At 45.4% G+C, this 56,246-nt stretch carries 58 protein-coding genes, 1 tRNA gene, 1 rRNA gene, 2 pseudogenes and 1 riboswitch (1 of these 63 running past the window's edge); of the genes and pseudogenes, 22 read left to right on the forward strand and 40 right to left on the reverse strand.

All coding sequences use genetic code 11. From position 1 onward, the window contains the following. A 16S ribosomal RNA gene (locus OTK50_RS10015) occupies positions 1-387 on the reverse strand; the annotation flags it as partial. A 364-nt stretch (positions 388-751) separates the two neighbouring features. Then, positions 752-852, forward strand: a riboswitch (TPP riboswitch). 100 nt (positions 853-952) lie between these two features. On the opposite strand from OTK50_RS10015, the gene thiT reads away from it, so the two are divergent. Then, positions 953-1,534, forward strand: coding sequence for an energy-coupled thiamine transporter ThiT (gene thiT, locus OTK50_RS10020; RefSeq protein ID WP_224223759.1), 582 nt, complete (start codon positions 953-955; stop codon positions 1,532-1,534). Positions 1,535-1,564: 30 nt separating this feature from the next. Here the strand turns inward: thiT and OTK50_RS10025 are convergent, their stop codons facing one another. Together OTK50_RS10025 and OTK50_RS10030 are read right to left on the reverse strand one after the other, a co-directional pair. Continuing rightward, positions 1,565-3,094, reverse strand: a complete 1,530-nt coding sequence (locus OTK50_RS10025; protein WP_224223760.1) for a flotillin family protein — start codon at positions 3,092-3,094, stop codon at positions 1,565-1,567. A gap of 19 nt (positions 3,095-3,113) precedes the next feature. Further along, a complete protein-coding gene (locus OTK50_RS10030) occupies positions 3,114-3,644 on the reverse strand; it encodes an NfeD family protein (RefSeq protein ID WP_032876878.1) in 531 nt (176 codons plus the stop codon). Positions 3,645-3,790: 146 nt separating this feature from the next. Here OTK50_RS10030 and OTK50_RS10035 point away from each other — a divergent pair, with 146 nt between their 5' ends. Further along, positions 3,791-4,279, forward strand: a complete 489-nt coding sequence (locus OTK50_RS10035) for a DinB family protein (RefSeq protein WP_224223761.1) — start codon at positions 3,791-3,793, stop codon at positions 4,277-4,279. Between the two features lies 1 nt (position 4,280). Here OTK50_RS10035 and OTK50_RS10040 read toward each other — a convergent pair whose 3' ends face one another. The 3 genes from OTK50_RS10040 to betB form a co-directional block, all read right to left on the reverse strand. Then, positions 4,281-4,862 carry an MOSC domain-containing protein gene (locus OTK50_RS10040; RefSeq protein ID WP_003152182.1) on the reverse strand — a complete coding sequence of 194 codons (582 nt, stop codon included), beginning with the start codon at positions 4,860-4,862 and terminating at the stop codon, positions 4,281-4,283. A gap of 71 nt (positions 4,863-4,933) precedes the next feature. Further along, a complete protein-coding gene (gene gbsB, locus OTK50_RS10045) occupies positions 4,934-6,142 on the reverse strand; it encodes a choline dehydrogenase (protein ID WP_224223762.1) in 1,209 nt (402 codons plus the stop codon). Between the two features lie 17 nt (positions 6,143-6,159). Next, positions 6,160-7,632: a betaine-aldehyde dehydrogenase gene (gene betB / locus OTK50_RS10050; protein WP_224223763.1), complete on the reverse strand. Its 1,473-nt coding sequence runs from the start codon at positions 7,630-7,632 to the stop codon at positions 6,160-6,162. A 200-nt stretch (positions 7,633-7,832) separates the two neighbouring features. On the opposite strand from betB, the gene cudC reads away from it, so the two are divergent. From cudC to OTK50_RS10065, 3 genes are all read left to right on the forward strand, one after another. After that, on the forward strand, positions 7,833-8,387 hold the full coding sequence (gene cudC, locus OTK50_RS10055; RefSeq protein WP_224223764.1) for a choline uptake/conversion transcriptional regulator CudC: 555 nt from the start codon (positions 7,833-7,835) through the stop codon (positions 8,385-8,387). A gap of 161 nt (positions 8,388-8,548) precedes the next feature. Then, a complete protein-coding gene (gene bslA / locus OTK50_RS10060) occupies positions 8,549-9,088 on the forward strand; it encodes a biofilm surface layer hydrophobin BslA (protein ID WP_015240450.1) in 540 nt (179 codons plus the stop codon). Between the two features lie 163 nt (positions 9,089-9,251). Beyond that, complete coding sequence (locus tag OTK50_RS10065; RefSeq protein ID WP_007613331.1) at positions 9,252-9,920, forward strand: potassium channel family protein; 669 nt, start codon at positions 9,252-9,254, stop codon at positions 9,918-9,920. 33 nt (positions 9,921-9,953) lie between these two features. Here OTK50_RS10065 and OTK50_RS10070 read toward each other — a convergent pair whose 3' ends face one another. Further along, a complete protein-coding gene (locus OTK50_RS10070; RefSeq protein ID WP_007613332.1) occupies positions 9,954-10,799 on the reverse strand; it encodes a glucosaminidase domain-containing protein in 846 nt (281 codons plus the stop codon). A gap of 146 nt (positions 10,800-10,945) precedes the next feature. Then, positions 10,946-12,121, reverse strand: coding sequence for an NO-inducible flavohemoprotein (gene hmpA / locus OTK50_RS10075; protein ID WP_224223765.1), 1,176 nt, complete (start codon positions 12,119-12,121; stop codon positions 10,946-10,948). Between the two features lie 217 nt (positions 12,122-12,338). Between hmpA and OTK50_RS10080 the strand changes: the two genes are divergently transcribed. Further along, positions 12,339-12,980: a cupin domain-containing protein gene (locus OTK50_RS10080; RefSeq protein ID WP_038464235.1), complete on the forward strand. Its 642-nt coding sequence runs from the start codon at positions 12,339-12,341 to the stop codon at positions 12,978-12,980. A 66-nt stretch (positions 12,981-13,046) separates the two neighbouring features. On the opposite strand, the gene OTK50_RS10085 is transcribed toward OTK50_RS10080, so the two are convergent. The 3 genes from OTK50_RS10085 to OTK50_RS10095 all read right to left on the reverse strand — a co-directional run bounded on the left by OTK50_RS10085 (position 13,047) and on the right by OTK50_RS10095 (position 16,309). Next, on the reverse strand, positions 13,047-13,367 hold the full coding sequence (locus tag OTK50_RS10085; RefSeq protein WP_044801725.1) for a hypothetical protein: 321 nt from the start codon (positions 13,365-13,367) through the stop codon (positions 13,047-13,049). Between the two features lie 1,317 nt (positions 13,368-14,684). Then, positions 14,685-15,815 carry a Rap family tetratricopeptide repeat protein gene (locus tag OTK50_RS10090; RefSeq protein ID WP_224223766.1) on the reverse strand — a complete coding sequence of 377 codons (1,131 nt, stop codon included), beginning with the start codon at positions 15,813-15,815 and terminating at the stop codon, positions 14,685-14,687. Positions 15,816-15,910: 95 nt separating this feature from the next. Beyond that, on the reverse strand, positions 15,911-16,309 hold the full coding sequence (locus tag OTK50_RS10095) for a hypothetical protein (protein WP_140957632.1): 399 nt from the start codon (positions 16,307-16,309) through the stop codon (positions 15,911-15,913). A gap of 203 nt (positions 16,310-16,512) precedes the next feature. Between OTK50_RS10095 and OTK50_RS10100 the strand changes: the two genes are divergently transcribed. Beyond that, positions 16,513-17,169 (forward strand): hypothetical protein, encoded by a 657-nt coding sequence (locus OTK50_RS10100; RefSeq protein WP_136803779.1) that lies wholly within the window; start codon positions 16,513-16,515, stop codon positions 17,167-17,169. An 88-nt stretch (positions 17,170-17,257) separates the two neighbouring features. Here OTK50_RS10100 and OTK50_RS10105 read toward each other — a convergent pair whose 3' ends face one another. Further along, positions 17,258-17,431 carry a helix-turn-helix domain-containing protein gene (locus tag OTK50_RS10105; protein ID WP_140957634.1) on the reverse strand — a complete coding sequence of 58 codons (174 nt, stop codon included), beginning with the start codon at positions 17,429-17,431 and terminating at the stop codon, positions 17,258-17,260. A gap of 139 nt (positions 17,432-17,570) precedes the next feature. Here OTK50_RS10105 and OTK50_RS10110 point away from each other — a divergent pair, with 139 nt between their 5' ends. From OTK50_RS10110 to OTK50_RS10120, 3 genes are all read left to right on the forward strand, one after another. Then, the gene (locus OTK50_RS10110; protein ID WP_224223767.1) at positions 17,571-18,227 is read left to right on the forward strand and encodes a hypothetical protein; all 657 of its coding nucleotides are present in this window, start codon (positions 17,571-17,573) and stop codon (positions 18,225-18,227) included. A gap of 20 nt (positions 18,228-18,247) precedes the next feature. Then, positions 18,248-18,430: a hypothetical protein gene (locus OTK50_RS10115; protein WP_061581473.1), complete on the forward strand. Its 183-nt coding sequence runs from the start codon at positions 18,248-18,250 to the stop codon at positions 18,428-18,430. Between the two features lie 122 nt (positions 18,431-18,552). Next, entirely contained in the window at positions 18,553-19,056 is a 504-nt protein-coding gene (locus OTK50_RS10120; protein WP_224223768.1) for a restriction endonuclease, read from the forward strand. A 32-nt stretch (positions 19,057-19,088) separates the two neighbouring features. On the opposite strand, the pseudogene OTK50_RS10125 reads toward OTK50_RS10120, so the two are convergent. From OTK50_RS10125 to OTK50_RS10145, 5 genes and pseudogenes are all read right to left on the reverse strand, one after another. After that, positions 19,089-19,411 (reverse strand): annotated as a pseudogene (locus OTK50_RS10125) (peptidoglycan-binding domain-containing protein); the annotation flags it as partial. A gap of 222 nt (positions 19,412-19,633) precedes the next feature. Next, the gene (locus OTK50_RS10130) at positions 19,634-20,155 is read right to left on the reverse strand and encodes a tyrosine-type recombinase/integrase (RefSeq protein ID WP_266121859.1); all 522 of its coding nucleotides are present in this window, start codon (positions 20,153-20,155) and stop codon (positions 19,634-19,636) included. A 171-nt stretch (positions 20,156-20,326) separates the two neighbouring features. Then, a tRNA-Ala gene (locus OTK50_RS10135) sits at positions 20,327-20,399 on the reverse strand. 127 nt (positions 20,400-20,526) lie between these two features. Next, the gene (locus OTK50_RS10140) at positions 20,527-21,357 is read right to left on the reverse strand and encodes an undecaprenyl-diphosphate phosphatase (RefSeq protein ID WP_007613337.1); all 831 of its coding nucleotides are present in this window, start codon (positions 21,355-21,357) and stop codon (positions 20,527-20,529) included. Positions 21,358-21,447: 90 nt separating this feature from the next. Continuing rightward, positions 21,448-22,608: an AI-2E family transporter gene (locus tag OTK50_RS10145; RefSeq protein WP_007613339.1), complete on the reverse strand. Its 1,161-nt coding sequence runs from the start codon at positions 22,606-22,608 to the stop codon at positions 21,448-21,450. A 179-nt stretch (positions 22,609-22,787) separates the two neighbouring features. Here OTK50_RS10145 and OTK50_RS10150 point away from each other — a divergent pair, with 179 nt between their 5' ends. Next, entirely contained in the window at positions 22,788-23,774 is a 987-nt protein-coding gene (locus tag OTK50_RS10150; RefSeq protein ID WP_044801726.1) for a Gfo/Idh/MocA family protein, read from the forward strand. 31 nt (positions 23,775-23,805) lie between these two features. On the opposite strand, the gene OTK50_RS10155 is transcribed toward OTK50_RS10150, so the two are convergent. The 6 genes and pseudogenes from OTK50_RS10155 to OTK50_RS19945 all read right to left on the reverse strand — a co-directional run. Beyond that, entirely contained in the window at positions 23,806-24,330 is a 525-nt protein-coding gene (locus OTK50_RS10155) for a type 1 glutamine amidotransferase domain-containing protein (protein ID WP_003152143.1), read from the reverse strand. 65 nt (positions 24,331-24,395) lie between these two features. Beyond that, positions 24,396-26,402 (reverse strand): methyl-accepting chemotaxis protein, encoded by a 2,007-nt coding sequence (locus OTK50_RS10160; RefSeq protein WP_224223769.1) that lies wholly within the window; start codon positions 26,400-26,402, stop codon positions 24,396-24,398. Positions 26,403-26,517: 115 nt separating this feature from the next. Next, positions 26,518-28,503, reverse strand: coding sequence for a methyl-accepting chemotaxis protein (locus OTK50_RS10165; RefSeq protein ID WP_224223770.1), 1,986 nt, complete (start codon positions 28,501-28,503; stop codon positions 26,518-26,520). Positions 28,504-28,630: 127 nt separating this feature from the next. Beyond that, complete coding sequence (locus tag OTK50_RS10170) at positions 28,631-30,619, reverse strand: methyl-accepting chemotaxis protein (protein ID WP_266121860.1); 1,989 nt, start codon at positions 30,617-30,619, stop codon at positions 28,631-28,633. 184 nt (positions 30,620-30,803) lie between these two features. Further along, the gene (locus OTK50_RS19940; protein ID WP_369719120.1) at positions 30,804-31,754 is read right to left on the reverse strand and encodes a methyl-accepting chemotaxis protein; all 951 of its coding nucleotides are present in this window, start codon (positions 31,752-31,754) and stop codon (positions 30,804-30,806) included. Beyond that, a pseudogene (locus tag OTK50_RS19945) lies at positions 31,749-32,789 on the reverse strand (cache domain-containing protein); the annotation flags it as partial. The gene OTK50_RS19940 and the pseudogene OTK50_RS19945, both read right to left, overlap by 6 nt. Before the next feature lie 141 nt (positions 32,790-32,930). Between OTK50_RS19945 and OTK50_RS10180 the strand changes: the two are divergent. After that, positions 32,931-33,668, forward strand: a complete 738-nt coding sequence (locus OTK50_RS10180; RefSeq protein WP_043867366.1) for a protein-glutamine gamma-glutamyltransferase — start codon at positions 32,931-32,933, stop codon at positions 33,666-33,668. Between the two features lie 17 nt (positions 33,669-33,685). Here the strand turns inward: OTK50_RS10180 and OTK50_RS10185 are convergent, their stop codons facing one another. The 7 genes from OTK50_RS10185 to OTK50_RS10215 all read right to left on the reverse strand — a co-directional run bounded on the left by OTK50_RS10185 (position 33,686) and on the right by OTK50_RS10215 (position 39,596). After that, the gene (locus OTK50_RS10185; protein WP_014305693.1) at positions 33,686-33,937 is read right to left on the reverse strand and encodes a hypothetical protein; all 252 of its coding nucleotides are present in this window, start codon (positions 33,935-33,937) and stop codon (positions 33,686-33,688) included. Between the two features lie 25 nt (positions 33,938-33,962). Next, positions 33,963-34,994, reverse strand: coding sequence for an NAD(P)H-dependent flavin oxidoreductase (locus OTK50_RS10190; RefSeq protein ID WP_094247550.1), 1,032 nt, complete (start codon positions 34,992-34,994; stop codon positions 33,963-33,965). Next, a complete protein-coding gene (locus OTK50_RS10195) occupies positions 34,991-35,407 on the reverse strand; it encodes a secondary thiamine-phosphate synthase enzyme YjbQ (protein ID WP_094247924.1) in 417 nt (138 codons plus the stop codon). The genes OTK50_RS10190 and OTK50_RS10195 overlap by 4 nt, the downstream gene beginning before the upstream one ends. A gap of 121 nt (positions 35,408-35,528) precedes the next feature. Further along, on the reverse strand, positions 35,529-37,187 hold the full coding sequence (locus OTK50_RS10200; RefSeq protein WP_266121861.1) for a glycoside hydrolase family 13 protein: 1,659 nt from the start codon (positions 37,185-37,187) through the stop codon (positions 35,529-35,531). 89 nt (positions 37,188-37,276) lie between these two features. Next, positions 37,277-38,566 carry a hemolysin family protein gene (locus tag OTK50_RS10205; protein ID WP_003152126.1) on the reverse strand — a complete coding sequence of 430 codons (1,290 nt, stop codon included), beginning with the start codon at positions 38,564-38,566 and terminating at the stop codon, positions 37,277-37,279. 42 nt (positions 38,567-38,608) lie between these two features. Further along, positions 38,609-39,286, reverse strand: a complete 678-nt coding sequence (locus OTK50_RS10210) for a zinc metallopeptidase (protein ID WP_003152125.1) — start codon at positions 39,284-39,286, stop codon at positions 38,609-38,611. Between the two features lie 46 nt (positions 39,287-39,332). Beyond that, positions 39,333-39,596 carry a hypothetical protein gene (locus tag OTK50_RS10215; protein WP_014305698.1) on the reverse strand — a complete coding sequence of 88 codons (264 nt, stop codon included), beginning with the start codon at positions 39,594-39,596 and terminating at the stop codon, positions 39,333-39,335. A gap of 132 nt (positions 39,597-39,728) precedes the next feature. On the opposite strand from OTK50_RS10215, the gene OTK50_RS10220 reads away from it, so the two are divergent. Both OTK50_RS10220 and OTK50_RS10225 read left to right on the forward strand, forming a co-directional pair. Then, positions 39,729-39,983, forward strand: a complete 255-nt coding sequence (locus OTK50_RS10220) for a protein mistic (protein WP_039254102.1) — start codon at positions 39,729-39,731, stop codon at positions 39,981-39,983. Then, positions 39,980-40,966: a potassium channel family protein gene (locus tag OTK50_RS10225; protein WP_024085731.1), complete on the forward strand. Its 987-nt coding sequence runs from the start codon at positions 39,980-39,982 to the stop codon at positions 40,964-40,966. The genes OTK50_RS10220 and OTK50_RS10225 overlap by 4 nt, the downstream gene beginning before the upstream one ends. On the opposite strand, the gene OTK50_RS10230 is transcribed toward OTK50_RS10225, so the two are convergent. The 3 genes from OTK50_RS10230 to OTK50_RS10240 are packed head-to-tail and all read right to left on the reverse strand — an operon-like array spanning position 40,963 to position 43,162. Further along, positions 40,963-41,367 carry a YugN-like family protein gene (locus OTK50_RS10230; protein WP_003152121.1) on the reverse strand — a complete coding sequence of 135 codons (405 nt, stop codon included), beginning with the start codon at positions 41,365-41,367 and terminating at the stop codon, positions 40,963-40,965. The two genes, OTK50_RS10225 and OTK50_RS10230, sit on opposite strands and share 4 nt — an antisense overlap. Before the next feature lie 22 nt (positions 41,368-41,389). Continuing rightward, the gene (locus OTK50_RS10235) at positions 41,390-41,788 is read right to left on the reverse strand and encodes a transporter (RefSeq protein WP_070082274.1); all 399 of its coding nucleotides are present in this window, start codon (positions 41,786-41,788) and stop codon (positions 41,390-41,392) included. Between the two features lie 21 nt (positions 41,789-41,809). Next, on the reverse strand, positions 41,810-43,162 hold the full coding sequence (locus OTK50_RS10240) for a glucose-6-phosphate isomerase (RefSeq protein ID WP_266121862.1): 1,353 nt from the start codon (positions 43,160-43,162) through the stop codon (positions 41,810-41,812). Positions 43,163-43,559: 397 nt separating this feature from the next. Here OTK50_RS10240 and OTK50_RS10245 point away from each other — a divergent pair, with 397 nt between their 5' ends. Next, positions 43,560-44,126, forward strand: a complete 567-nt coding sequence (locus OTK50_RS10245) for an NADPH-dependent FMN reductase (RefSeq protein WP_266121863.1) — start codon at positions 43,560-43,562, stop codon at positions 44,124-44,126. Between the two features lie 124 nt (positions 44,127-44,250). Then, a complete protein-coding gene (gene ycaC, locus OTK50_RS10250) occupies positions 44,251-44,895 on the forward strand; it encodes an isochorismate family cysteine hydrolase YcaC (protein WP_003152112.1) in 645 nt (214 codons plus the stop codon). A 296-nt stretch (positions 44,896-45,191) separates the two neighbouring features. Here ycaC and OTK50_RS10255 read toward each other — a convergent pair whose 3' ends face one another. After that, positions 45,192-46,364, reverse strand: coding sequence for an iron-containing alcohol dehydrogenase (locus OTK50_RS10255; RefSeq protein ID WP_071392232.1), 1,173 nt, complete (start codon positions 46,362-46,364; stop codon positions 45,192-45,194). An 86-nt stretch (positions 46,365-46,450) separates the two neighbouring features. Next, positions 46,451-47,614 (reverse strand): iron-containing alcohol dehydrogenase, encoded by a 1,164-nt coding sequence (locus OTK50_RS10260; RefSeq protein ID WP_007408652.1) that lies wholly within the window; start codon positions 47,612-47,614, stop codon positions 46,451-46,453. A 230-nt stretch (positions 47,615-47,844) separates the two neighbouring features. Here OTK50_RS10260 and OTK50_RS10265 point away from each other — a divergent pair, with 230 nt between their 5' ends. Then, a complete protein-coding gene (locus OTK50_RS10265; RefSeq protein WP_003152104.1) occupies positions 47,845-48,081 on the forward strand; it encodes a DUF378 domain-containing protein in 237 nt (78 codons plus the stop codon). 47 nt (positions 48,082-48,128) lie between these two features. On the opposite strand, the gene yugI is transcribed toward OTK50_RS10265, so the two are convergent. The 3 genes from yugI to OTK50_RS10280 all read right to left on the reverse strand — a co-directional run bounded on the left by yugI (position 48,129) and on the right by OTK50_RS10280 (position 50,387). Beyond that, the gene (yugI, locus tag OTK50_RS10270) at positions 48,129-48,521 is read right to left on the reverse strand and encodes a S1 domain-containing post-transcriptional regulator GSP13 (RefSeq protein WP_003152102.1); all 393 of its coding nucleotides are present in this window, start codon (positions 48,519-48,521) and stop codon (positions 48,129-48,131) included. Between the two features lie 195 nt (positions 48,522-48,716). Then, positions 48,717-49,886, reverse strand: coding sequence for an aminotransferase (locus OTK50_RS10275; RefSeq protein ID WP_266121864.1), 1,170 nt, complete (start codon positions 49,884-49,886; stop codon positions 48,717-48,719). Then, on the reverse strand, positions 49,887-50,387 hold the full coding sequence (locus OTK50_RS10280) for an Lrp/AsnC family transcriptional regulator (RefSeq protein WP_003152098.1): 501 nt from the start codon (positions 50,385-50,387) through the stop codon (positions 49,887-49,889). It abuts the gene before it with no gap. 152 nt (positions 50,388-50,539) lie between these two features. On the opposite strand from OTK50_RS10280, the gene OTK50_RS10285 reads away from it, so the two are divergent. Further along, positions 50,540-51,361 (forward strand): alpha/beta fold hydrolase, encoded by an 822-nt coding sequence (locus tag OTK50_RS10285; RefSeq protein WP_003152096.1) that lies wholly within the window; start codon positions 50,540-50,542, stop codon positions 51,359-51,361. Between the two features lie 26 nt (positions 51,362-51,387). Here OTK50_RS10285 and OTK50_RS10290 read toward each other — a convergent pair whose 3' ends face one another. Beyond that, positions 51,388-51,648, reverse strand: coding sequence for a DUF1871 family protein (locus tag OTK50_RS10290; RefSeq protein ID WP_003152094.1), 261 nt, complete (start codon positions 51,646-51,648; stop codon positions 51,388-51,390). 86 nt (positions 51,649-51,734) lie between these two features. Here OTK50_RS10290 and OTK50_RS10295 point away from each other — a divergent pair, with 86 nt between their 5' ends. The 3 genes from OTK50_RS10295 to OTK50_RS10305 all read left to right on the forward strand — a co-directional run bounded on the left by OTK50_RS10295 (position 51,735) and on the right by OTK50_RS10305 (position 54,738). Continuing rightward, entirely contained in the window at positions 51,735-52,898 is a 1,164-nt protein-coding gene (locus OTK50_RS10295; protein ID WP_266121865.1) for a MalY/PatB family protein, read from the forward strand. A gap of 122 nt (positions 52,899-53,020) precedes the next feature. Next, a complete protein-coding gene (locus OTK50_RS10300; RefSeq protein WP_266121866.1) occupies positions 53,021-54,304 on the forward strand; it encodes a sensor histidine kinase in 1,284 nt (427 codons plus the stop codon). A 47-nt stretch (positions 54,305-54,351) separates the two neighbouring features. Continuing rightward, on the forward strand, positions 54,352-54,738 hold the full coding sequence (locus OTK50_RS10305; RefSeq protein ID WP_003152087.1) for a kinase-associated lipoprotein B: 387 nt from the start codon (positions 54,352-54,354) through the stop codon (positions 54,736-54,738). A gap of 24 nt (positions 54,739-54,762) precedes the next feature. Here the strand turns inward: OTK50_RS10305 and kapD are convergent, their stop codons facing one another. Next, positions 54,763-55,380, reverse strand: a complete 618-nt coding sequence (gene kapD, locus OTK50_RS10310; RefSeq protein WP_003152084.1) for a 3'-5' exonuclease KapD — start codon at positions 55,378-55,380, stop codon at positions 54,763-54,765. A 150-nt stretch (positions 55,381-55,530) separates the two neighbouring features. Here kapD and OTK50_RS10315 point away from each other — a divergent pair, with 150 nt between their 5' ends. Continuing rightward, a protein-coding gene (locus tag OTK50_RS10315; protein WP_032862488.1) for a multidrug efflux MFS transporter crosses the window boundary here: on the forward strand, positions 55,531-56,246 show its 5' portion. Its footprint extends 529 nt past the window's final position; the window shows 716 of its 1,245 coding nt (coding positions 1-716); its start codon is at positions 55,531-55,533; its stop codon lies beyond the right edge, outside the window.

Here is a 56,246-nt window from a genome sequence, read left to right on the forward strand (position 1 = left end):
TCGTCCATTGCGGAAGATTCCCTACTGCTGCCTCCCGTAGGAGTCTGGGCCGTGTCTCAGTCCCAGTGTGGCCGATCACCCTCTCAGGTCGGCTACGCATCGTCGCCTTGGTGAGCCGTCACCTCACCAACTAGCTAATGCGCCGCGGGTCCATCTGTAAGTGGTAGCCGAAGCCACCTTTTATGTCTGAACCATGCGATTCAGACAACCATCCGGTATTAGCCCCGGTTTCCCGGAGTTATCCCAGTCTTACAGGCAGGTTACCCACGTGTTACTCACCCGTCCGCCGCTAACATCAGGGAGCAAGCTCCCATCTGTCCGCTCGACTTGCATGTATTAGGCACGCCGCCAGCGTTCGTCCTGAGCCAGGATCAAACTCTCCGATAAAGTGTTTGACTGACTACGCACATCGCTGTGCGATTTATTTAAAACTTTGAATTAACAGGTACGTTTTGTCTTGTTTAGTTTTCAAAGATCATTACCGCTTGTTGAAGCAGCTTTATTATCTTACCACTCAGCTTCTTTTATGTCAACAACTTTTTTCGAGTTGTTTCCGAAGCTTTTTGTTGTTGTCTGCTGTTCATCAGCGACGTTTAATAATATAACACCCTTTTGAAAATATGACAATAGTTTTTTTAAAAAATCATTGATTATTTTCTTTCATACTTATTTCAGTTTCTCTTCTATAGAAAGGCAAGCTGTCTTGTGGTTTGGCATATTTTCTTGTATAGTAAGATTGAACTAAATACTTGATGACCACAAGGGGAGCATTAAAGCTGAGAGTGAACGTTTTGTTCTGACCCTTTGAACCTGTTAGTTAACGCTGGCGTAGGGATGTGGCAAAGCCAAATGATTTGCAGTTTATGTAAGCAGCGCGCGGACCTTTTCCCATCCTTCCCCGCGCTGCTTTTTTGTTTATCCTTGATACGGTTGTCTGACCAGGGGGAAAACTATGAATCATTCAACACAGCTTGTGCGCTTAATTGAAATAGCGATTATGACCGGGGCGGCTGTCATTCTGGACATTGTCTCAGGCATGTTTCTCCGGATGCCCCAAGGCGGTTCGGTCTCTATTATGATGATTCCGATTTTTTTGATTTCATTCCGCTGGGGAGTGAAGGCCGGGCTTACGACAGGCTTTTTAACAGGGATTGTCCAGATCGCCATCGGCAATTTGTTTTTGCAGCACCCGGTGCAGCTATTTCTTGATTACATCGCGGCATTTGCAGTCCTCGGTTTCAGCGGCTTGTTAGCTTCCGGTGTACGGGAATCGGCATTGAATAAAAAAAGAGGCGCTTTAACGATGTATGTTATAGGCGGTGTTTTCATCGGCAGTGTGCTGCGCTATGCGGCACATGTGGTCTCCGGAGCTGTCTTTTTCGGAAGCTATGCTCCGAAAGGCACGCCGGTATGGATTTATTCGTCCGTCTATAACGCGACTTATATGATTCCTTCTTTTATCCTTTCGGCCATTGTCCTTATCTTATTATTCATGACTGCGCCGCGGCTTCTTGAAGCTAAGCGGACGAACTGAAACAGCAGGCGGTTTACGCCTGCTGTTTTTTTATTCCGGGCTGTGCAGTTCGTTTGAATCACTCAGTTCTTTTGTAAGTTCATTTATACTTTGTTTTATGTTTCCTTTGCCTGAAAAATTCTCAATAAGCTCTTTTACATTGATTCCGGAAGATGCTTTTAAGCTTTCCTGAAGACCGGCCATTAAATTGGTCGCGTAGCCTGTGACTTTATTGGCCCCGCCGTTTTCACCGCTTCCTCCCGTATCAACGACGGTTATTTTATCAATGTTGGAAAGAGGCGCTGAGACTTGCTTCGCATATTCAGGCAGCATTTTCACAATCATATCAAGGATTGCAGCCTGCCCGTATTTTTCGAATGCTTCGGCGATTTTTTCTTTAGCTTCCGCTTCTGCGAGTCCTTTCAGGCGGATGACTTCCGCTTCGGTTTCCCCTCTGGCCTTTTCAGCCTCCGCTTTAGCAAGACCGTCAATTCTCACGCGTTCCGCTTCCGCCTTGGCCATCGCTTCGATACTGTACTGCTCGGCATCTGCTTCGGCGAGCTGCTTCGCTTTTGCGGCCGCGGCCGCTTGTTCCACCGAGTAACGGTCAGCATCGGCTTTTTTCTTCACTTCAGAGTCATATTGGCGCTCACGGCGCAGAATTTCTTTTTCCTCCAATTCAATCTGCTTTTGCCGCTCAATAATTTTAATTTGCATTTCCTGCTCTGTCACCTGCTGGCGGGCTTTTGCTGTTTCAAGATCATATGCCTGGTCGGCATTGGCTTTTGCTGTATCCTGCTCTCTTCTGTATTCCGCCATTTTCAGCTGATTGATTTTTTCCGCTTCAGCTATTTCCGTCGCCCGCTCCAGCTCTGATTTTTTTGCGTCTTTATCAGCGGCCGCGCGTTTAATCCTCGTCTCTTTATCCGCTTCTGCCGTGGCAATGTCCGCATCCCGCTTGACTTGGGCGATTCTCGGCTTACCTAATGATTCAAGATAGCCGTTTTTATCGCGGACGTCTTTAATCGTAAAAGATACGATCATCAGCCCCATTTTAGCAAGATCCTGAGACGCGACCCGCTGGACTTCCTGAGAAAACTTTTCCCTGTTTTTATAAATCTCTTCAACGGTCATGGAGCCGAGGATGGAGCGCAGATGGCCTTCCAGCACCTCCCGCGCCTCCTGCTCACGGTCTTCCTTAGATTTCCCCAAAAATTGTTCAGCTGCTGTTGCGATTTCACCGATGGAGCCTCCGATTTTAATAATGGCGGTTCCGTCGGCCATTACCGGCACGCCTTGTTCTGTATAGACTTCAGGTGTAGAGACATCAAGTTTGCTTGACAGTAAACTGAGAGGTTCTGCCTGCTGGAATACCGGGAGCACGAACGTTCCCCCGCCCCGGACGATTTTCAGACGATTTCCGCCTTCATCAATGTGAACGTTCTTATTTCCCAAATAACTTCCGGTCACGATAAGAGCTTCGTCCGGCCCCGCCGTCCGGTACTTCGTAATAAATACAGCAATAAGTGCGATGAGTAAAAAGAATACGATTCCGATAACGATGATAATCGGCATAGTCATAACAGTCCCCCCTTAGATATCAGATTGGTTCATGCGGCGTCACAAAAAGCACTCCGTCTTTTACATCAATCACTAATACGGCCGTTCCGTACTTGATCTGTTCTTGATCAAAGCTGACGGCTGATTTAGAAATGGCGCCCCCTATTCCCTCTATGATCACTTCTCCATAGCCGTCTTTCGGGACGGAAGTAATGACCCTGCCGACTCTGCCCTTTAAATCTGTCTCCCGATACGCGAGCGATTCTTCCGCTGATGAAAGCGGGACAAGGACGAAGAAGTGAAGCAGGCTGACCAAAAGAACCGAAAGAACAAATGAAAGCAACGCAATGACAGGACTTGATAGCGGAGCGGCGATTTCGCCGATATAACCTGAGGCTGAAAAGATTGTTAAAAAAGACAGAATCAATGCAGGGTTTAAAAATGAAACAGGAATGGCTTCCGAGAGGCCGTGAAACACATCTTGAAAAAACAGAATCAAAAGCGTGAGACTTCCCGAAATAATCAATGTGTAAAGATAGACCGTTTCAAGCGGCAGATGAAATATGTCCATCTTCTATCCTCCTTTCGGCCGAGGTGTCGGAGTATTACTTTATATACGGATGTAAAGGTGAATGGTTTCAATTTTCTGATAAGGAAGGCTGATTACATGATTATCCAATCCGGATATGATATGTTTACTCTAAAGGAGGAGATAGGATGAGCATTTTTAATGAAGCAAGACAGCAGACCTGGGAAGAACTGAAAGGACTCTCTGATGAGGAATTCAACCGAAAGCCCGCGGCTGATGAGTGGAGCGTGCGGGGAGTCCTTGACCATTTAAAGAAAATTGACGAAACAGCGCAGACCCTTTTATCAAAGCAGGCAAAAGACGCACCGTTAAAAGAAATAGAAGAACAACCGATGGAGTTTATAGAGGACAGAACAAATAAACGGCCGGCTCCGTCACACCTCGAACCTGAGCAAAACCGAATATCAGTCATTGAAGCAAAACAGGAATTAGATACGGCAAGACAGCAGCTGACCGCCGTCATTTCATCATTAAACGAGGAAGACTTAGAACGTGTGCTTCCGCATCCTGTTTTTCAAGAACTGACGATCCGCCAGTGGATTGATTTTATCGGCCATCATGAAAAGCGTCACATTAATCAAATAAAAGAAATCAAACAAAAAATCGAGAAGGTCTGAGTCAGACCTTCTCGATTTTTTTCTTGGCGCGTTTCGGTTCATAAGAATGAATGGTGACCGCATCTCCCGTGCATATATCACCCGGGCGTTCAACAATACAGACAATTCCTCTTCTGCCCATCGCGTGCCTCACAAACGCCGCGGCGAGTTTTGGCTGATCCGGATAAAAGGATTGAATGACTTCTCCCGGCTGAATGCACGGATCATTTTCTCCCTCGCACAACAAAGACGCACCGCTTGGAAATATCATTCTGCTTCCTTCTTTAAGCGGCGTCAGTGCAGAAAAACCGCTGATTGCGATATTAGCGCCGAGCCATTCGGGAAAGATATGAGAAATCCCCATCTTCTCCGCAATGTCATCACATTCCTCCATGGACACGATTGAAATTTGTCTCCGGTTAAAAATTTCTGTTCCTCTTTCATACATCGGCTCACGCGCGCCGGCCTTTTTTGTCAGTCCGAAATGCAGGTCACCGGGGAACCCGCCGTATTCCGCACGAAGCTTGTCCATCTTTTTGGTAACAAATTGTTCGGTATCCGCTATATATACGCCTTCCGTCTTTGCTGTTATGCGTTTCCACATCAGCCACCACCGCCTTTTTCTTGACATTATCCTTAAAAAACCCCGCTCTGTAAAGGAGCGGGGTTCATTTATTATACCGTTTTCGGCGTTAAGTCGAAGCAGCGTTTGTAAATCCAGTTGTATGCTTTCTCATTCAAATCTCTTGGATTTCCGAAAGTTTGCGGATCTTTCATGGCTTCTTTTGATAAACGTTCAATCATGTCCGGAGACACACCTTGTTCTTCTAAACTCGGCACCTCTAAATCTTTCACAAGATCATACATCCAGTTGACGGACGCTTTTGCCGCTTCTTCGGTTGTCATGTTGCTTGTATCGATTCCGAATGCTTTGGCGATGCGGGCGAATTTTTCCGGATAGCCTTTCCAGTTGTATTCCATTACCGGCCCCATCATAGCTGCGACGCATTGTCCGTGAGCGACAGGGATGATGCCGCCGAGCGTCTGGCTCATCGCATGCGCCGCGCCTGCTGATTCACTGCCGTATGAAAGGCCGGCAAGCATCGCCGCCTGCGCCATGCCGTATCTTGCTTCCAAATCCTCTCCGTCCGCAAACGCGCGCTTAATATAATGCGCCGCATATTCAATGGCCATTAAAGCGACGGCATCAGTGATCGGCTGTGCGAATTTCATCGTATAGCACTCGATGGCGTGCGCAAGTGCGTCAATACCTGTCATGGCCGTCACATGCGGAGGCATGGACGTGTGCAGTTCAGGGTCAATGACCGTTAAATGCGCGGCGATAAGCGGTCCGCCCGTATTGAATTTAAATTCTCTTTCCTCATCTGTAATGACCGCCCATTGTGTGACCTCTGAACCTGTTCCCGCAGTCGTCGGGATCGTTGTCAGCGGAGGAATACGGTTTTCCAGCGGCTTTTTGCCTTCCGCGGCTTCATAATCAAGCACGCTTCCTTCGTGTGTCGCTTCTACCCCGATCGCTTTCGCTGTATCCATGGAGCTTCCGCCGCCGACAGCCACAAGGCCGTTGCAGTTTTCTTTTTTATACAGTTCTGATCCTTCGTTTACAAGACGTACAGGCGGGTTCGGCTCCACTTTGTTAAACAGGACGACTTCGATGCCCGCTTCCTGTAAAGATTCAATGACCGGGTTTGCCACTCCCGCGTTATAAATTCCCGGGTCTGTTACGAGCAGTGCTTTTGTGACGCCAAGCTCTCTGACTTCACTTCCCGCGTGCTGAATCGCACCGATTCCGTGTTTAATGACTGTCGGGATTTCGAATGTATGGAATTTATGCATGCTTTCTACTTTCATATTTAATGTCATATTGTATCTCCTCCTCGTTATGCTTGAAACCAGTTCACAGCCGCAGGTTTCGTGTTGCGGTAAATATGTTTGATTTCCGTGTATTCTTCCAGACCGATTTTGCCGAGTTCGCGGCCGAAGCCCGATTGTTTGTACCCGCCCCATGGCGCTTGCGCGAAATACGGGTGGAAATCATTGATCCATACCGTTCCCATCCGCAGTTTGGCGGCTACGCGTTCGCATTTTTCAATATCCTTTGACCATACCGCTCCGGCCAGCCCATAAATGGTATCGTTGGCAAGTCTGATCACTTCTTCTTCAGAAGAAAATGACTCAACTGTTAAAACGGGGCCGAAGATCTCCTCTTGGACTATCCGCATATCAGACTTGCAGTTTGAGAAAATAGTAGGTTCATAGAAGAAACCGTTTTGAAGGGCGGGATCATCAGGACGTTTGCCGCCTGTTTCCAGTTTTGCCCCTTCTTCGATACCGATTTCTACGTATTTTTCGACTTTGGCCCGATGCTCGGCGGAAATCAGCGGACCGCTTTCCGTATCTTCATGAAAACCGTTTCCTAATTTGATGCGTTTCGTGCGCTTGATCAGCTCGGCTAAAAATTCATCATGAATGGCTTCGTCCACCAAAAGACGGGACCCTGCCGAACAAACTTGGCCGGCATGGAAAAACACGGCGTTCAGCGCTTGATCTGCAGCTGTTTCGAGATCTGCATCTTGAAATACGATATTCGGATTTTTGCCGCCAAGCTCCAGGGCAATCTTTTTCACATTGCCGCTTGCCGCCTGCATGATTTTTTTACCTGTTTCAATTCCGCCCGTAAAAGAGACCAAATCGACGTCGAGGTTTCTCGCCAGCTCATCGCCGACAGAAGCGCCCGGCCCCAGCACGAGATTGGCGACCCCTTTCGGAATACCGGCTTCTTCTATTAATTGAAAGACTTTAATGGTTGTCAGCGGAGTAATCTCGCTCGGCTTTAAAACGATCGTGTTTCCGGCCGCAAGAGCGGGAGCGATTTTCCAGCTCGCCTGAAGGAGCGGATAGTTCCACGGCGTAATTTGTCCGCATACGCCAATGGGCTCTCTGACGATTTTACTTACGGAATCAGGAATCGGAGATGAAATGACCTCGCCTCCGTCTTTATCCGCCAAACCGGCATAATATTGAAATACATTTGCGATATCATCCATATCGGCTTTACTTTCTTCAATCGTTTTTCCTGTATCGAGCGATTCCAGCTCAGCTAATTCGTTCAGATCGCGTCTGATTAATTCCGCAATTTTCAGAACAAATTGTCCGCGCTCGAGCCCGGAAAGCACCGGCCACTCCCCTTCATCAAATGCTTTTCTGGCTGCGGCGATGGCTTTCACCGCATCGCCCCGGTCTCCTTCGCATACCGTTGCAATTTCTTCTTGATTAAATGGATTAATGATACGGCGGGTCTGTTTTTTTTCTGCACTGATCCATTCGCCGCCGATATAAAGCGTTTTGCTCATAAGAGTCCTCCTTACCGGAAAGTAAGTTTGTTAAATAAAAATTTAATGTTTTTAACAATATTAATTTAACACATGTTTTTTTGCCTGTCAAAACCAGGTCAGTCCGTTTAGATTTTGACATTTCGTCATGATTCGTTAAGATTAAGAACATAAAGAAATGACTTAACAAATTTAAACTTCAAGTGGAAAAGAGGGACAGTATGGATGAGAATCCAGAATTCGCAGCTATAGAACAAGCCAGGGATCTTGTCATTGATTCCATTGCAGAGACGATGGATCTTTACGGAATCACACGGAGTGTCGGGATTTTATACGGAACAATGTATATGAGGGATGAAATGACGCTTGACGAAATGCGTGAGGAACTGCAGATGAGCAAACCGAGTATGAGCACAGGCGTCAAAAAGCTGCAGGATTTAAATGTGGTCAAAAAAACCTTTCACCGCGGCACACGGAAGCATACGTTTGTAGCGGAAAAAGATTTCTTTACGTTTTTCACGAATTTCTTCCCGCCGAAATGGGATCGTGAAGTTCAGGTGAATTTGTCCGCCATTGAACAGGCTCAGGCGGATTTGCAGTCCGTTTTGCTGGCCGAGGAAGGCAAGGCGGAATTACAGGAAGAAGCGCGGCAGTTATATGATCAGCTTGAAAGCTCGAAAGCTTATTATCATTGGTTGAAGCGGCTCGCCGACTCGGTTCAGAGCGGGGAGATTTTTAAATTTATTCCGATAGAAACGGACGAAAAAAACGCCTGAATCAAAAATCAGGCGTTTTTTTGTCGTGATTTGATTATTTTTGAGAAAATATAGGAACATAACCCCATTTACTTCCATTAAAATTGATGGTAAATTTTTATAGGTATGGTCGTTCTTTTTTAAGAACAATCAGCAAAATTTTTTTAGGGGGATTTATGAAAATGAAACAGAAATTTTTCTCAACTGTCATGGCAAGTTTATTCGGCCTGGTTTTGCTTCTTTCTCTGCCGACAGCGTCATTCGCCGCTGAGTCAGGCTCAACCGTTCACGAGCCGGAAATGTCCACGAAAGCGACTGCTACCTTATTTGCAAAATATACAGGTGCCAGCCAGCAGGAATGGTCATTTTCTGATATCGAATTGACGTACCGTCCGAACACGATCCTGAGCTTAGGCGTTATGGAATTTACCCTTCCTAGCGGATTTGCGGCTACAACAAAAGATACAGTCAACGGACACGCTTTGCGTGAAAGACAGATTCTGAATAACGGCAAAACAGTCAGACTTCCGTTAAACATTGATTTGCTCGGCGCAGCGGAATTTAAGCTTTCTCTTAATAACAAAACATTGCCTGCTGCAGGTACATATAAGTTCCGTGCAGAAAATAAATCATTAAGCATCGGTTCTAAATTCTATGCTGAGGACACAATTGTTGTTCAAAAACGCAGCACACCGCCGACACAGCCTTGCAACTGCAAATAATTGCGAAAAACGGACCGGCACAAGCCCATCGCTTGTCAGCCGGTCTTTTTTTGTGCTGTTTTCTTTCTTCCGGCTCTCGCATTGACAAACCCTTGAAACAGGAGTACATTCTTGTTTGTTGTATTTGGAGTGACGAAAACAGTTTCTTAAGGAGTTATGAGGATTGGGAAAAATCAAAAATAAACAATTTGCCGTCATCGGACTCGGCCGTTTCGGCGGAAGCATCTGTAAAGAGCTTTTTAAAATGGGGCATGAGGTGCTTGCGGTCGATATCAGCGAAGAGCGGGTCAACGCATACTCCTCTTATGCCACGCATGCTGTGCGGGCAAATTCAACGGAAGAAAGCGAGCTTCAGTCGCTCGGCATCAGAAATTTTGAATATGTCATCGTAGCAATCGGCGCCAACATTCAGGCAAGCACGCTGACGACGCTGTTATTGAAGGAGCTGAACATCCCTAATATTTGGGTGAAAGCGCAAAACTATTATCATCACAAAGTGCTTGAAAAGATCGGTGCTGATCGTATTATCCATCCCGAAAAGGATATGGGCGTGCGGATTGCGCAAAGCCTTTCAGATGAAAATGTCTTAAATTACATTGATTTGTCAGATGAATACAGCATCGTGGAGCTTTCAGCCACGAAAAAGCTGCATTTAAAATCCATTCTTGATCTCGGCGTCCGGGCCAGATTCGGCTGCACCATTCTCGCCTTGAAACATAATGGAGACATTCAGCTGTCCCCTTCTCCGGAGACTGTCATTCATGAATGTGACTGTCTTGTGCTGATGGGGCATAAACGTGATATTAAAAGGTTTGAAACTGAAGGAATGTAAAAAAGCCGGCGGGCTGCCGGCTTTTTTTGATGCTTATGTTTCTTCACTTAACTGGACGGCGGTTTGGTCAACCCAGCCGATCAGCTCATCTTTCACTTGAATTTGGTACCAGACGGATTCTCCGTTTTGCTTTTCAGATACGACTTTAATATGCTCGCCGGTAAACTTTTGCGCCGATGCCAGTTTAATAGAATGCCGCTCTTTTGACGGCTTCGACCACACGTCTTCAATGGCGTGGTCTTTGATGGCGCCTTTCATATCAACTGCTTTAAGAGAGGCATTGATTTTGTCATATTCATTCAGGTTATAGGTTTCTATGACATCTTTAATTTTTTCAGCATAGCCGGGGTCTGTGGCGTAGCCGGATTTTTGAAGGGCAGCCGCCGCAGTTTTATAATTGTCCGCTTCAATGACGGGCTTGTACTTCTTTTTATTCCAAGACGTTCCGTTGACAAATAATTTGGCATGATCATCCATTGATTCAAAAAACGTGCTGTATTTACGGAATTTTGCCCGAATCGTTTTTCGTTTTCCTTTTTCAAATTCATCCGTTTTCATCGTGACGTGTTTTCCTTTATAATCACCTTTTACACCGAACAGGTTGCGCGCTTTCCCCGCAAGCTCACTGTTCCCCCAGTCCGATTCGAGAATGGCCTGTGCGAGGGTGATGCTCGGAAGGACATGATATTTCTCATATAAAATTTGAGCATGCCCGGAAAGGCTGTCAATAAAGACCTGCTGCTCGTCCACCTCTTCAGGCGGTTTTTCTTCCGTCACTATGAATTTCGAAAACACCATTGATACCAGAAATAATCCGAATATAAGAGATACAGCAAAAAGGCACCCAAGCACCCTTTTGGTCTTTGCTTTCTTTTTCATATCAACCTTCCTTTAATTCCGGAATCACTAGATTTATAATTTTACTGGTCATTGATGAAAATTTCAATAAAATAGGGAAAAAGACGGAGAAAGAACACATTGTGCAAACAAAAAAGACTCCTCTTTGATTTGAGGAGTCTTTTTTGTTATGCCATGCTCAGCTGAGGGCCGAACAATTCATATTGAACGGAATCAGAGTCAAACCCGAGTGCAAGAATCATGTCTTTCATTTGCGTCATAAACTGCGCTGATCCGCACAAGTAAAATTCAGCATCTTGATTCAGATGAAGCTGCTCCAAGAAGGTTTGATCAATCCTGCCGCTGTAAAAAGGCTTGTCTCCTGAGCGGTCTTGTTCTGCCGGTTCACTGTATACGTAAATGACGTTAATATTCGGATGATTCTCCGCAGCTTGTTCAGCCTCTTTGCGGAACGCGGCGTACTCTCCGTTTTTCGCGGCATGAATAAAAGTAACGGAACGCTCCGGCTGTTTTTCGGCGGCTGTTTTCAGCATGCTCATCATCGGCGTGATTCCGGAACCGGCACTAATAAGAACAACCGGTTTTTCGGCAGAAGACAGCTTGAAATCCCCGGCGGGTGCGCTGACTTCAAGTTTATCTCCCTCTTGAACTTCATTGTGGAGATGAGAAGAAACCGCTCCGTCCTTTTTCACGGAAATCCGATATGCCCCTTTTTGAGAAGCATCAGACAGGCTGTATTGGCGAATGTGCGTATAAGGAGAATCCGCAATCCGCACTTTAATGCTGATATATTGTCCCGCTTCAAATCCAGGAAGCGAAGAGCCGTCACTCGGTTTGATATAAAATGATGTGATATCTTTGCTTTCTTTCGTTTTCTGTATAACCGTAAATTCTTTATACCCCTGCCATCCGGCTTCATTGTACATGTCTTTTTCAATGCCGATGAAAGCCTCCGCGATAACACCGTAAGCTTTTTCCCATGCCTGCATAATCTCAGGAGTTGCGGCATCCTGCAGCACATCCTTAATTGCCAGAAGCAGATACTTTCCGACAATCGGATAATGTTCCGGTTTTACACCGATGCTTGTGTGTTTATGGCCGATCTGTCTGACCGCCGGAATGATTTGTTCTAATTGATCAATATTCGCCGCAGCCGCAATGACTGCATTTGCCAATGCTGCGCGCTGAGTCTGTTTCTTTTGGTTCGTTTGGTTAAACATATTTAACAGTTCGGGATGATCTTGAAACATCAGGTTATAAAAGCGTCCGGTGATGTTTTCTCCATGTGTTTTCAATACGGGTACTGTGCTTTTGATGATGTCTACTGTTCTCTCATCCAGCATGTTAATCCTCAACCCTTCTAAAGATGTATTTTCAATATACCTTTATAGTAAGAGATATTTCGAATAAAAGATATATCGAAAATGAATCTTTAAAAAAGTCGTCACAATATTGTGTTGGATTTGGAATTTATGGATTTCACCTCCTTTTTTATCACCCGGTGAAACAGGGACACATATATTTGGGAATATACGTTTAAAGATGAAAGCGGGGGAGTGCATGGTTTCCGATATCGATTACACGTCTCCGAATACACAGTTCACTTATAATGTGAATGAGAGCCGTTTTTTTACGAAAGATGCTCGGAACTTTATCAATGTATTGGGGATTAAACAGTTAAACACGCTTGAAAATATTTCATTATTAGATATCTTTCTGAGCAATACAAATGTGATTGAACCGCATACCCATCAAAATGCCGCTGAATTGGTGTACTGTATTTCGGGTTCCGCGGTGGTGTCGATGCTGAATCCGTTCACCCAGAAAATACGGAATTATCCGATCTCTTCAGGACAAGTGGCGAATGTTCCGCAGGGGTGGTGGCATTATGAAGTCGCCACTTCAGACAAAACCCACCTTTTGGCCATATTTGACGCCCCTTCGCCTGAAGTGATATACGGCTCGGATATTCTCCGTCTGACGCCGCCTGAGATCATGGCGCATACGTACTGTCTGAATGAGCATGAGTGGGAAAAAGCCGTTTCACCGATCCGGCAATCAACTGTGATAGGTCCCGATAAATACTGCGGTCAGACTGAAAACACGGGTATTCATGATATGAATAAGCCTTATCAGCCAAATACGCATTATCCGAATGACCCGTATCGGCATTATGATACACCGTTATATTGGGGATATTAAACGAAGAGCCAGAGCGGCATTCAGCTCGACAGAAAGAGCCCCTCATTGGAGAGGGGCTCTTGATCATTACGGTCCGGTTCCGCAGCTTACTTTGTACTCGCCTTCGGACGATTTTTTTGAATAACATACGTGCGGCGTCTGTCCGGTTTCATCTTTCCAATTGAACCAATTTACATAATAAAGGTTCCCGGCCTCTCCGCCGCCTTCTTCTTTTTGAAGAATCGCAAAGTAGCTTTGATACGGATATCCTTTTTTATAAATGTCATGCCTGATGGCTCCTTTTTCTGAAGCAGACGTGAAGATGACAGGAGAAAGAGGCGGAAGCGCTGTCAAAAAAAGCGCCAGTGCAGCTGACAGAGATAATATAAGATAGATTTTCTTTTTCATTTTCTCTCTTTCCTTTATTTTGAGTTGTTAGAAATGAAGCAGAATATAGAGGCTGCCGCAGAAGATGAAAAAACAAAAAAACCCTTATAGAATAAGGGTTTAAAGGTATGGAGCCAAGGGGGCTCGAACCCCTGACCTCTACGCTGCCAGTCTGGAGATGAATTTTCTGATACAAACAGACGTTTTATTTTGAAACCTTATTTTATAAGGTTTGCTGACCAGCCTTTCTGATAAAAAATCTTCTGTTTTGGCTAAAAATGAACAAGTTGGTCCCTAATTCGTCCCCATCTGTCCCCAAATAGGATTATAAATTAAAGTTAATTTTCCACTAGACCTGCCATCAAAACGCCCATCACAATCAATAATAATAGTAAAGGTAAACAAAGTGCTAGGATAACAAAAGAAATATACTTAGCAATTCCTTTAGGTGATTTGATTGCTAGAATACTCCCCACGACAATTCCTAGAATTCCAAGTGCCCAATGAATATGAGGCAGAAAGTACAATGTGAATAAAAGGATGATAAGCGACACTATTCCAAAATACTTTATCATTTCTCTCCTTTCTATTTTCCCTCCATTAAATTTGAAAATTGAGCTTATCAATTCTTATATATTTTTAAGATCTAAAAATATAGAGTGCCATATTTTTTTAATATTAGCATAGATTTATCGTTCGAGCTTTATGACGACGGATACATACGCGCGGTTATCTGCGCAGTTCATTACGGGACCACATACGGAAGGAAACTCGTGTCGAGAACTTAAAGGTGGATACATTATTGTATTTGATTCTCTTTTATCCGTTGAGACTTATGAAGTGGGAGATGATCAAATGACTGATTTTGAACGAAAAGTGTACCGGATTATCTTTAACATGATCCAATGATGAATTGAAGAGAAAAACCGGAAAGGATGAACGCGCTAACCGGGAAGCAGTGAAGAACCTCATGAAGCAGCGTATGCTGGAATGGGATAAGAATAAAAACAAGTGGATGTTTTGAAACAATATAATGAAGAAACTAAAAAAGCCTTTTCCGTAGAAAAGGCTTAAGCTGTTCAAGTTTGAAGGCGATCTGAAGCTACTTTGATTGTATCTTGTGCTTGTTTTTCTACTGAGTTCATACCCAACCCACATACTAAAGTCAATGACAGACCCAAAATAATGAAGATGCTTTTTTCATACTGGCACTCTCCTTCTTAGGTTTGATTACGATCAGACGAAACTTGATATGATCCATTAAATGAAACAGACGATGCCGTTAGACCGGCCCCTGACATTAAAACGACAGCCGATACAATGATAAATACGCCCTTTCTAAAATTCATACAGGCATTCTCCCCTCTGAATTTGTTTTTGCGTTTGAATCATTTTTTGATGATAAAAATAAGATTTGTCATATTGCTTTGACTCTGCATAAACAGCAGCCGTATCAAGAGCAATATCTTCTACATACGAATAGTTTTTATTTTTCTCAAGGTAATCAATTGTTTTTTTGATTCCCATTTGGTCTATTGCATTAATATATAAAGCCTCCAAATATTTTTGCAGAGATTCAAACAGCTTATCTCCTTGAAATATCGCTGATGAAAGTCCCTTTTTGCTGATTTGAATCGCCTCGCTTGTTTTCCCTTGTTTAAATAGAAGCTTTGCGTATGTAAACAAGGAATGCGGAAGGTTACCCAATTTATACTTTTCAGATATCTCCGCTGCTTTTTTTAAGTAGATTTCAGCTTTACTGTATTCTTCTAGGTCTCCGTAATTCTTTCCTATGTTGTAATAAGCAGAACTGAGCAGCCTTTCATTATTGTTTACTTGTTTCGACAACTCTAAAGCTTTTTCTAAATGCGGCAAACTTTTTTCAAAGCGTTTAAAGTCAACATAATTCCCTGATATGACAAATAGACATTGAATTTTCCGGACCTTATATAACTCATACTGATCGTAAATATCGAGCGCTTGCTTTACGTGATGCATAGAGACGTGACTTTGTTTCATACCGTAATATGCTTCAGCCAGTTTAAAATGAAACTCCGCTCTCTCAATTTCATCATGCACATGAACGAGTTGTTTTTCAGCCTCTCTATAAAAGCCGATCGCCTTTACATACTGCTTTTGATCAAATTCATACATGCCGCGGAAAAATAAAGAATAATAGCACAGCAGGCCGGAAATTCCTTTATTTGATGCTTCGATTTTTTCTAGTAGCTCATCAATTGTCGGTCTCACACGGGTAGTCACCGGTTCTAAATAATCCAGCATGAGCTGATGGCGGAATTTCATGAGGGTGTAGTAAATCAGTAGATACTCGTCTTCTTCCATCTCATTGATTTCTTGTTCCACTTCCGCTTTCAAAATCTCCGCATCCGGAACACTGAACTGACGTATCATTTTGTACCATTCATTAATCTTAACGCCAACCTCCGATGATGGTAAAACAGAACTCACAAGGCCACTCCTCCTTTTATATAATATTCTAACATTTCCAAATTATGTTTGAACGAAAAAAAACCGCAATTTGTTTGCGGTATAATTTATTACGCTTATATTTTTTGCGCATCCCCGTCTGTTTGCGGCTTCAATAGTATAGTAAGAGTTATACCAGATACCAAAGTCAGAATATACCCGCTCAAGATAGTGTAAGGCGCAATTTCGTTTATGAGAGATTTTGAGAAGATGAAATATAGAACAAAAAAGATAACTGCCGCACCACTTAAAACATAAAATGCTTTTTTGTTTTTAACAGTTAAGCGTTTCGATTGTGTTACCTTTTTGAACAGCAAAGGGCTTCCGGTGTAAATGCCGAAGAAAAACGTAACAATAATAGACCACAAAAAGCCAACAATCGAAAAGTAATCTTCATGAAAAATGCCATCAAAAGACCATCTGCTTAAAAAGATAAAACCGAGCAAATAAACAAATGACAATATAACCTTGACCAATTATATCTCCCTCCCCTTCATTCAATATACACCCGCAAAATGGTTGTTTAAATGGGTAAATGCCATCATTTACTTTCACACCGTAATTATCATAACAAGACCTAATTTCCTGCAAATTTCACATTATTTGTTACTTTAGTCATGTTTACCAAAATTAAACAATGCGTTACCATGGAAAACGAATACTTAAAGGAGGAGATAGAATGAAAAAATTTGTCGTTGGTATTTTATTCACCCTAGCTTTGAGTTTTTCATCCCTGTTCAGTCTTCATGCAAATGCTGCCGAAAAGGTGGACAAGGAATCCGATTTGATTATTGATAAGGCGACCTTTCACGAGGTAACGAAACAGCAAAAATTGAGAACCCTTTCATCTGAGAAAATCCCGACTGTAAAAGAAGTGAACAAGGCTTTAAACAGTATGCATGTCAGCAAAGATCATCCGTACCAAGAAATTGATCTTGGCAATGGTTTCACTGTGGAAATGGGCGTAAGTACAGATATGGGAATGGAGAAGATAAAAGCACAAGCCATTCAGAATAAAACAGCAAGTGGCTATTACGCTGTAAAATTAGTGGGGCTAAAATTATATGATATTCGAGTAAGTGACAACTATTCATACGAATATGGAAAGAAAATAACAAAGTGGGAGAACCCACCGAGTGCCTCCGCTTCGGGTTTCACTGGCTGGACAGGCAAAATCACTTCCAAAAAAATTGCAAACATTGACAAAACGGCCAAGGATGCAATCGCTAATTCTGATTACACGTTTGTAAAGTACGGCGGTAACCGTCACGGCCATATGGAATTACGATTCACAGCAACAGGAAACTGGTACACACATCACGTTTCTATTAAATAAAAAAAAGCCCGCCTTTTTAACAGGTGGGCTTTTACTGATCATACGGCCGATACTTCTTCCGATCTGCCTCTAATTCTTTTTTAAATGCTTATACATGTTCCAGCAAGAACAAAGCCACCGTTCCCACCTTCTTGATCGCCTTGAGCCGGCCGCTGCTGACAAGCTGGCTTACGCGCTGCCAGCTAACAGAAAGCAGCTCGGCAACTTCAGCAACCGTCAAAACTTCATCCTGGATAAACCTAATTTTTTCACTTTCTTTCATGTCTGCTTTCTCTCCACATCATAAAAAATCCTTTTAACAAAAATCAAAAAATTTTTTGTAGTGTGAATTTTTTCTTGTAATGCAATAATCCTTTTATATACAATAAGAAGAACCTACTAAAATACTGAGGGGCTATACGATGTTTACAGAACAAATTGAAAATACGAATGATAGACAAGGAAATCCGGAGCGACCAGCACGAAGCTCGGAGAGAACACCACGAAGATCAAAGAAAAAGCAACAAAATTCAAAAGGAAAGCAACAAGACTCAAAGAAAAATGTCATTGAATATCCTAGTTCTGAAGTTTTACTCAATACAGTAACCAGAGAATATGATGCTGAGGCTAACAGAAAAAGAGATATTGAAACCAGAGCAGGTGTCCTAATCGCACTTTTAGGGGCATTGATTGGGTTTTATGCTACAGCGCTGGATTTTTCTTTTTTCAAAAAAGCACACACACCAATTGAGATGCTGTTTTTTGCAATAATTTCTCTATTGTATATCTTTCCTGCTGTTATGCAATTAATTGCTTTTAAGCATCTAATTAATGTGTTAAAAACATATAGTTATTCTTCAATTGGTTTAGGTGGCTTTAATATTCAGAATGCCGAACGTCCTAAAGATGCCCTTCAACTTCGCCTTTCACAATCATACAAGGCAGTTGTTGAACTAAATAGTAAGGCTAATGATATTAAAGCTAATCTATATAAAAAGGGGATAGATAAGATTTTCATATCAATAATTGGTATTGTAATAGTTTACTTTATAAAACAAGTTCTATTATTAACTTTATAGAAGGAAGGGAGGCTACACAGATGGCAGATAAGGATAGTTGGTGGAAAGATACAGCAAAAGATCAAAAAACTGATGACAAAGATATGGGTTTTGAACCAAGACGAATTCAAAACGATGTTAATGAACTTAAAGGCTTCGATCCGCGATATATAGAATACGACCAAGTACGAAATATTAGCAATATCAAAAGAAGAAATAAATAACCCTCTCTAATTAAGAGAGGGTTATTTACCCTGTCCCCTACTTTATATTTGATTTGTGAACCTAAATGAAATATTAATTAGATTATAAAAATGATAAATACTAAGAAAGTGACGGAATTATTGTGTTTACGTTGTTTATCTTATCATTACTTACTTACTTATTGTTCTTTATGATAATAAAGCAAAATCGAGAGAAAAAGCAAAGGGAATTAGAGGACCGGTTACAAAGAGAATTAGAAGCCCGATTGAGTAGAGCAGGTATTAAAGAAATTGACAAAATGGCTGGGCGAGAGTTTGAACAATATCTGGAACACCTTTTTAGGAATCTTGGTTATAATGTAGAGCTTACTCCATCTTCTAATGATTTTGGGGCAGACCTCATAGTAGAAGGAAACAATCGTATTGTTATTCAAGCTAAGCGATACAAGAATAAAGTCGGTGTTAAATCTGTTCAAGAAATTAATTCAGCAAAAACATACTATGAAGCAGACGAAGCTTGGGTTATAACCAACAATACCTATACAACACAAGCAATTAAGCTTGCAAACTCAACAAACACAAAGCTAATTGACCGCTATGACTTAGTTAAACTGATTTTAAAAACTAAGGACGCTTCTTCCCAATAAATAATTAAGAGCAGGCATTTCCTGCTCTTTTTTTAATTCAACTTCTCCTTAAGTTTTGCTTTTGTCTTCGACCCGTAAATCCCATCAGCAGACAAGCCGTACATGGACTGGAACCGTTTTACCGCGTTTGCTGTTTTCGCGCCATATGCGCCATCAATCCCGAAATTCTTTGCGGTCTTATCGGGTAATAATGAAGAGCCGCCAGCGCTGTCTGAATCTGTTTTACGGCCTCCCCTCGGGTCAATGGGCTTGTGACTTTAAAAATACCCGCAGGCAGGCTGAATTTTGATTTTTGAGTGGTTTTAGGCTTTGAGGCTGTTGCCTTCTTTTTTCCGCCGCTTTTCAGCTCGTTATCTTACAAACGGTAGTTTGTGGCTTGGCGATACGACAGCCAGAGCATCTGACACAGCAGAATTCACAATCAGAAAAATTCAAATAAGAGAAGGAGACGTCCGGAGAGAATTTGCTCTAAGCCCATATGATACTCAGCTGATTGATGGCTCTGTTACATCTTCCATAATTCAAGATGTAACCATAACAAGTGCGAAAGTAGCTGAAGCGGCAATCGGGACAGCGGCTACCAGGTCAACGCAACATAATCTCTAAATTCAACGAAAGATCGCTGATCCATCGCATTAAGAATCGCCCGCATTTCGTCAGGTGAAAGGATGTTTATCGGACTCTCCGGGTTCGTGATTAACGTAACCTCTTCGAATGGGTTATCGTCCGCATACGCCTCTTTAATCGCGAAACGAAAAAACGTCCGTATGGTCTTAATATAATCGTTAACTGACCGCGGAGATAACCCTTGCGTCTTATGTTCGTCCAATTTGAAATTATGGCCGTCGAACTTTATTTTATCGTTAATCAGCCACGATACGAACCCGCGCGCAAAGTCAACGTCAATATGACGTATGTCCGCAGACACTCCGATCTCCTCAGCATAATCCGACAAATACCGACAAGCACGCATGTACTTATCGATCTTTTCCTGAACGACATTCTCAGCGCGCTTGGCATCGCACAGTCTATCGAATATGTATTCGACATCATACGTACCTTTTCGCGTTGTCTTTACCGAGGCCCTTCCGGCCTTCACACGCTTACCTTTTCAATCTTCTGAATGCATAAAAAAACGCCTCCCATTTCGTATGGAAGACGATTGAAAAACGGTGCGCCACGCTGTCTGAATCGGAAGCGCTACGCTGTTTTAGTCACCGGGTAAGTCACCGTTTAGTCAACGTTGATATACCGCGGTTTCATTCGGGTATGGAGCCAAGGGGGCTCGAACCCCTGACCTCTACGCTGCCAGCGTAGCGCTCTCCCAGCTGAGCTATGGCCCCGTGCTGTAACGTCATGTTTTATTATAGACGAGTCTTCTATGAATTTCAAGCAAAAAATTCAGTTTGCTCATATTTTCCTGAGACGTTTTTCGAACATAAAAAGAAGACCCTCCGGGGGCCTCTTCGTTTATCGCACGAGCATGATTAAAATGATGCCGAGGATGACACGGTAAATGGCGAACGGGACAAGCTTAATCCGGTTAATGAGCCGAAGAAAAAACTTGACGACTAAGAGGGCGACGACAAAGGCGCAGATAAAGCCGACAAGAAAAAACGGAATCATGTCATAAGAAAGACTGCTCCAGTATTTCACCAGCTTCAGAAGGCTTGCGCCCGCCATAATCGGAATAGCCATAATAAATGTGAAGTCTGCGGCTGCCCGGTGATTCAAGCCGACAATGACACCTCCGGCAATCGTTGAGCCTGAGCGGGAAAATCCCGGCCATAAGGCGAGACACTGGAATAATCCGACACAGAAAGCCTGTTTGTAGGTGATTCTGTCCACCGTATCGATCGTTTCTTTCCTTTTATTGATCCAGTCCGCTATAAGCATAAGCACGGCTCCGGCAATTAATCCGTAAGCGACCGTTCTGACGGAGAATAAATAGCGGTCAATGAAATCCTCAAATAAAAAGCCGAGCACCGCCGCCGGAACAAGACCGACGGCGATTTGCGCGATGGTCAGCCTGTATCCCTTCTGCTGATCGCGCGTGACGTTTTTTTTGAGGCCGAGTAAATGTAATATCCGATCCTTAAACACAATGGCCACCGCCAGAATCGAACCGAGCTGAATCACCACTTTGAAGGAATTGGCGGCTTCCGGATTCATCAGGCTTCCGGATTTCAGCCAGATGTCATCCGCTATGATCATATGTCCCGTGGAAGAAACCGGCGCGTATTCCGTCAGCCCTTCCACGATTCCTAAAACGGCTGCTGTGAACATCTCCCATAGTGTCATCCCATTCTTCCCTTCATTCATCATTTACAAAAGAGAAGCTCTCCTCTGAAGGAAAGCCTGTCTTATAATAATATCATGTCCGTTCCGATTTTATGACTTCGATACAGCATCATTTTTTTCTTCTTCATATAAATGCGAACGCATTTTGAACCAATCAAATAGATGGGTCGTGACCACTTTGATGACCGCATACCCCGGGATGGCTAAAATAATGCCGACAACCCCGAACAGCTTTCCGGCAGTTAAAAGAACAAAGATGATGGTAATCGGGTGAATGTGAAGATTTTTCCCCATGATCTGCGGAGAAATTAATTTTCCTTCCACGAGCTGGACAACGGTCCAGACAATCGCAAGCTTCAGCAGCATAAGGGGCGAAGTGACCAACGCGATAATAATCGCCGGCGTGATAGCAATGGTCGGCCCTAAATACGGAACAACGCTCGTACAAGCGGCAATGACCGCAAGCAGTGACGCATAATCAAGTCCGATAATCAGATAGCCGATAAATAATAAAAACCCGATGCAGAAGCTGACGATGACCTGTCCTCTAATATAGGAGCTTAATCTGTGGTTCATTTCACTAAGCATCGTATACGTTTGTTCTTTCAGACGGGTGGGCACAAACTTTAAGATATAGATTGGCAGTTTTTTGCCGTCTTTCAGCAAATAGAACAGAATAAACGGCACGGTCACAATTGAAATAATTACTTCCGTCAGCGCGCCGATAAAATTCCCGACCCCGGTAAATGTGCTGTTTGCAATTGTCGCCGCCTGCGCCGATACTTTATTAGCAAGATCGGAAATGTTGATATTCATCGTCTTTTGCGCCTGATTTACAAAATCGCTTCCGATCAGGCTTTTCGTCTGATCTTCAACAATATCCACATATTTCGGCAGATTGTCGATCAGGCTCATGATCTGTTCCTTTAAAAACGGAATAATTGAAACGACCGTAATCGTAATCAGCCCTATAATAATGAGGTAAAGGAGCAGGATGGAATAGACTCTTTTCACTCTTATTTTTTCCAATATATCTACGATCGGATTAAGCAGATAATAAACGATTCCTGTCAAAATGACGGGGAGCGCAATCGTTTTAAGCAGGACGATAATGGGTGTGAAAATAAATGATGTCTTCATAAAGACAAGGATATTGAGACCGATGAGCAGCAATACAAGCAAAAACAAGACAAATTTATTGTCTAAGAAAAACTGTTTAAATCTGCCGCCCCATGTTTGCAATGTTTCCACTATTGTTCCTCCATCATATGTATTTTACTTAAATTGTACACTATCGTTCCTGTAATGAAAAATAATAACCGGTCTCTATGGGAATTTTTCCTATCCCTTTAGCTGCCAGCCTTTTTTCCATTTATGTTTCTCAGAAAAAAAGCTATAATGTAAGCCAATACATAGAAGGAGCGATAGCAATGATTCGATTTGCAACAGTCGGAACGAATTGGATTACAGAACGATTTCTGGAGGCGGCTTCTGCTATTGATGATTTTCAATTAACGGCGGTTTATTCCAGAACTGAGGAACGCGCGGCGGAATTCGCCGGCAAACACGGCGCTTCTCGTTATTTCACCAGCCTGAAAGAAATGGCGGAAAGCGAAGCCTATGACGCGGTGTATCTCGCCAGCCCGAATGCATTTCACAAAGAGCAGGCGGTCCTTTTTATGGAACACGGCAAGCATGTACTGTGCGAAAAACCGTTTGCGTCTAACGCAAGGGAAACGGATGAAATGATTCACGCAGCCAAAACGAACGGCGTTCTCTTGATGGAAGCCATGAAAACAACGTTCCTGCCGAACTTCAGCATGCTTCAAAACCACTTACATAAAATCGGAACCGTCAGGAGATTCACGGCAAGCTACTGCCAATATTCATCACGATATGATGCATATAAAAACGGTACGGTGCTAAACGCGTTTAAGCCTGAATTATCGAACGGTTCGTTAATGGACATCGGCGTGTACTGCATTTATCCGGCCGTCGTCCTGTTCGGCAAACCGAAAAACGTCATTGCGACCGGTCATAAACTAGCATCCGGCGTTGACGGCGAAGGCACGGTCATTCTGTCATACGACGGATTTGAAGCGGTGCTGATGCATTCGAAAATCTCAAATTCGTTTGCCCCGGCGGAAATTCAGGGTGAAGACGGCACGATCGTGCTGGACAGCATTCACGGACCGGAACGGGCGGAAATCCGCTATCGTGACGGACGGACGGAAGACATTTCAGTCCCTGATCTGAAACCGTCGATGTACTACGAAACGGCTGAATTCATCAATCTTCTTCGAAACGGACAGCGGGAGTCTTCCGAAAATACATTTGAACGTTCTTTCATTACGGCAAGCATTATGGAGGAAGCGAGAAAACAAATCGGAATTGTCTTTCCCGCCGATCAAAACTAAAAACATCCGCCCGGATTCGGGCGGATGTTTTTTATTTGGACGCTAACAGGTCAGCAAACGCTTTTGCATACTGCGGAAGGTCGGGCGGGCGACGGCTTGATACAATGTGGCCGTCAGTTACGACTGCTTCATCCAGCCACTGTGCCCCTGCATTTGTCATGTCGTCTTTGATGCCGGGCGTGCTCGTTACTTTTTTTCCTGCGAGAATTCCGGCAGATATGAGCACCCAGCCCGCATGACAGATCTGGCCGATCGGCTTTTTCTGCTCGTTCATCGTACGGATGATGTCCAAAACTTCGGGATATCTTCGCAGTTTGTCAGGAGCCCAGCCGCCAGGCACGAGCACGGCGTCATACTCCTGAATAATCAGGCTCTTAAAATCGTAATCCGCCGTCGCGGGCACGCCGTATTTTCCTTTGTATGAACGGCCCGCTTCTTCTCCTATTAAATGAACGATCGCGCCTTCCTCTCTCAGACGGTAGACGGGATACCAAAGCTCTAAGTCTTCAAAATCGTCACTGACAAGCGCTATGACTTTTTTGCCTTCTAATCTCATCACTGCCACTCCCTTCTTTTATACTAGTGTATCGCTTTTTTCAGATGAGGAAAAGAAACAGCTCGCTACAGCTGTTCTTCGTCTTCAGACTGAATCGTAAATTTCCGTGTGACCTGCTGCAGTTCTTCAGCCATATGCGCAAGCGTTTCGGCGGATGAACTGATTTCTTCCATGGATGCCAGCTGCTCTTCAGCTGAGGCGGCGATGTCTTGAATGCCGGCGGATCCTTCTTTGGCGACTGAGGTAATGTCCTCCACCGCGTTTGTCACATTTTGCGACCCGGCTGCAAGTTTCTCAAGCGTTCCGTTCATATGCTGCAAGGCGCCTGAAATCTGAGTCGTCATTTCTGAGATTTTTTTGAAGCTTTCGGCCGTTTGATCCGTAATATCGAGGCCTTCCTTCACATCTTGATTCACCGCTTGGAATACGGAAAGCGATGTGGCGATTTCTTTGACGATTTCCTGAATCAGCGTTTCGATTTCCTTCGCGGAGCCGGCTGATTGTACGGCAAGCTTTCTCACTTCTTCCGCAACGACGGAGAAGCCCCGCCCGTATTCGCCTGCTCTGGCTGCTTCAATGGCAGCGTTTAAGGCAAGCAGATTTGTTTGATCGGCAATGCCGTTAATGACATTGAGAATGCTCTTAATGTCGTGCGACTTTGTTTCCAGCCCTTTTACGACCGCTTCCGCCTGCTGTACGGAACGATCAATTGTTTTCATCTGGTCTACCGTTTTCGCCACTAATTCTTCTCCGCTTCCGGCCGTTTCAGAGGTTTGGATGGCGGATTCAGTGATTTCCGCCGATACATTCGCCGTCTCGGCAATGCCCGAATTCATTTGGGAAAGGTGATCAGCACTTTCTTCCAATTTCTCGCTTTGTGATTCGTTTCCGTTTGAGAATTGTTCAATCGCCAGTGTAATATGCTCTGTCGCCTTGCTTGTCTGTCCGGCGGATGCCGTCAGCTCTTCGGATGAAGAAGCGACATGTTCGACGGATGATTGGATGACGCCGATGACAGACCGGAGTGATGCCGACATCTCATTGAAGCTTTGGCTGAGCTGCCCGAATTCATTTTTTGATTTGATGTCAATGACTGCCGTTAAATCGCCGTCACTGATTTTAGCTGATGTCGAGACAAGTTTTTTGAGCGGTTTTGCAATCGAGCGAATGATAAAAAAGATTAAAACCCCGCCGACGATAAGAGAAACCGCCAGAATGATCAGCGCCATTTTCATGACAGGCGAGGCTGCGTCATGGATCTCACTGACAAAAAATGTGCCGGCGATTTTCCAGCCCGTCAGTTTGTTTGTCGTGAAGGCCATTTTCTTCTGCTGTCCTTCAAACATGTATTCAAACGATCCGCTTGATTTGGAAAACACTTCTTTCGTCCACTCTCCGGAGCCTTCCGTTCCCGCTTTTATAGTCGGATGGGCGATGTATTTTTTATCTCCCGTTGTAATGAAGGCAAATCCTTTATGACCGATCTGGACGCGTTCGGAAGCGTTCAGAAGATCGCCCAGATTAATATCAAGCGCCACAACACCTGATCCGTCTTTTGTCTGCTGGGCAATCGTAACGACCGTCTGTCCGGTTGCAGCGTCTTTATAAGGCTCGGTAAACACCGGCTGTCCGCTTTTTTCAACCGCTTTTGTATACCACTCGCGCGTGAGCGGATTATAATCGGACGGCATATCAACGGACGGATATTTCACGAACGCTTTGTCGCGAGACGCGGCGTAAATTGACGCGACATCGTCATTTACGGTGACATACTGCTTCATATTTTCAAGCAGTACCGATTTATTTTTCGTATTCAATTTTTCCTTAGTGATTGATTCGCTGTAGTAGTCAATCGCTTTCAGCTTGCCTTCGAGCATGTTTTCCAGCACGCTGTTCAGTTCGCTGACATTTCCCTGGGCGCTGTGGGTCAGTTCGCTTTCTAATGTACTCCCCGCCGTTTGGTAGCTGAAGTAGGCGAGTATGCCGACCGGAAGCACCAATACGGCTAAAAATGCCGCGATCAGCGGCTTGCTGATGGATGGCTGTTTGATCCAATGTATCAGTTGTTTCATTTTTTCAGTCTCCTTCTTTGAAAAGCTAAATCTAATATCGTCAGATAGGACAAAAGATTTATTAAAAAAACTAAAAAAAACACCCAAACAGCACATTTGGGTGTTCTATGACCTATTAATCTATTTTAAATCGTTTAGTCATATCACGTAATTCTTCCGCCATTAGGGATAACGTTTCCGAAGACGAACTGATTTCTTCCATTGAAGCCAGCTGTTCTTCGGCGGAGGCCGCGATATCCTGAATGCTGGCGGAGCTTTCTTTTGCGATGGACGCGATTTGCTCAGAAGCTCCTGAAATCTGCTGTGATCCTGCTGTCAGCTGTTCTACCGTCGCATTCATATTTTGAATTTCTCCGGCGATCTGGTTCGTCATTTCAGAAATCCGTTTGAAGCTCGTTTCGGTCTGATTCGTAATATCCAGTCCGCTCTCCACCTCTTTGTTGACGGATTGGAACATGCCGAGAGATGTATTGATTTCGTTGACGATTTCTATAATTAAGCTTTCGATTTCTTTCGCTGAATCGGCAGACTGGACCGCAAGTTTTCTGACCTCTTCGGCGACGACTGAGAAGCCCCGGCCGTATTCACCCGCACGCGCGGCTTCAATTGCCGCGTTCAGCGCAAGAAGGTTTGTCTGATCAGCGATTCCGTTAATGACACGGAGAATGTTTGTAATGTCTTTTGATTTTGTTTCAAGTCCGCGCACCACTTGTTCAGCTTCTTTCACTGACCGGTCAATGACGTTCATTTGGCCGACCGTCTGGTGGACGAGCTTTCCGCCTGAATTGGCGACTTCCGCTGATGTGGCAGAGGATTCGGTAATGACGGCAGATGCTTTCGCCATATCTTTAAGCCCGCTGTTCATTTGGTAAATATGTTCCGCCGCGCTTTCAATATTTTCACTTTGGCTTTCATTTCCGTTAGAAAATTGTTCGATCGCCAGTGTGATATGTTCGGTTGCCTTGCTTGTCTGCTCCGCTGAAGCCGTCAGCTCCTCTGAGGAAGATGCGACGTTATTCACGGAATCCTGGATGGCATGGATGAGAGACCTTAGCGAAGCGGCCATATTGTTAAAGCTTTTGCCAAGCTCGCCTAATTCATCTTTTGACTGAATCTCGATCGTTTCTGTTAAATCGCCTTCACTGATCTGTTTCGATGATGTCACAAGCTGCTTGAGCGGTTTTGTGATTGAACGGATAATCAGCACCATGACGATGGTTCCGATGACAATCGCTAATACGAGAACGAGCAGGGACAGATGAAGGATCGGCAGGGCCGCTTCATGAATTTCGTCCAGATACATCGTTCCGGTAATCTTCCAGCCTGTCAGCCCGTTTGTATCATAAGCCATTTTCTTTTCCTGGCCGTCGTATTTGTATTGAAAATCACCTTTTTTGCTGGTGAACAGCTGTTCAGCCCACTCCCCGTTTAATACTGTGCCTGACGTGCGGTTCGGGTGGGCGACCACTTTTTTGTCTTTCGTCAGGATAAAAGCGTAGCCGGATTTTCCGATGTTCACTTTCTTCGTCGTTTTCAGAAGCTCATCGATTTTCATATTGATGGCGACGACTCCTGATCCGTCTTTCGTCTGCTGAACGACCGTCACGACCATCGTATTGGTGGAAGCCGTGCGGTAAGGATCTGTTACAACAACTTTCCCCTTATTTTCCACGGCCTTTTTATACCAGTCTCTTTCAAGCGGATTATATCCTTTAGGCATCTGCAGATCCGGATACCGTGTGAAATGTCCTTCCGTGTCACTCGTATAGATGGATTCCACGTCTTTATTGATCTTCATGTACTCTGTGAATTTATCGGTAATTTGCGATTGGTTTTTCGGCTTGTACCGATCCTTTGTGAGCCAATCGCTGAAATATGCCGTTCCGTCTTCCTTTTGGCTGATGCTTGTGTTGATCATATCGTTAATCTGCTGCACATTATCTAGTGCGCTTCCCATCATCTGCCTGTCAAGCGTGCTTACCGCCGATTGATAGGCGATAAAAGCCAGCGTTGAAATAGGAAGAATGAGAATGGCCAAAAAAGAAATGAGAAGTTTTCTTGTAAGCGATCTCTGCTTGATGATTTGCACAATTTTTTTCATCTGCTATATCTCCTCTTGCGTGTTTACCCTTCATATCGGCAATTATGGGTAAATATACACGTCCAAAAAGAAGAAATATAACGAAACATACTTTTTACCTATTGTTAAATTAGTCTTTTAGACTTAATTAAGAGTTTATCTTAAAACGCTTTGTCAGTTCGCGTAATTCTTCCGCCATTTTTTCCAGCGTGACGGCGGAGGAACTGATCTCCTCCATGGACGCAAGCTGCTCTTCAGCTGAAGCCGCGATGTCCTGAATGCCGGCCGCGCTTTGTCTGGAGACGGCCGCGATATCCTCTGAAGCGTTTGATACTTCCTGAGATCCGGCAGAAAGCTGTTCCACGGTTGCATTCATATTTTGCAGTTCACCGGCAATCTGATTTGTTTTAACGGAAATGTCCCGGAAGCTTTTTTCCGTTTCGTCCGTTAACTGAAGTCCGCTTTTCACCTCGTGATTGACGGATTCCAGCATTCCGAGCGAAGTATGAATTTCTTTGACGATTTCATGAATTAAGGATTCGATTTCTTTCGCTGAATCGGCGGATTGGACGGCAAGCTTTCTCACTTCTTCCGCAACGACTGAAAAACCGCGTCCGTATTCTCCCGCTCTTGCCGCTTCAATGGCTGCATTTAAAGCAAGGAGATTCGTTTGATCGGCAATGCCGTTAATGACGCGCAAAATGCTGGTGATGTCCTGCGATTTGAGTTCAAGCCCTTGTACGACTTGCTCCGCTTTACTTACGGATTGGTCAATGGCGCCCATCTGGCCGGCTGTTTTCTTGACAAGCCGCTCACCGGCGCCGGATATCTCCGCCGATTCAATTGACGTTTCCGTCACCACGGCTGCCGCTTCCGCCAGATCGCTGAGCCCGTCTTTCATCTCATTCACTTGGGCTGTCGCTTTATCAATACTCTCACTTTGGTCTTCCGTTCCATTAGAAAACTGTTCAATCGCAAGGGTGATATGTTCCGTTGCTTTGCTCGTCTGCTCAGCCGAAGCCGTCAGCTCCTCTGAGGAAGAAGCGACATGTTCAACAGAGTCCTGAATTCCTTGAATAAGCGAACGGAGTGAATCTGTCATATGATTAAAACTTTTACCGAGCACGCCGAGCTCATCTTGAGAGCCGACATCAATGGTTTCCGTCAGATCTCCGCTGCTGATTTTTTCCGCTGAAGCTACGAGACGTTTTAACGGTTTGGTAATTGAGCGGATGACAAAATAAATGAAAATCATCCCTGCGGCAATGGCCATCGCCAATATGATAACGGCCAGAGTCAGAACCGGTCTTGCCGCATCCTTGATTTCATCCACGGACATGGTTCCGCTGATCTTCCAGCCCGTCGCTTCATTGGTCACGTACGCCATTTTTTTCGCTTTCCCGTTCAGCGTATATTCATAGTCGCCTTTTTGCCCGCTGTATAATGTATCAACCCATTTTCCCGATACCGCCGCGCCAGCTTTTTCATCACTGTAGGCAACGGCTTTTTTATTTTTGCTGAGGATAAAGGCGTATCCTTCTTTTCCGATGTTCACTTCTTTTGTCATCGTGATGAGATCGTCGATTTTTATATCAATGGCGACGACGCCTGATCCGTCTTGCGCCGCGCGGGCCATGGTGACGACCATCTTTTTGTTTGAGATGGACTCATAAGGGTCCGTGATGATGGTTTGGCCTTTATTCTCCATGGCTTCCTGATACCAGCTTCTTTCAAGCGGATTGAAATCGGCCGGCATATCGGCATGCGGATAACGGGTAAACGTTCCTTCCTTGCTGCTAGAAAATATGGCGGACGCTTTATCATTGCTTTCAATAAACTGTTTGAACCTTTCTTGCATTTCCGTTTGGTTTTTTTCTTTAAATTTAGCGCTTGTCGCCCATTCGCTGAAATATGCTGAGCTTTTTGTAAACATTCCGATCCGGTCATCAATCATATTGTTTAAGATTTGCACATTTCCTTCGGCGCTTTCCATCATTTGCTTTTCAACGGATGAAGCCGCCGAACGGTAGGCGCCGGCAGCCAATACTGCTACCGGAATAATTAAGATCAGTAAAAATGAAATAATAAGTTTTTTGGCTATTGATTTTCTGGCGATTTTTTTTGCTGTTTTTTTCAATTTTGTAAACCTCTTTCAATCATTTACTGTTTATATCGGCCGACTCCCTTTTTATTACATTGAAAATTAAGTCATAAATGAAAAATAGTTCTATGTACTCCCTTTGTATGTAAGACTTTTTATTTAATTATCCGGCTGTCACTATAAAAAAGGACGCCTTCCACCTGGAAAGCGTCCTTTTTTACTAGTTGATCTTAAATTGTTTCGTTAATTCCCGCAGTTCTTCGGCCATTTGCGCCAACGTATCGGCGGATGTGCTGATTTCTTCCATTGATGCAAGCTGTTCTTCTGCGGATGCGGCAATATCCTGAATGCTTGCTGCGCTTTCCCGTGATACGTCCGCAATATCCGTCACTGCGGCTGAAACGTGCTGAGAGCTGTCTGACAGCTGTTCAACCGTGCCGTTCATCGATTGAAGCTTCTCGGCGATATCGTTCGTCATGCCGAAGATATTCTGGAAGCTTTCTTTCGTGCGGTCCGTCACGGCAAGTCCTGATTGCACTTCTTCATTAACGGATGTAAACATGTGAAGCGAAGTATTAATTTCAGCCGTGATTTCCTGAATGAGTTTTTCAATCTCTTTGGCAGAACCGGCGGATTGGACGGCAAGCTTTCTCACTTCTTCGGCTACTACTGAGAAGCCCCGCCCGTATTCACCCGCTCTTGCCGCTTCAATGGCTGCATTTAACGCAAGCAGGTTTGTCTGATCGGCAATACCGTTGATGACTCTTAAAATATGAGTGATGTCTTTTGATTTGGCCTCAAGGCCTTTTACAACCGCTTCCGCCTGCTGGACCGATTGATTGATGAGATTCATCTGCCCGACGGTTTGCTGCACATATTCTTCCCCGGTGCCGGCAGCTTCCTTCGATTGTTTAGATGCTTCCGTAATGGATGATGATGTGCGGGAAACGGCGGCGAGTCCGTCGTTTATATGATTCAGCTTGGCTGAGCTTGAATCGACTTTTTCGCTTTGCTCTTCATTCCCGTTTGAAAACTGCTCAATCGCCATTGTAATATGTTCCGTCGCTTTGCTTGTCTGCGAAGCTGAAGCGGTCAGCTCTTCCGATGACGCGGCCACGTTGTCGACAGAGTTTTGGATCGCGCTTATCAATCCGCGCAGAGATTCTCCCATTTCATTAAAGCTCGCGCCGAGTTCGCCCAATTCATCTTTCGAGCGGATATCAATGGTTTCAGTCAAGTCTCCGCCGCTGATTTGTTTAGAAGAGCGGACAAGCCGTTTCAGCGGTGACGTAATGGATCTGACAATCAACAGAATTAAAATTCCCCCGATGATAATGGATGCTGCAAGGACAATCATCCCCATCGTCAGCACCGGTTGTGAGGCGTCTTTAATTTCGGTGAGCTCCATGCTCCCCTCTATTTTCCATCCGGTCAGTTTATTTGTCGTAAACGCCATTTTTTTATTTTGATCATCGAGCTGGTATGAAATAATGCCGCTGTCTTTGCTGTATACCTCATTCAGCCACGGGGTTGAAACTTTATCGCCCGGTTTGTGGTCTTTATGCGCGACATAGGTTTTATTTTTGGACGTGATAAACACGAATCCTTTTTGCCCGATTTTGATTCCCTGCATCTGCTTCAGCAGCTGGTCAATCGTAATATCCATGGCCACTACGCCTGTTCCGTCCTGCATCTGCTTTGCCACGGTAACGACCATGCTGCCGTCGCTTGCCGCGGTGTAAGGGTCGGTGACAACGAGCGTGCCGCCGGCCTTCACAGCGTCTTTATACCAAGTGCGTGTTCTCGGATCGTAATCGGCCGGAGTATTCTCCTTCGGCGCCTGTGCGTAGCTGCCGTCTTCCGTACCTCCGTAAATGCGGGCTACGTCCTTATGAATAGACGTGTATTGCCCGAACTTTTCTTCAAGAGCAGACATGTTTTTCTTTGAGAAGGATGACCCTTTTAACGTTTCGCTGAAAAATTCAATCGCCTTTGCTTTTGCGCCGATATCATTTGTAATGGTTGTGTTAAAAGATTCGATGTTATTTTTCGCGTTGCCTGAAATCTGATCATCCAGCGAATTGCTCGCCGTATGGTATGAACTGAATTCTAACACGAGAATCGGTATGATTAAGATCACGATAAATGAAATGATTAATTTACGTGAAATCGATGCCTTTGTGCACCAATTAATGAATTTTTTCATATTAAGCTGCTCCCTCAAGTGTGATACCTTATATATCGGCTCAGTCTTCACATTTTGTTAACATTTCCTCCTTTTTTATGACTTGATTTTCATTGCCCAAGCTTCCTGCATATCTTATAAAAAAAGATAGGGGGCGCGCAGATGATTATCATATCCGGCCAAGTGCTTCGGCCTCAGGACATCGCGAACTGGCAGACGGAAGAAAGCCTTGTTCCGTATATAAATGACCTGCTCAATTCTCCCGTACAATTCGATTACGGGTCGATTGCTGAACTGATGTTCGAGGTGCGGCTGCGCCGCCATATTGTGGAAGCCGCAAGAGAATTGCACGGATCAGGTGTGAAATTTGCAACTTTCGCCAAAACATACGGAAATACGGCTTATTGGAGACTGACGCCGGAAGGAGCCCTGGAGCTGAAGTACAGGATTCCCGCTTCAAAAGCGATTCGGGACATTATTGAAAACGGCGCGTTTTACGCATTTGAATGCGCTACCGCCATTGTTGTGATTTATTATCTGGCCGTCTTAAAGACAATCGGTGAAGAACGGTTTAACCGGCGTTTCCGGGATATCACTTTGTATGACTGGCACTATGAGCACCTGCCGATCTACACGGAAACCGGCAGCCACTTTTTACGGGGAGATTGTTTATATTTTAAAAATCCTGATTTTAACCCTGCAAAGGCTCAGTGGCGGGGAGAAAATGTCATTGTGATGGGGAATGATCAATATTTCGCCCACGGTCTCGGGATTCTGACCGCTGAACAAATCATCCAGAGATTGAATTCTTTAAGAAAAAAAAATGCCGTGCAGCCGGCTTATCTGCTTAACCAGGCAACAAGGCTTGATGCACCCGCGCTTTATCAGATCATGCATTAAAACAATCCCATCGTCTGTCATTGTGACGATGGGATGTGAAATGCTTTTCTTTTCCGGTAAAAAGCCGTCGTGCCGAGCGCTTGGTTTGCAGCCCATTCAAACTTCTCTAAATCATGGCGGGTGACGGCTCTGTCCCGTCTGCTCCATTTAATGGCGCGGACAAAGTAATACCCTTTAATCGGCGCCATGGTGACTTTGGAATGCGGAAAATCTTCAAAGACAAACTCAATAGTTCCTCTTTTTTTATAGGACATTTGAAGAATCTTCATCATCCATCACCTCACGATTTCTGGATTATGATTCGCATAATCCGTCCAAAACGGTTTTCACATCTGTCGGCCCTTCAAGTTTCGCGGCGGACTGGCCGGCCCATAAAGACATATACTCCGCGTCTCCTGATTGAGCCGCGTGCCCGCGCATCGGCTTTGTCAGCGTATTATGCAGCGGATAAGGCAGCGTTTTTCCCTCGTCAGCTTCATATGTTTTCATGAACTGATTCACGATCCCCCGCGCCTGTTTTCCCGAAAACAGGGTGGTCAGCCGCGTATCGGCTCCTTTTGATTCGGCAATGGCTTTTTGGTATGCCGGTGAGGCGCTGCTTTCTTCACAAAGGAGAAACGGTGTTCCTACTTGAACGCCGTCCGCACCCAAACATCGGGCCGCCTGCACCCCGCGGCGGTCAAAAATGCCGCCTGCCGCAATCACCGGGATATTCAGCGCGTCTTTAGCCTGCGGAATCAGCGCCATAAGGCCGAGAGCCGGTTCTCCTTTAACCGGCAGAAACGACCCGCGATGCCCGCCGGCTTCTATTCCCTGAAGGATAACGGCGTCCATTCCCCGTTCTTCAAAAGCCTTCGCTTCCTCCGGCGTTGTCGCTGTGCCGAAAAGGAAACAACCGCTTTTCTTCAGCTTTTCCGCCGTTTCTTCCGGCGGCAGGCCGAAGGTGAATGAACACGCTTTGACTCCGTAACGGATCAGAAGCTCCGCTTTTTCCTCGAAATCATTCCATTCTTCTTTCAGATCAGAGAACGGCTCGGCGTCTTTTGCCCTCGGGATGCGGGCTTTCCATTTTTTAACAAGTTCCGCCTCAGGCATCTGTCTTTCTTCCGGGACGAAAAGATTTACTTGAAAGGAGCGGTCCGTCAGCTCTTTCATCTCGATAAGCTGTTTTTCAAGCGCTTGCGGGCTGACGTATCCTGAAGCGAGGCTTCCGAGCGCCCCTTCATTTGATACCGCCGAAGCCAGATGCGGCGTGACCAGCCCGCCGGCCATCGGGGCCTGAATGACGGGCTTTGTTAATGATAATGGACCCATCCACTCACTCATTTGTTTTCCTCCGTTTCAGCCTGTATTTTGATATAACATGTTCTGTTTCGCGGACCGTCAAATTCGCAAAAATAAACGCCCTGCCATGTTCCGAGTATCAGGCGCCCGTCTTCTATGATGACATGCTGAGAGGCGCCGGTTGTACTCGCTTTCATATGTGCCGCCGTATTTCCCTCCATATGCCGGTCCAGTTCGTGCTCCCACGGATACACTTCGTCAAACCTGCGGAGCATATCCCTTTTCACATCCGGGTCGGCATTTTCATTGATGGTAATGCCGGCGGTGGTATGTGGACAGTATATGAGCGCCAAACCGTTTTTTACGCCTGTTTCGCGGAGAAACAATTCGGCTTCATGTGTGATGTCGATCATTTCATCCCTTTTGTTTGTTTGAATCTGCAATTTTTTCAGCATATGAATGCCTCCTTTCTTTTTCTCTTCCTTTCCCATATTCGTTTCTGTATTTGTCTTTTCCTGTCGGATCGCGATGATAAACGCAGATCACAAAAAACTTCAGCCTCGGGACTGAAGTTTTTCACCATATATACACGCGGGCCTCATAAGGCTTTAACAGAAAGGATGTCACATGGCGGTGCGCTTCTGTTTCCGCGTTTGCAAGCACGAGAGAATCGGAGTCAAGCGGATAACCGGGATGCCTGTATAAAGCGGGGGTTCGGGACAGATTTGTGATGATCAGGGCGGTTTTTGTTCCGTTTTTTCTTAGGTAGGCATAAATCTGCCGGTCATTCGGAAGCAGCAATTCATATGTGCCGCTGATCAATACGCCGTGTTCTTTTCTGAGGGCGAGCAGCCGTCTGTAGAAATGGTATACGGATGTTTTATCCTGCAATTGTGATGCGGCGTTCAGCCATGTGTGATTCGGATTCACTCCGAGCCACGGAGAAACATCAGAAAACCCGCCGTTCGCCTCATCGCTCCATTGCATCGGTGTCCGTGAATTATCCCGGCCCTTCTTCCAGATGATCTTCATCACTTGTTCATGCGGAACGCCGCGGGACGTCTCTTTTTCATACAGATATTTAATTGCGGCGTCATCATAATCTTCAATGGATGGGAACGAAACATTGGTCATTCCGAGCTCCTGCCCCTGATAAATAAACGGCGTGCCTTTCATCAGCATATACATCGCGGCGAGTGCCTTGGCGCTTTCTGTCAAAAACCGTTCGTCACCCCATACCGAAACGGAACGGGGCTGATCATGGTTCTCCATAAATAACGCGTTCCATCCCTTCCCTTCAAGGCTGTTCTGCCAGTCGGACAAGACGCGCTTAAGCGCCGGAATGGAGATGCTTTGATCATCTTCCGTATCCCAAAGGCCGAGATGTTCAAATTGAAAAATCATTTGAAAGACGCCGTTTTCTTCACCGGCCCAATCAGCCGCCTCCCAAGCCGCCACTCCGTTCGCCTCGCCGACCGTCATGATCGGATAGCGCGAAAATGTTTCCCGCTTCAGCTCTTTTAAGAGATCCATTATGCCTTCCCCGTTCATATGATACGGGAAAGACGGGACGTACGGGAGACCGTCCGGGTTCGGCATGTCAGGGAGCCCTTCTTTTTTCTTAATGTGAGAAATGGCATCCACCCGGAAGCCGTCTATGCCTTTATCAAGCCACCAGCGGACCATCTCATAAACGGACTGCCTCATCGCTTCGTTTTCCCAATTTAAATCAGGCTGTTTTTTGTCAAACAGGTGCAGGTAATACTGGCCGGTCTCTTGATCATATTCCCACGCTGATCCGCCGAAAATGCTTTCCCAATTATTCGGCTCTTTGCCGTTTTTTCCGTCTCTCCAGATGTACCAGTCCCGTTTTTCGGAATCTTTCGCTGAGCGTGATTCGATAAACCAAGGGTGCTCATCGCTTGTATGGTTGATGACGAGGTCTATAATCAGCTTCATGCCGAGCGCATGGACATCCGCAAGGAGCCGGTCAAAATCCTCCATCGTCCCGAATTCGCCGGCAATTTGTTTATAATTCCGAATATCGTAGCCGTTGTCCGCGCCCGGCGAGTCAAAAACGGGACAAAGCCAGATCACATCCGCCCCCAACTCTTTTATGTAATGAAGCTTTGCTCTGATACCGTTCATGTCGCCGATTCCGTCCCCGTTCGAATCCATAAAGCTTCGGGGATAAATTTGATAGACGGCCGCCGTTTTCCACCAATCCGTTTTCATACCGACACTCCTTTCTTTACAGCATATGAAGAAGCGGGACGAAGAAGCATTTTTTCCATAAAAAAAGCCTCATTGCAAAAGCAGGAGGCTCAGAAATCAGTTTTTTTAATTTCAACGAAGCGGATGTGATGGTCTTCCGCTTCCAGCACCTTAAATTCACACCCTTCGGCATGAAACACATCACCATTTTTCAGCTCCATTTTTTGTGTTAAGAGCCAGCCGGCAATCGTGTCAATGTCTTCATTTTCGATGGCGATATCAAGGAGATCATTCACCTCTTCTATGAGCGCCTTGCCGTCCATCACATAATGGTGTTCGCCTTTTTTGACGATGTGGGGCATTTCATCCTGGTCATATTCATCACGGATTTCCCCGACGATTTCCTCCAATATGTCTTCGACGGTCACAAGTCCCGCCGTGCCGCCGTATTCGTCAACGAGAATCGCCATATGAATCCGCTCCTTCTGCATGCGGATCAAAAGCTCTTGAACGGGGATGCTTTCAATGACTCTGATGACCGGACGCATAATTTCTTTTAATTCAATGGAGCGGCCGAGAAAATACGCTTTAAATAAATCCTTATTGTTAATAATGCCGAGAATGTGATCTTTGTCTTCCTTAATAACCGGATATCGCGTATACCGTTCGTTGATGATCAAATGTATGGCTTCATCAACTGACTGTTCAAGCGAGATGACGGCGATTTCGGTGCGCGGCACCATGATTTCTCTGGCGACCCGATTATCGAATTCAAATATTTTATTGACGTAACGGAATTCAGATTGATTGATTTGACCTTTTTTATAGCTTTCGGACAAAATCAGCCGCAATTCTTCTTCACTGACCACGACCTCATGTTCTTTCACCGAATGAAAACCGAACAGCTTGACCAAAAATCCGGCTGAGCCGTTTAACAGCTTAATAAACGGATACATCACTTTATAAAACAGAATGAGCGGTTTCGCCGTCCACAGACTGACGGCTTCGGCTTTTTGAATGGATATCGTTTTCGGCGCAAGCTCTCCGATGACGACGTGCAGATACGTGACGGCGATAAACGCCGCAATAAACGTGACGACGTGCGTAATAGATGACGGCATTCCGATCAGGCTGAAAACAGGATGAAGAAGCCGCTGAATCGTCGGTTCACCGAGCCAGCCGAGTCCGAGCGCCGTAATCGTAATGCCGAGCTGGCACGCTGATAAATATTCATCGAGATTTGAAATCACCCTGTGCGCCGCGAGCGCCCGGCTGTCTCCGGTTTCAACCAGCTCCGCGATTTTTGAACCGCGGATTTTGACAATCGCAAATTCCGCAGCGACAAAGATGGCCGTTAATCCGATTAACAGCATAATGAGAATCAGTTTTAATATAAGCAAAAAAACCCCTACCGCAAACGGTAAGGGGCCACCTCCTTCGTGTTAATTCTCATCACGACCATTTAAGAAAATCATCACAAAACGAAGCAGCTCGAATAATGAAACGAGCGCCGCAGCCACATACGTCAGCGCGGCGGCGTTCAGCACTTTATTCACGCCGTGTTCTTCACTGTTGCGAATGAATCCTTCCGACACGATAATCCGCTTCGCCCTCGCGCTGGCATTAAACTCGACAGGCAGTGTGACAAGCTGGAAAAAAACAGCGGCCGAAAACAAAATAATGCCGAGTCCGATTAAGTTCAAGCTGCCCAGGAGCATCCCGCCCAAGAAAAGCAGAGGGGCAACCCCGGAGGCAAAATTGACGACCGGAAAAATTTTGTGCCTCAGCACAAGCGCGCCGTATGATTCCTGATGCTGCAAAGCATGTCCGACTTCATGAGAAGCGACGGAAATGGCGGAAATGGAGCGGCCGTAATATACCGGCTCAGATAAACGCACCACCCGCTCCGTCGGGTCGTAATGGTCTGTTAAAGTGCCTCTTACCGGTTCTACCGGCACATCATATAAACCGTTAATATCAAGAATCCGTCTTGCCGTTTCCGCCCCCGTCCGCTGACTGGAGGCTTCCACGTCTGAGTATTTCTGAAAATTGCTTTTCACTTTAAATTGTGCCCAAAACGACAATCCCAATGCAGCAATTGTTAAAAAGATAAACAGCATATTATCCTCTTCCTTTTTCTCTTATATCGTACGATCTGCTTATATATTATTTTAATGATTGCCCGCTTTCCTGTACAGAAATCCGCTTCTTTTTTCTGACAGGAATCAATCCTCCGAGCATGATGAGGATACACCCGGCCATTCCGATGTAAAACGGAAACGTGCCTGCGGTCTCTTTTGCAAAAACAAGCCATGAAAATCCGCCGGACATGTGATTGTATCCATTCAAATCGAAAATAAGCAATACGGCCGCCGAAGCGAGCAGCTGCGCTCCGGCCAGCGCCGCCAGCAGTTTTTGAATGACCGTCATTTGACTCACCCTTTTTCGGTCCGCTTTCTTTATCATATGAAAAAATAAGGGTGAATATGTTTTCGGCGATTTTTGAAAGACATCAAACGAACTGGGACATACTGTATAAAAAAAGATACAGGTGTGATCGACATGAAAGTGACAAATGGCGAGAAAGAACAGCTGAGCAATGCGATAGACAGAATGAACGAAGGGCTTGACGCCTTCATCCAGCTCTATAATGAATCGGAAAACGACGAACCTCTCATTCAGTTTGAAGATGAGACGGCCGATTTAATCAGACATGCGCGTGACTCATACGGCCAGGAACAGCTGGACAAAAAACTAAACACCATTATTAAGCAGATTTTATCCATCTCTCTGTCGAAAGAAGAGCCGGACGAATGAAATCAAACCGTATATTTATTTCCTGGCTGAGATGGCCGTTATATGTTCGGATCGGGCTGATCATTATCGCCTTGATTTTATTGTTCGGCCAACTCATATACATGCTCGAACCGAAGCAGTTCACGTCTGTGTTTGAAGGGGTTTGGTGGGCGGTGATTACGGTGGCCACAGTCGGCTACGGCGATTACGTTCCGCAGACGCCGCTCGGGCAGATTGCCGGCATGGTGCTTGTATTAAGCGGAGCGAGTTTTGTGACCGCCTATTTCGCCACGCTTTCTTCAGCCGTATTCAGCAAACAGCACCGCTATGTCGAAGGGAAGGTCGCCTTTAAAGGCAAGGGGCACGTCATTCTTATCGGATGGAATGAAAAATCGCATATGCTGCTGAAAGAACTGCAGCACATCGCACCGTCAAAAACTGTCGTCCTGATTGATGATTCATTAAGGGAAGGGCCGCTTATTGAAAACGTCCATTTCATCCGCGGACATGCCGCTGATGACAGCACGCTCAATAAGGCGAATATTACGGAAGCTGATACCGTCATTCTGACAGCGGACCAGCAGAAAAATGAATCCGAAGCTGATATGCTGTCGGTATTAACACTTCTCGCCATCAAAGGGCTGCATCCGTCCGTTTATTGTATCGTAGAAATTTTAACGGAACGGTATGTCAAAAACGCCGAGCGCGCAGGAGCCAATAAGATTCTGTGCACATCACGCCTGTCGAGCCGGGTGATGTTTGAGCATTACCGGGTCAAGCTGCAGCTTGCCAAACCGCAAACGCTGTCAGATCTGACGCTGGAGAAAAAGGTGCGCATCATTCCCGTCCCCGAGGAACTAAAGGGCTCATCTTATCATGACTGCGCGCTCTATTATCTCAGACGGAATACCACGATCATCGGCATACAAAAAGAAGAGGGGCCGATGCTGACCCCTCCCCTGTCATACCAGGTGCTCGATACTGATCTGTTTTTGGCTCTTTAATGCAGCAGGACGTCTTCCAGCTCTTTCACAAGCGAGATTCCAATATCTGTATATGAGCGGTCAATTGCCGCATCCCGCCGTTTCGGCTCGGAGAATTGGTTGAATAATGACTCAAAAACACCGCCGCCTGCTGCATCATCCGTTTCCTGCTGATAAACGTGCCTCAGCAAAAAGGGTGTGCCGATTGTAACGGCGGCCCCCCGTTCATCCAGGTGTCCCTTATTTGCTTCAACAGGGATACGGAGAAATAAATAGCCGTCCTGATCGGAAATTTTGTAATCAAAGAACCCGCGGTCATACTCCCAGCCGCCTCCGATGGTATAACCGATCGGTTTCATCACCTGTTCCAGTTCGCGGAGTAAAAACGATTGACCTTCAAGTGAAGATGGTATGCTGATCATGTGCATATGCTCCTTTTTGTCTTTAGCGTCCCCGCTCTGCGGTATCTTCATACGGCGTCCGGGAAGAACCGGGAGCGGCAGACAGACGCTGAAAAGAGGTGACGGCGCATTCAATCAGAACATACGTCACAATTGCGGAGAGAACGGCTTCCGTTGAAATATAGAAAACGGCGGCATAGAGACAGCACTTCGTGATCAGCGTATGCATCCGGCCAACCTTCAGTTTCAGCCGGACCATGTCCGTAAACAAGCCGAGAGGAAAAGCGAAAAACAGGATGGTTTGCAAGAGGGATTCAGGAGACAGTTTTAGTGCCGAATAGACGATAGCGGCGGAACAGACGGAAATGAAGACATGCTTACATAAAAGCCGCATCAATTCATCATCACACCTTTCACGGTTTAAAAAAGGCTGACCCGTCATGCTGAGGGCCAGCCCTTCTTTTTATTTTTCAAGGCGTTTTTCAAGCTCTGCTTTTTTCTCTTCAAAGCCCGGTTTGCCGAGAAGCGCGAACATATTCACCTTATAAGCTTCAACACCCGGCTGATCAAACGGGTTGACTCCGAGCAGATAACCGCTCATCGCCACCGCTTTTTCAAAGAAATAAACGAGATATCCAAATGTATATGCGTTAAGCTCCGGAATATTGACAATTAAGTTAGGCACTTTTCCGTCTGTATGGGCAAGCATCGTGCCTTCGAACGCTTTTTTGTTGACGAAATCGACCGTTTTGCCGGCTAAGTAATTTAAGCCGTCGAGATCATTTTCCGCTTCTTCAATTGTCAGCTCATGCTTCGGTTTTTCAACGTTTAATACGGTTTCAAACAGATCACGTCTGCCTTCCTGCACGTATTGACCGAGAGAGTGAAGGTCTGTTGAGAAGTTAGCGGAAGAAGGATAAATGCCTTTTTCATCTTTTCCTTCACTTTCGCCGAAGAGCTGCTTCCACCATTCCGCAAAGTATTGCAGCGCAGGCTCATAGTTGATGAGCATTTCAATGGTTCTTCCTTTATTATACAGAACGTTGCGGACGACGGCGTATTGGTAAGCCGCGTTCTCTTCTAATTCCGAGCTAGAAAAGTCTTTGCTTGCATCAAGAGCGCCTTTCATCATTTCATCGATATCAGCCCCGCTTACCGCAATCGGCAGAAGGCCTACCGCAGTCAGAACGGAGAAACGTCCGCCGACATCATCAGGAATAACGAATGATTCGAAGCCTTCTTCATTAGAAAGCGTTTTTAAAGCGCCGCGCTCTTTATCTGTTGTCGCGTAAATCCGCGCTTTCGCTTCTTCTTTTCCGTATTTTTCTTCAAGAAGTTTGCGGAAAATCCGGAAAGCGATTGCAGGTTCCGTCGTCGTGCCTGACTTAGAAATGACATTGATAGAGAAATCAGCGTCTTCCAAAAGATCCATAACATCTTTCATATAAGTTGAGCTGATATTATTGCCGATAAAGATAACTTGAGGGTTTTTGCGCTTATCTTTCGGCAGAACATTATAGAAAGAATGATTGAGCGCTTCAATCGCCGCGCGGGCGCCTAAGTATGAACCGCCGATACCCACGACGAGAAGCACGTCAGAATCTGATTTGATTTTTTCAGCGCTTTTTTTAATGCGCGCGAATTCTTCTTTATCATAGTTTTCAGGGAGGTCCACCCAGCCTAAAAAGTCGCTTCCGGCGCCTGTTTTTTCATGGATATTATGGTGTGCCGTTTTTACGAAATCACGTGCGTATGTAAGTTCATGTTCATTGAAAAAAGGTAACGCGCTTGAGTAATCAAAGCGTACATGCGTCATTTGCTTGTCCCTCCATCACGGTGAATTGTTTTCTCTTTCACTTTATATGAACTCACCCGCTAAATCAAGTCATGAAGAAGGCATGATGAATACGGGATTTGCGCTAAAGATGCGTTCATTTTTTATACAATATCCCGGATTCGAAATAGTTATATTTGTAATAATCGTGAAAGAAGTAACGAATCGAATGTTGGTGATCCAGGAACGTATCACCTTTACTTTGGAGCAGGTTGACATCCATCGCCAATACCGATGGGACGGTTCTTTTTATATAGTACTCCTCTTGAGAGGATGCCGTGCAGGTATATCAAGGAATAAATGTCCATTTTTAAAAATAGTGTCTATATTTGGGGTATCATGTTAAGATGAAAATAATTTTAAATCGGGAGGTGATTTTATGACTAAAACCATTGGTCTTATTTGTGGAAGTTTACGAAAAAACTCGTATAATCGAGTGATTGCTCAATCATTGATTGACTTCGATAATGCGGCTCAATTTCGCTGGGTTGAAATAGACAGTCTTCCTTTTTTTAACGAAGATTTAGAAATCGCCGGAGCACCAGACTCCGTAACATCCTTTAGAACTGATATACGAGACGTTGACGGCGTCATCATTGTAAGTCCAGAGTACAATTCAGGAATTCCGGGGGTATTAAAAAATGCATTGGACTGGGCATCGAGACCGCGGACCTCTTCTGTTTTAAACAGAAAACCGGTTGGCTTAATCGGCGCAACCCCCGGAGGGTTCGGCACCTCCTTTGGTCAAATGCAAATGAGAGAAGTACTCGAAGCTATGCAAGTCAATGTTCTGCCCTTTCAAAAAATGCTGATTTCGCAAGTCCATGAGAAAATTGATTCCGCTCAAAACATACTTACGGATGAACAAACAAAACGTTATCTTCAACGCTATTTACAACAGTTCATCCATTGGATTGATCATGCTCCGGTTCCCGTTCCGGATTAATTGAAGGATCATCACCCTCACGAAAAGTCACCTCAGAAATAACTTTCTATCTATACAGCATATGAATAGATTTACCGTTTTCCATTGACAAACTGACTTGCCTTAATTCAAGGAGGATGATAAAATGTCTGATCTTTATTCCCGTCTTTCAAAAGATGATGCTGCCGTGCTTTTAGTTGACCATCAAACCGGCCTTATTTCCGGTCTCGTGCGTGACTATGGCGTTGATGAATTTAAAAACAATGTATTGGCTCTCGGTGATACGGCTAAATTCTTTGATTTACCGGTTATTTTAACAACCAGCTTTGAAAATGGACCCAACGGACCGCTCATGCAAGAACTCGCTGATCTCTTTCCTGATGCGCCAAAAATAGCCCGTCCCGGACAAATTAACGCATGGGACAATGAAGACTTTGTTAAAGCCATTGAAGCGACCGGCAAAAAACAGCTGATTATCGCGGGGGTGGTAACAGACGTCTGCGTTGCTTTTCCTGCGCTTTCTGCCATTAAAGCAGGCTACGAAGTGTTTGTTGTGACAGATGCTTCGGGGACGTTTAATAAGCAAGTAGCAGATGCTTCATTAACCCGTATGGCTCATGGCGGCGCGCAGCTTATGAACTGGTTCAGCGCAGCATGCGAGTTACAGCGTGATTGGCGCAACGACGTTGAAGGTTTTGGCGCATTAATCTCCAGTCATCTTCCCGGTTATCAAAACTTAATGGGAAGCTATATGGGGGCGCAGCGGGACCTTAGTACACAAAATGCATAAAAAGGAGCGCTGATTGAATCAGCGCCCCTTTTTTAAATTCGCGGCTCTTCATCTTCGTTATTTAGATTTCGTGTAAATAGATGACAGGCAATCGCAAAGTTAATTGGTCCTTTTCTGCTAAATGTACAGAAACAGGGAATCAAATCCGCATCATGTGATACGAAACGATTTCCATAGTTATCTCATGGAAAAGGGTGTTTCACTTGCTCCTAATGAACTAATAGAAAATCCGGAAAGAGGGACTCCCAAAACGGTTACATCTGCAGCTTGAAAACCACTCCGGCCGGGAATGTATCTTACAGTGACGCCTTTAAGATAGCAAGTACGTCATCTTTGTTCAGTTTTTGGAAATTGCCGAATCCGCCGTATTCCATTTCTTTTGCGGCGATGTCTGCGATCAGCTCAAGCTTGTCTTCGCCGATATCATAATCCGCAAGGCGGGACGGTGCGCCGAGGCTTGTCCAGAACGCGGACAATTTATCGATCCCTTCAAGCGCAATTTCTTTATCCGTTTTGCCTTCAGTATCAATGTCAAACATATTAAGCATGAGGTTTTTAAAACGGTCTACATTCGTATCAAGCGTGTATCTCATCCAGTTCGGGAACAGAATCGCAAGTCCTCCCGCGTGAGGGATGTCATAAACCGCTGATACGGCGTGCTCCATCGTATGGGAAGCCCAATCGCCGAAATAGCCCATTTGCAGCGTGCCGTTTAATGCGATCGTACCCGCGTATAAAATCGTTTCGCGGTGCTTATAGTTCTCAAGGTCTTCCAAAAGTTTCGGCGCTGTTTCAATTACCGTCTGAAGGACCGCAAAACACATTCTGTCCTGAAGCGGCGTGTTTTCAACATTGTGGAAGTATTGTTCAAATACGTGGCTCATCATATCCACCATGCCGTATACGGTTTGGTTTTCCGGAACGCTGAAAGTATTCTCAGGATCTAAAATGGAGAAACGCGGATGAGTGACATTGCTGCCCCATACGAATTTTTCGTTTGTTTCCCAATTTGTGATAACGGAATCAGGGTTCATTTCAGAGCCTGTCGCCGCAAGCGTCAGCACCGTGCCGAACGGGAGCGCGTCCTGCGCCGTTACTTTTTTGCTGTAAATGTCCCATGCGTCGCCGTCATATTTCGCACCGGCCGCAATCGCTTTTGTACAGTCGATGACACTTCCGCCGCCGACTGCGAGAAGGAAATCAATCTCATGCTGTCTGCACATCTCAATTCCTTTATTTACCGTTTCCAGACGCGGGTTCGGTTCAACGCCCGCAAGCTCATGAACGGTTGCGCCTTCTTCTTTTAAGATGCCTGTTACTTGGTCATACAGACCGTTTCGCTTAATGCTGCCGCCTCCGTAAACAAGCAGCACGTTTTTCCCGTATTGCTTCAGCTCTTTTTTCAATTGGTCGATTTGACCTTTTCCGAAAATCAGTTTCGTCGGATTGTAGTACGTAAAGTTCTCCATTTATCATGACCTCCAAAAAAATCGTAAGGGAATTACTATAACACAGAAAAAAAGGAGCTGCCAATCCGGCCGCCCCCTTTATGTTATTACAATGATGCTTTCAGTATCGCAAGCACATCTTCTTTCTGCAGTGACTTGAACTGTCCGAATGCTCCGTTTGCCATCGCTTTATCTGCAATCGTATCCAGCTTCTCATCAGAAATATCATAATCAGCGAGTCTGTTCGGAGCGCCGAGACTCGTCCAGAAATCAGACAGCCTGCTGATTCCTTCAAGTGCGATCTCTTCATCTGATTTGCCTGTCTCGTCAATATCGAAAACACGGACGGCAAGCTGTTTAAAGCGGGCCGGATTTTCTTTGAGCACATGTCTCATCCAGTTCGGGAACAGAATCGCTAAACCTCCGGCGTGCGGTATATCGTAAACCGCTGATACCGCATGCTCGATGTTGTGTGTGGCCCAATCCCCTCTTGCGCCCATTGACAGCATTCCGTTTAATGCGATCGTGCCTGTATATAAAATCGTCTCACGAAGCTCGTAGTTCTCCAGATCATTGATCAGCTTCGGCGCTGTTTCAATCACCGTGCGCAGAAGCGATTCACACATCCGGTCCTGATACGGCGTGTTTGACGTGTGGTGGAAATATTGTTCAAACACATGGCTCATCATATCGACCATGCCGTAAATGGTGTGGTCTTTCGGAACGGTAAAGGTGTTTACCGGATCGAGAATAGAGAATTTAGGGTAAACGAGCGGACTCCCCCATCCGTATTTCTCTTGTGTCTCCCAGTTTGTGATGACTGATCCGGAGTTCATCTCTGAACCGGTCGCCGCAAGTGTCAGCACTGTTCCGAACGGCAGCGCTTCTTTCGGCTGGTGTTTTTTCGTGACGATATCCCACGCGTCGCCGTCATATTTAGCGCCCGCCGCGATGGCTTTCGTGCAGTCAATGACACTTCCGCCGCCGACGGCCAATAAGAAATCGATGCTGTTTTCTTTACAGAGCGCAACACCCTTGTTCACCGTTGAGACACGCGGATTCGGCTCTACGCCTGCCAATTCATGCACGGTAACTCCTGCTTTTTTCAGCAGTTCGGTTACTTGATCATAAAGACCGCTGCGCTTAATGCTGCCGCCTCCGTATACGAGCAGTACGTTCTTTCCGTACGGCTTGATTTCTTCAGGAAGTTTTTCGACCTCTCCCTTTCCGAAAATCAATTTGGTCGGATTCCAATATGTAAAGTTTTGCATGACATCTCCTCCTTTGGATTTATATTATGCAGAAAGTTGACGTTCAATGTAAAGCAATCCGCTTTTTTGACGGCACATCACACGGTTTACAGACAGCGGCTTCCCGGGAAAGGCACTTGTACAGCTTGAGACAGTGTGTGATTTACACGGCGGAGAATGTAGTATGCATAGATTCTTTGCTTTGTCACAATCTATAACTGTTTCACGAATTTATAGAGGAGGTTGTTTACATGAGTGTTATTCAGCGTATCTGTCTCGTATTAACGATTATCGGCGCTATTAACTGGGGACTGATCGGATTTTTCCAATTTGATTTAGTAGCAGCCATCTTCGGCGGCCAAGGATCAGCTCTGTCGCGGATTATTTACGGTCTTGTCGGCATCGCCGGTCTGATCAATCTCGGCCTGCTGTTTAAGCCGAACGAAGAAACATCCCGCGAGGAAGCGGCAAATCCGGAAGTCAGATAAACATAAAAAAAGCACCGAACATACATATCCGGTGCTTTTTTTGATGGTTATTTTTTGATAAGGTCTTTGCGGTTGGACTGTTCGATCCACTCTTCAAGCTTATCTTTCAATGTGTTGAAACCTTGCGGAGCAGATGTTTCTTCAGAAACTTGTGCCGCTTTCGGTTTTCTTGGTTTGCTTTCTTTTCTTTCAGGCGCCGCTTGAGTCGCACGGATAGAAAGGCTGATTTTGCCTTTTTCTTCGTCAACTGCAAGTACTTTTACTTGTACTTCGTCACCGATAGAAAGGTGTTCGTTAATGTCTTTTACGAAACCGTGAGTGACTTCAGAAATGTGAACAAGTCCTTGAGTTTCTTCATCTAATGCAACAAACGCACCATACGCTTGTAATCCTGTTACTTTACCAGTGTAAACACTGCCCACTTCAAATTTTGCTGCCATTCATAACAACTCCTAAGTTAAATTAAATACAGATTATACGCAATTTAAAATTATATCATACAAGTTTGTTTTTCGCAAAGAGAACTTTTTTACATGATCATGTTTAAGCACAGATAAAGTGGGTATACTATGATTACGAAGGCTTTCTAGTATTCCCCCCTTTTATTTGGATGCGAACCGGGTTCGTATCTTTTTTTATGCCCTTTTTTCAACAAACCGTTTGATTCTGACGAGCGCTTCCTGAATCTGCTCAATGGATGTCGCATAGGAACATCTGATGTAGCCTTCGCCGCTCGGGCCGAATACATTCCCCGGAACGACGGCTACTTTTTCTTCAATGAGCAGCTGTTCCGCGAATTCTTCTGAACTCATGCCGGTCGATTGAATGGAAGGAAAGGCGTAAAACGCTCCGCCGGGGTGGTGGCAGCCGAGTCCGATCTCGTTCAATGTTTCCACAATCAGGTTTCGGCGTCTCCGATAGCTTTTTTTCATTCTTTCGACGTCTTCCTGACCGTTTTTCAGCCCTTCAAGCGCCGCGTACTGAGCCATGGAAGGCGCACACATCATCGCGTGCTGATGAATTTTGAGCATGGCATCCCTGATCACGGGAGGCGCCGCCGTAAATCCGAGTCTCCACCCCGTCATGGCAAATGCTTTGGAGAAACCTGAAATCAAAATCGTCCGCTCCTTCATGCCGCGGATGGCCCCCATGCTCGTGAATGGCTCATCATATGTCAGTTCGGCATAAATTTCATCGGCAAGCACGATCAAGTCGTGTTTTTCAGCGAAAGCAGCGATGGATTCAAGCTCTTCTTTCGAATAGACGGAACCAGTCGGATTTGACGGCGAGCATAGAAGCAGCGCTTTTGTTTTGTCCGTCAGGGCCGCTTCAAAATCGGCTGCTGATGCTTTGAAACCTTTTGCAGCTACAGTCTGAATCGGCACCGGCTTCGCCCCCGTCAGGGTCACGAGTGATTCATATGCGACAAAACACGGTTCGGGAATTAACATTTCCTCTCCGGGATTCATAAGGGCGCGGACAGCGAGATCAAGCGCCTGGCTTGCCCCTACCGTAACGATCAGTTCACTGTCAGGCGAATAACTCAGGCCGAACCGCTGATCTAAATAGCGGCTGATTTCTTCTCTCAGTTCATAAAGACCCGCATTTGCCGTATAAGCCGTATACCCCTGTTCTAAAGAAAGAATACTCGCTTCCCTCACGTTCCAGGCCGTCACAAAGTCAGGCTCTCCCACTCCCAGTGAAATGACGCCTTCCATCGTAGCGGCCAGATCAAAGAATTTGCGGATGCCTGACGGTTTAATCTGCTGCACGTAGTCAGATAAATAAGAAGTCTTCGTTTCCATTTACGGAGACACCACGATTCTTTTGTCATCGTCTCCGCTTTCAAAGACTTTGCCGTCATGCTTATATTTTTTCAGGATAAAGTGCGTTGTCGTGGAAACGACGGACTCAAGGGTGGACAATTTTTCAGACACGAAGCTTGCCACGTCTGACATCGTGTTGCCGCGAATAACGACAGATAAGTCATACACCCCTGACATCAGGTACACTGATTCAACTTCCTGGAATCTGTATATCCGTTCAGCGACTTCATCAAAGCCGACATTTCGTTTCGGAGTGACTTTTACGTCAATCATCGCCGTGACGCCTTCCAGCCCGTCGACTTTGCGCCAGTCGATCATCGCCGCATAATCAATGATGACTTTTTCCTTTTCAAGCTTTTCAATGATGCTTTTGACTTCTTCGGCGGGAATGTTCGCCATTTTAGCGATCGTTTCCGCATCAACGCGGCTGTTTTCGTCTAAAATTTCTAATATTTCTGTTTCTTTTTCCGTCAGCTTCATACATTTCACACCTTTGCATTATCAAAAATCTTCATGACATTATATCACGATTTTCGACAAATGCTAAGAAAAACCCGAAAGAAACCAGAGCTAAAATCTGACAATCAAAAAAGCCTTTACATTACAACAAAGAAAGGACGGCGAAGGCTCTCATGGAAGCTGTTTCACCGATTAAACGGGCCGCGATAGACGGAGTTGAGCTGTATTACGAGCATTATGAAAATCCCGGCAGACAGACACTCGTCTGCGTACACGGTTTTTTATCTTCGGCATTCAGCTTCAGAAAACTGATCCCGCTGCTCAGAAACCATTATGATATTATCGCCGTTGACCTGCCTCCTTTCGGGCAATCGGAAAAGTCACGGACTTTCGTATATACTTACGCAAACCTCGCCAAGCTTCTGATCGGACTTCTGGAAAAGCTCGGTATCAGCCGGGCCGCACTCATCGGCCATTCAATGGGCGGCCAGATTTCCTTATCCGCGTCTCTTCTCAGACCCGAGCTTTTTTCTAAAATCGTCCTGCTGTGCAGCTCGGGGTATTTAAAGCGCTCGCACCCGTCGATTATATTCGGGACGCATCTGCCTTGTTTTGACCTGTATCTTAAGTATTGGCTTTCAAAAGACGGTGTGCTGAAAAACCTGTTAAATGTCGTTCACGACCGGACGCTTATCGATCAGGAAATGATTGACGGTTACGAAAAACCATTTACAGACCGCCAGATTTTCAAAGCGATGACAAGGTTCATCAGACACAGGGAGGGCGATTTAGAGCCCGAGGATTTGAAGAAAGTGCAAAACCCCGCTCTTTTAATATGGGGAGAAGAAGACCGGGTCGTTCCGGTCTCAGTCGGAAAACGGCTTCATGACGACCTGCCGGATTCCATTCTGTATTCACTCAAGGATACGGGACACCTCGTACCCGAAGAGCGCCCGGAGTTTGTTTCAGAGCGGATTTTTGAATTTATTCAATAAAAAAAAACCGGCGGAACCGCCGGTTTTTAAGGGGTGCAGGAGCTGCTTTCTTTTATGAACAAAAGCTGCTCGGCGGCCTTTTGGCAGCCTTCGATCGGAAGCTTTTGCTCAAATGAAGCTTCAAAGATATCCTGAATGGCTGCTGCCAGCTTGTCGGCACGGTCTTCACTGTAGACGGCCTGAACGATGTCGACGGCTTCTGTCTCATAAAAATCTTCTCCATATTTAAACGGGTCCCACTTGGCAATGATTTTCATCATTTCCATGACCGCTTGGCTTTCTTCCATTTTCATCACCGCTTATAATAAAGTTTGCAAATCTATTTTATCATAGATACGCTGTGCAAAATAATGATACTACAGGAGTGACATACATGAACTTTGATCTTCGAGAAAACCGTCTTGGCACACAATCGGTGAAATGGGACAAGGCGGAAGCGTTATTCGGCGTATCGGATGCACTTCCGATGTGGGTTGCCGATATGGATTTCCGCGCTCCCGAAGCTGTCACTGACGCCTTAAAAGCCCGCCTTGACCACGGCATATTCGGTTATACGTCTCCTGACGAAAACACAAGAGAAGCTGTCGCTTCATGGCTTGAGACACGGCACGGCTACCGGCCCGATCCCGCAAGCATCACGTTCAGTCCCGGAGTTGTCACGGCAATCAGCATGGCAGTACAAGCCTTTACCGAACCGGGCGATCAGGTGTTGATTCAATCACCGGTGTATACGCCTTTTTATCAGATGATCAAGGAAAACAAACGGCAGGTTTTACATAACCCATTACGGGAAGAAAACGGCGTCTACTGCATGGATTTTGAGGATCTTGAGAAAAAGCTGAACGATTCTGAGGTCAAGCTGATGATTCTTTGTAATCCCCACAATCCGTCCGGCAGAGCGTGGAGCCGGGATGAGCTTATGAAGCTCGGATCGCTGTGCGCCGCCCATAACGTCACCGTCGTTTCTGACGAGATACATTCCGACTTGATGCTGTACGGAAAGCCGCATACGCCTTTTGCTTCTCTGTCTGAGGAGTTTGCGCGGATTTCCGTTACTTGTGTCGCGCCGAGCAAGACGTTTAATATTGCCGGCATTCAGGCATCCGCCATTATCATTCCCGACCGTTATAAGCGGGCGAAATTCTCCGCCGCATTGCATCAGAACGGGATTTCCAGCCTCAACACATTTGCGGTTGCAGCAATCGAAGCGGCTTATACAAAGGGAGGCCCTTGGCTTGACGCGCTGATTCCTTACATTGAAGGGAATATGAAATTGGCTGAGGACTTTTTAAGAAAAGAATTGCCGAAAGTCCGCATGATGAAACCTGACGCTTCCTATTTGATCTGGATGGATTTCAGCGGATACGGATTTTCGGATGCCGAGCTCAAAGAAAGAATGCTCAAAAAAGGGAAAATCATATTAGAGCCGGGAACGAAATACGGACCGGGCGGCGAAGGATTTATGAGACTTAATGTCGGCTGTTCAGCCGCCGCCGTAAAAGAAGGGCTTGAGAGAATGAAAGCAGCGCTCGCTTAGCAGCGGAAAGAACGCCTTTATCAGACGAGATAAGGGCGTTCGCTTTAGAGAAATATATACTTTTTTTGCCGGTAAAGATGTTATAATAGATTCATATTTACATAGGAAAGGATTTCGCATAAATGGAGATTGTAAAGGATTACCTGCTTCACTTCTCTTTTATTTTATTCCCTATTTTTCTTTATCAAGTCTTCTGGCTCAGCAAGCCCGATTTGCTTGTACCGAGAGCGAACCGCCTGCTGGTCGCCGTATTTGCAGCGTCATCTTCATTATTATGTACGGCTTTTCCCATTCAGGAGCTTCATTCCGTCCGTTACGGTTTGCAGCTGATTCCCATTATCGTCTGCCTGCTTTATTCCGGTACCGCAGCAGGACTTGCCGCAGGGGCGGCATCCGTTTTTTTTCAGCTCATATGGTTTGAACCTTCCGCTCTTTTTTTCTTATCCTTAATTCCTTTTTTAATCATCATCCCTATCCAGCTCCAAACGAAATGGCCTTTTTTCTCAAAGCGGAAGAAACTGCTTTTCGCTCTTCTCATCGGCTGCACTGAAACCGCCTTATTAACCGCATCTGTCTTCATCTATTCCGCGACCAATATTTCCAATTTTCAAAATCTATCTTCCGTTTATTATGAGGCGGCAGTATCCGTTTTTTTTCAAGTCAGCGCCCTTTTGCTGTGCATTTATTTGATTGAGATCATCGATGAGAATGCGTCCATGCGGGCAAGGCTGATTCACTCAGAAAAAATGGCCGTCGTCAGCGAGCTTGCGGCAAGCGTCGCCCATGAAGTCCGCAATCCGCTTACGGTCGTCAGAGGTTTTGTGCAGCTGCTGTTCAGCGGCGAGCAGCTTCATGACAAATCCCACTCCGGATATCAGAAACTTGTGCTGTCCGAACTCGACCGGGCTCAGACGATCATTACGAATTATCTTGATATGGCGAAGCAGGATGACTATGAAAAAGAAAAGTTTGATATTTCTCTGCTCGTAAAGGAAACAGGTTCCTTAATGGAGTCTTATGCCAATTTTAAATCGGTGACCGTGACTGTTCAAAGCGAGCCTGATTTATATGTGTTCGGCGATGTAAAAAAACTGAAACAGGCCTTCATTAATCTGATTAAAAACAGTATTGAAGCCGTGCCCTCTGAAAACGGCCGAATCGAGGTCTCCGTCCAAAAACAGGAAGAGATGATTCTCATTCAGATTACGGATAACGGAATCGGCATGTCCGATGAAGAACTGCAGAAACTCGGCAAACCGTATTATACGCTGAAAACGAACGGCACCGGGCTCGGGCTTACCGTGACATTCTCGATTATTCAGCATCATGAAGGCTCCGTCTATTTCACCAGCGGCGAGTACTCGGGCACAACGGCTTCAGTCAGGCTTCCGGCAGCTGTTCACTAGCCAATCGCGTTGATCTTTTATAGAATAACTAGAGAGAGGTGAACGCTATGAATTCGTTTGAAATCGGCACAATCGTAAAAGGGTTTTATAAAACAGGAGCATACATAGGGGAAGTGACAGACGTCAGGCCCAATCACTATTTAGTGAAAATTAAAGCCGTTCTGACGCATCCCGCTCAAGGAGATCTTCATCATCCGAAGCAGGCGGATGTTCCGTTCTTTCATGAAAGAAGAGCGCTTGCATTCGGGGAACAGACAAACATACCGCATCAGATGGTCAAACCGTTTGATGGCGAAGTTCCTGATTATACGGCTTCCTTACAAGCGGCGTCTGCCCGGCTGAAAGATCAGCTTACAGCGGACGGCTCAGAATGGGCGGAACGTTCGCTCGCCAACTTGGCCGCGTTAGAGCGTGACTATTTTAAAAGAACTTGACCCAGTCGGCATGATTGGGTTTTTTTATGTGGCCCGGCGAAACAGTTCAGTCAGATCGACGCGATCACCGATCGTCGGAGGTTTCGGTTTTTCAAGATATTGTTTATCCCGCTCGACAAGCTTGAATAATTTGTATGTCGTCCGCGCATCATCCAGCGCTTTGTGATGTGTGCCCGTTCCTTTATCGCCATACTCTTCCGCCGCTTTCCAAAGGCCGGTCAATGTTCTGTCGCCGAAGAAGTTTTTGTATTCAAGGGACAGATCCCGAAGTTCTCCTTTGAACGGAAAAGGGATGTGGTTAAACATGCAATTTTGCTTTAACACTTTCATATCCATATTGCCCCAGGTGACGATCGTGCAGTTTTTATCAGGATCAAGCTCATTTAATTTGCGGATGAATTCATTAAACGTGATTCCGCCGTCCACGTCTTTTTGGGTGATGTTCAGAAAGGTTTTGCATCGTTTCGTCAGCTTTGGAAATTTTTTCGGTTTGATATAACTCGAAAACGTTTCAGTCACTTCATCATTCACCGTCTTGACAATCCCCGCTTCAATAATCTCGGGAAAGAAATTTTGCGGGCTGTATTTTCCGTCAGGCATCGTAAATTCAAAATCAATAATGAGCAGACTGCGCTGATCCACTTTTTTACACCTGCCTTTCCTCCGATCAAAAATGATATTTTATGATAGTATATCAGTTTCCCCTCTGAAACTTTCTTCATTTTCTAAAAATAATGAATTTTCCTATATCCGCATCGAAAATACAAATACCGGATTCATTCCTATATACTAATGATTAGACACACGAAAATTAAAGAAGGTGATGTTATTTCTGTCCGTAAGAAGAACTTCGTCGTCATTTGGATTACAAATTTCTTTATTTCCGCCAGCATGACCATGATTGTTCCGTTTCTTTCGTTATATATCGAAACGATCAGCCCCCATTCGGGCGGGTATGTGCAGAGATGGAGCGGGTATGTGTTCGGCGTCACGTTTTTAATGGCGTTTGTGATTTCCCCGTTTTGGGGCAGATTCGGCGATAAGCGCGGCTACAAAAAAATTCTCTTGATCACAGGCACCGGCATTGCCGTCAGCATTTTATTAATGGGGTTTGTGACATCGGTTTATCAGCTGTTTGTCCTGCGGCTGCTTATGGGCCTTGTAACAGGCTTTGTTCCGACATCGCTTGCCATGATTTCGGCGCAGACGCCGAAAGAGACTGCCGGGAAAACGCTCGGCACGCTGCAGATGGGTCAGGTGTCAGGCACTTTATTCGGACCGATGCTGGGCGGGCTGCTCGCTGACAGCTTCGGGTTTACGTACACATTTTTTATTACGTCTTTTGTTATTTTCGTATCCGTGCTTCTCGTTTTATTTCAGGTGAATGAGCAGCCGCTCGGCGAGAAACAAAACAAGCGGAAAACCTATTCCAGAAAACAGGTGCTCTCCTATATTTTTCACCAGCCCGCGCTTTGGGCGATGATGGTGCTTACCATGATCGTGCAGAC

It is taken from the genome of Bacillus sp. NEAU-CP5 (assembly GCF_026420705.1).
In the GTDB taxonomy this organism is placed as follows: Bacteria; Bacillota; Bacilli; order Bacillales; family Bacillaceae; genus Bacillus; species Bacillus velezensis.

What these genes read in the sequence shown, in the direction of transcription:
- OTK50_RS10165 (WP_224223770.1), bottom strand. Translation starts at nt 28,503, where the DNA reads ATGAAAAAAATTGTGCAAATCATCAAGCAGAGATCGCTTACAAGAAAA.
- OTK50_RS10215 (WP_014305698.1), bottom strand. Translation starts at nt 39,596, where the DNA reads ATGACGGTCATTCAAAAACTGCTGGCGGCGCTGGCCGGAGCGCAGCTG.
- OTK50_RS10180 (WP_043867366.1), top strand. Translation starts at nt 32,931, where the DNA reads ATGATTATCATATCCGGCCAAGTGCTTCGGCCTCAGGACATCGCGAAC.
- OTK50_RS10290 (WP_003152094.1), bottom strand. Translation starts at nt 51,648, where the DNA reads ATGGAAGAAAGCCAAGCGGTCATGGAAATGATGAAAATCATTGCCAAG.
- OTK50_RS10080 (WP_038464235.1), top strand. Translation starts at nt 12,339, where the DNA reads ATGGTTTCCGATATCGATTACACGTCTCCGAATACACAGTTCACTTAT.
- gbsB (WP_224223762.1), bottom strand. Translation starts at nt 6,142, where the DNA reads ATGACATTAAATATGAAAGTAGAAAGCATGCATAAATTCCATACATTC.
- thiT (WP_224223759.1), top strand. Translation starts at nt 953, where the DNA reads ATGAATCATTCAACACAGCTTGTGCGCTTAATTGAAATAGCGATTATG.
- OTK50_RS10260 (WP_007408652.1), bottom strand. Translation starts at nt 47,614, where the DNA reads ATGCAAAACTTTACATATTGGAATCCGACCAAATTGATTTTCGGAAAG.
- OTK50_RS10235 (WP_070082274.1), bottom strand. Translation starts at nt 41,788, where the DNA reads ATGACGGGTCAGCCTTTTTTAAACCGTGAAAGGTGTGATGATGAATTG.
- OTK50_RS10190 (WP_094247550.1), bottom strand. Translation starts at nt 34,994, where the DNA reads ATGAGTGAGTGGATGGGTCCATTATCATTAACAAAGCCCGTCATTCAG.
- OTK50_RS10255 (WP_071392232.1), bottom strand. Translation starts at nt 46,364, where the DNA reads ATGGAGAACTTTACGTACTACAATCCGACGAAACTGATTTTCGGAAAA.
- OTK50_RS10225 (WP_024085731.1), top strand. Translation starts at nt 39,980, where the DNA reads ATGAAATCAAACCGTATATTTATTTCCTGGCTGAGATGGCCGTTATAT.
- OTK50_RS10085 (WP_044801725.1), bottom strand. Translation starts at nt 13,367, where the DNA reads ATGAAAAAGAAAATCTATCTTATATTATCTCTGTCAGCTGCACTGGCG.
- OTK50_RS10150 (WP_044801726.1), top strand. Translation starts at nt 22,788, where the DNA reads ATGATTCGATTTGCAACAGTCGGAACGAATTGGATTACAGAACGATTT.
- OTK50_RS10200 (WP_266121861.1), bottom strand. Translation starts at nt 37,187, where the DNA reads ATGAAAACGGATTGGTGGAAAACGGCGGCCGTCTATCAAATTTATCCC.
- OTK50_RS10185 (WP_014305693.1), bottom strand. Translation starts at nt 33,937, where the DNA reads ATGAAGATTCTTCAAATGTCCTATAAAAAAAGAGGAACTATTGAGTTT.
- OTK50_RS10140 (WP_007613337.1), bottom strand. Translation starts at nt 21,357, where the DNA reads ATGACACTATGGGAGATGTTCACAGCAGCCGTTTTAGGAATCGTGGAA.
- OTK50_RS10195 (WP_094247924.1), bottom strand. Translation starts at nt 35,407, where the DNA reads ATGCTGAAAAAATTGCAGATTCAAACAAACAAAAGGGATGAAATGATC.
- OTK50_RS10275 (WP_266121864.1), bottom strand. Translation starts at nt 49,886, where the DNA reads ATGGAAACGAAGACTTCTTATTTATCTGACTACGTGCAGCAGATTAAA.
- OTK50_RS10280 (WP_003152098.1), bottom strand. Translation starts at nt 50,387, where the DNA reads ATGAAGCTGACGGAAAAAGAAACAGAAATATTAGAAATTTTAGACGAA.
- OTK50_RS10220 (WP_039254102.1), top strand. Translation starts at nt 39,729, where the DNA reads ATGAAAGTGACAAATGGCGAGAAAGAACAGCTGAGCAATGCGATAGAC.
- OTK50_RS10155 (WP_003152143.1), bottom strand. Translation starts at nt 24,330, where the DNA reads ATGAGATTAGAAGGCAAAAAAGTCATAGCGCTTGTCAGTGACGATTTT.
- OTK50_RS19940 (WP_369719120.1), bottom strand. Translation starts at nt 31,754, where the DNA reads ATGGGAGAATCTCTGCGCGGATTGATAAGCGCGATCCAAAACTCTGTC.
- OTK50_RS10035 (WP_224223761.1), top strand. Translation starts at nt 3,791, where the DNA reads ATGAGCATTTTTAATGAAGCAAGACAGCAGACCTGGGAAGAACTGAAA.
- OTK50_RS10240 (WP_266121862.1), bottom strand. Translation starts at nt 43,162, where the DNA reads ATGACGCATGTACGCTTTGATTACTCAAGCGCGTTACCTTTTTTCAAT.
- OTK50_RS10230 (WP_003152121.1), bottom strand. Translation starts at nt 41,367, where the DNA reads ATGATCAGCATACCATCTTCACTTGAAGGTCAATCGTTTTTACTCCGC.
- OTK50_RS10265 (WP_003152104.1), top strand. Translation starts at nt 47,845, where the DNA reads ATGAGTGTTATTCAGCGTATCTGTCTCGTATTAACGATTATCGGCGCT.
- OTK50_RS10285 (WP_003152096.1), top strand. Translation starts at nt 50,540, where the DNA reads ATGGAAGCTGTTTCACCGATTAAACGGGCCGCGATAGACGGAGTTGAG.
- OTK50_RS10105 (WP_140957634.1), bottom strand. Translation starts at nt 17,431, where the DNA reads ATGAAAGAAAGTGAAAAAATTAGGTTTATCCAGGATGAAGTTTTGACG.
- hmpA (WP_224223765.1), bottom strand. Translation starts at nt 12,121, where the DNA reads ATGCTGGATGAGAGAACAGTAGACATCATCAAAAGCACAGTACCCGTA.
- OTK50_RS10100 (WP_136803779.1), top strand. Translation starts at nt 16,513, where the DNA reads ATGAAAAAATTTGTCGTTGGTATTTTATTCACCCTAGCTTTGAGTTTT.
- OTK50_RS10030 (WP_032876878.1), bottom strand. Translation starts at nt 3,644, where the DNA reads ATGGACATATTTCATCTGCCGCTTGAAACGGTCTATCTTTACACATTG.
- OTK50_RS10025 (WP_224223760.1), bottom strand. Translation starts at nt 3,094, where the DNA reads ATGACTATGCCGATTATCATCGTTATCGGAATCGTATTCTTTTTACTC.
- OTK50_RS10300 (WP_266121866.1), top strand. Translation starts at nt 53,021, where the DNA reads ATGGAGATTGTAAAGGATTACCTGCTTCACTTCTCTTTTATTTTATTC.
- betB (WP_224223763.1), bottom strand. Translation starts at nt 7,632, where the DNA reads ATGAGCAAAACGCTTTATATCGGCGGCGAATGGATCAGTGCAGAAAAA.
- yugI (WP_003152102.1), bottom strand. Translation starts at nt 48,521, where the DNA reads ATGGCAGCAAAATTTGAAGTGGGCAGTGTTTACACTGGTAAAGTAACA.
- bslA (WP_015240450.1), top strand. Translation starts at nt 8,549, where the DNA reads ATGAAACAGAAATTTTTCTCAACTGTCATGGCAAGTTTATTCGGCCTG.
- OTK50_RS10210 (WP_003152125.1), bottom strand. Translation starts at nt 39,286, where the DNA reads ATGCTGTTTATCTTTTTAACAATTGCTGCATTGGGATTGTCGTTTTGG.
- OTK50_RS10295 (WP_266121865.1), top strand. Translation starts at nt 51,735, where the DNA reads ATGAACTTTGATCTTCGAGAAAACCGTCTTGGCACACAATCGGTGAAA.
- OTK50_RS10245 (WP_266121863.1), top strand. Translation starts at nt 43,560, where the DNA reads ATGACTAAAACCATTGGTCTTATTTGTGGAAGTTTACGAAAAAACTCG.
- OTK50_RS10115 (WP_061581473.1), top strand. Translation starts at nt 18,248, where the DNA reads ATGGCAGATAAGGATAGTTGGTGGAAAGATACAGCAAAAGATCAAAAA.
- OTK50_RS10305 (WP_003152087.1), top strand. Translation starts at nt 54,352, where the DNA reads ATGAATTCGTTTGAAATCGGCACAATCGTAAAAGGGTTTTATAAAACA.
- OTK50_RS10110 (WP_224223767.1), top strand. Translation starts at nt 17,571, where the DNA reads ATGTTTACAGAACAAATTGAAAATACGAATGATAGACAAGGAAATCCG.
- ycaC (WP_003152112.1), top strand. Translation starts at nt 44,251, where the DNA reads ATGTCTGATCTTTATTCCCGTCTTTCAAAAGATGATGCTGCCGTGCTT.
- OTK50_RS10040 (WP_003152182.1), bottom strand. Translation starts at nt 4,862, where the DNA reads ATGTGGAAACGCATAACAGCAAAGACGGAAGGCGTATATATAGCGGAT.
- OTK50_RS10070 (WP_007613332.1), bottom strand. Translation starts at nt 10,799, where the DNA reads ATGAAAAAGAAAGCAAAGACCAAAAGGGTGCTTGGGTGCCTTTTTGCT.
- OTK50_RS10160 (WP_224223769.1), bottom strand. Translation starts at nt 26,402, where the DNA reads ATGAAACAACTGATACATTGGATCAAACAGCCATCCATCAGCAAGCCG.
- cudC (WP_224223764.1), top strand. Translation starts at nt 7,833, where the DNA reads ATGGATGAGAATCCAGAATTCGCAGCTATAGAACAAGCCAGGGATCTT.